This window comes from Arthrobacter bussei (assembly GCF_009377195.2).
In the GTDB taxonomy this organism is placed as follows: Bacteria; Actinomycetota; Actinomycetes; order Actinomycetales; family Micrococcaceae; genus Arthrobacter_D; species Arthrobacter_D bussei.
In genome coordinates this window covers 1638442-1695441 of record NZ_VJXX01000001.1, presented here as the reverse complement: position 1 = coordinate 1695441, position 57000 = coordinate 1638442, and the positions used below count along the sequence as shown (strand labels likewise).

At 67.4% G+C, this 57000-nt stretch carries 54 protein-coding genes and 4 tRNA genes (1 of these 58 only partly in view); 30 read left to right on the top strand and 28 right to left on the bottom strand.

What is annotated here, in order from left to right; translation table 11 throughout:
• The 6 genes from nhaA to FNH21_RS08045 all read right to left on the bottom strand — a co-directional run.
• Window positions 1–271, bottom strand: the beginning of a protein-coding gene (nhaA, locus tag FNH21_RS08070; RefSeq protein ID WP_152813635.1) for a Na+/H+ antiporter NhaA. Its footprint begins 1181 nt before the window's first position; the window shows 271 of its 1452 coding nt (coding positions 1–271); it begins with the start codon at window positions 269–271; its stop codon lies off the left edge, out of view.
• Window positions 272–409: 138 nt separating this feature from the next.
• Entirely contained in the window at window positions 410–1108 is a 699-nt protein-coding gene (locus FNH21_RS08065; protein ID WP_152813633.1) for a potassium channel family protein, read from the bottom strand.
• Complete coding sequence (locus FNH21_RS08060) at window positions 1101–2483, bottom strand: TrkH family potassium uptake protein (protein ID WP_422108760.1); 1383 nt, start codon at window positions 2481–2483, stop codon at window positions 1101–1103. Before FNH21_RS08060 ends, FNH21_RS08065 begins: the two co-directional genes overlap by 8 nt.
• Window positions 2484–2636: 153 nt before the next feature.
• Entirely contained in the window at window positions 2637–3245 is a 609-nt protein-coding gene (locus FNH21_RS08055; protein WP_152813631.1) for a flavodoxin family protein, read from the bottom strand.
• Window positions 3246–3312: 67 nt separating this feature from the next.
• Window positions 3313–3981: a haloacid dehalogenase type II gene (locus tag FNH21_RS08050; RefSeq protein WP_152813629.1), complete on the bottom strand. Its 669-nt coding sequence runs from the start codon at window positions 3979–3981 to the stop codon at window positions 3313–3315.
• Window positions 3981–4232: a DUF2630 family protein gene (locus FNH21_RS08045; protein ID WP_152813627.1), complete on the bottom strand. Its 252-nt coding sequence runs from the start codon at window positions 4230–4232 to the stop codon at window positions 3981–3983. The genes FNH21_RS08050 and FNH21_RS08045 overlap by 1 nt, the downstream gene beginning before the upstream one ends.
• A gap of 159 nt (window positions 4233–4391) precedes the next feature.
• Here FNH21_RS08045 and FNH21_RS08040 point away from each other — a divergent pair.
• The 5 genes from FNH21_RS08040 (at window position 4392) to pstS (ending at window position 7571) form a co-directional block, all read left to right on the top strand.
• Window positions 4392–4465 (top strand) — tRNA-Val (locus FNH21_RS08040).
• A 207-nt stretch (window positions 4466–4672) separates the two neighbouring features.
• Entirely contained in the window at window positions 4673–5134 is a 462-nt protein-coding gene (locus FNH21_RS08035) for an Hsp20/alpha crystallin family protein (protein ID WP_152814235.1), read from the top strand.
• Between the two features lie 100 nt (window positions 5135–5234).
• Window positions 5235–6032, top strand: a complete 798-nt coding sequence (locus FNH21_RS08030) for an SDR family oxidoreductase (protein WP_152813625.1) — start codon at window positions 5235–5237, stop codon at window positions 6030–6032.
• Window positions 6033–6132: 100 nt separating this feature from the next.
• Window positions 6133–6354, top strand: coding sequence for a hypothetical protein (locus FNH21_RS17060; protein ID WP_241742763.1), 222 nt, complete (start codon window positions 6133–6135; stop codon window positions 6352–6354).
• 95 nt (window positions 6355–6449) lie between these two features.
• Window positions 6450–7571, top strand: a complete 1122-nt coding sequence (gene pstS / locus FNH21_RS08025; protein WP_338403189.1) for a phosphate ABC transporter substrate-binding protein PstS — start codon at window positions 6450–6452, stop codon at window positions 7569–7571.
• Window positions 7572–7649: 78 nt separating this feature from the next.
• On the opposite strand, the gene FNH21_RS08020 is transcribed toward pstS, so the two are convergent.
• Entirely contained in the window at window positions 7650–8189 is a 540-nt protein-coding gene (locus FNH21_RS08020; protein WP_338403209.1) for an SRPBCC family protein, read from the bottom strand.
• Window positions 8190–8406: 217 nt separating this feature from the next.
• Here FNH21_RS08020 and FNH21_RS08015 point away from each other — a divergent pair, with 217 nt between their 5' ends.
• Together FNH21_RS08015 and FNH21_RS08010 are read left to right on the top strand one after the other, a co-directional pair.
• A complete protein-coding gene (locus tag FNH21_RS08015) occupies window positions 8407–8901 on the top strand; it encodes a Dps family protein (protein ID WP_055766079.1) in 495 nt (164 codons plus the stop codon).
• 228 nt (window positions 8902–9129) lie between these two features.
• Complete coding sequence (locus tag FNH21_RS08010; RefSeq protein WP_241742762.1) at window positions 9130–9762, top strand: GAF and ANTAR domain-containing protein; 633 nt, start codon at window positions 9130–9132, stop codon at window positions 9760–9762.
• A 250-nt stretch (window positions 9763–10012) separates the two neighbouring features.
• On the opposite strand, the gene FNH21_RS08005 is transcribed toward FNH21_RS08010, so the two are convergent.
• The gene (locus FNH21_RS08005; protein WP_152813622.1) at window positions 10013–10732 is read right to left on the bottom strand and encodes a FadR/GntR family transcriptional regulator; all 720 of its coding nucleotides are present in this window, start codon (window positions 10730–10732) and stop codon (window positions 10013–10015) included.
• A 231-nt stretch (window positions 10733–10963) separates the two neighbouring features.
• On the opposite strand from FNH21_RS08005, the gene FNH21_RS08000 reads away from it, so the two are divergent.
• The 3 genes from FNH21_RS08000 (at window position 10964) to budC (ending at window position 13951) form a co-directional block, all read left to right on the top strand.
• Window positions 10964–11482, top strand: coding sequence for a gluconokinase (locus FNH21_RS08000; RefSeq protein ID WP_152813620.1), 519 nt, complete (start codon window positions 10964–10966; stop codon window positions 11480–11482).
• A 33-nt stretch (window positions 11483–11515) separates the two neighbouring features.
• On the top strand, window positions 11516–12916 hold the full coding sequence (locus FNH21_RS07995) for a GntP family permease (protein WP_152813618.1): 1401 nt from the start codon (window positions 11516–11518) through the stop codon (window positions 12914–12916).
• Window positions 12917–13159: 243 nt separating this feature from the next.
• Window positions 13160–13951 carry a meso-2,3-butanediol dehydrogenase gene (gene budC / locus FNH21_RS07990; RefSeq protein WP_241742760.1) on the top strand — a complete coding sequence of 264 codons (792 nt, stop codon included), beginning with the start codon at window positions 13160–13162 and terminating at the stop codon, window positions 13949–13951.
• Between the two features lie 23 nt (window positions 13952–13974).
• Here budC and FNH21_RS07985 read toward each other — a convergent pair whose 3' ends face one another.
• Entirely contained in the window at window positions 13975–14718 is a 744-nt protein-coding gene (locus FNH21_RS07985; RefSeq protein WP_152813617.1) for a LysR family transcriptional regulator substrate-binding protein, read from the bottom strand.
• A 70-nt stretch (window positions 14719–14788) separates the two neighbouring features.
• Between FNH21_RS07985 and FNH21_RS07980 the strand changes: the two genes are divergently transcribed.
• From FNH21_RS07980 to FNH21_RS07965, 4 genes are all read left to right on the top strand, one after another.
• Window positions 14789–15181, top strand: a complete 393-nt coding sequence (locus FNH21_RS07980; RefSeq protein ID WP_152813616.1) for a DUF5997 family protein — start codon at window positions 14789–14791, stop codon at window positions 15179–15181.
• Window positions 15182–15895: 714 nt separating this feature from the next.
• Window positions 15896–16738, top strand: coding sequence for a hypothetical protein (locus FNH21_RS07975; RefSeq protein ID WP_152813615.1), 843 nt, complete (start codon window positions 15896–15898; stop codon window positions 16736–16738).
• Window positions 16735–18351 carry a DNA polymerase Y family protein gene (locus FNH21_RS07970; protein ID WP_338403188.1) on the top strand — a complete coding sequence of 539 codons (1617 nt, stop codon included), beginning with the start codon at window positions 16735–16737 and terminating at the stop codon, window positions 18349–18351. The genes FNH21_RS07975 and FNH21_RS07970 overlap by 4 nt, the downstream gene beginning before the upstream one ends.
• A gap of 105 nt (window positions 18352–18456) precedes the next feature.
• The gene (locus FNH21_RS07965) at window positions 18457–21876 is read left to right on the top strand and encodes an error-prone DNA polymerase (RefSeq protein ID WP_152813614.1); all 3420 of its coding nucleotides are present in this window, start codon (window positions 18457–18459) and stop codon (window positions 21874–21876) included.
• Between the two features lie 36 nt (window positions 21877–21912).
• Here the strand turns inward: FNH21_RS07965 and FNH21_RS07960 are convergent, their stop codons facing one another.
• Window positions 21913–22950 (bottom strand): M14 family zinc carboxypeptidase, encoded by a 1038-nt coding sequence (locus FNH21_RS07960; protein ID WP_152813613.1) that lies wholly within the window; start codon window positions 22948–22950, stop codon window positions 21913–21915.
• 150 nt (window positions 22951–23100) lie between these two features.
• Window positions 23101–23183 (bottom strand) — tRNA-Leu (locus FNH21_RS07955).
• Window positions 23184–23501: 318 nt separating this feature from the next.
• Between FNH21_RS07955 and FNH21_RS07950 the strand changes: the two genes are divergently transcribed.
• The 7 genes from FNH21_RS07950 to pknB are packed head-to-tail and all read left to right on the top strand — an operon-like array spanning window position 23502 to window position 33084.
• Complete coding sequence (locus FNH21_RS07950; RefSeq protein ID WP_152813612.1) at window positions 23502–24242, top strand: FhaA domain-containing protein; 741 nt, start codon at window positions 23502–23504, stop codon at window positions 24240–24242.
• Window positions 24239–24727, top strand: a complete 489-nt coding sequence (locus FNH21_RS07945; RefSeq protein ID WP_152813611.1) for an FHA domain-containing protein FhaB/FipA — start codon at window positions 24239–24241, stop codon at window positions 24725–24727. Before FNH21_RS07950 ends, FNH21_RS07945 begins: the two co-directional genes overlap by 4 nt.
• A 44-nt stretch (window positions 24728–24771) precedes the next feature.
• Entirely contained in the window at window positions 24772–26445 is a 1674-nt protein-coding gene (locus tag FNH21_RS07940; RefSeq protein ID WP_152814227.1) for a PP2C family protein-serine/threonine phosphatase, read from the top strand.
• Complete coding sequence (locus FNH21_RS07935; protein ID WP_152813610.1) at window positions 26438–27856, top strand: FtsW/RodA/SpoVE family cell cycle protein; 1419 nt, start codon at window positions 26438–26440, stop codon at window positions 27854–27856. Before FNH21_RS07940 ends, FNH21_RS07935 begins: the two co-directional genes overlap by 8 nt.
• Window positions 27853–29295, top strand: a complete 1443-nt coding sequence (locus FNH21_RS07930) for a peptidoglycan D,D-transpeptidase FtsI family protein (protein ID WP_152813608.1) — start codon at window positions 27853–27855, stop codon at window positions 29293–29295. Before FNH21_RS07935 ends, FNH21_RS07930 begins: the two co-directional genes overlap by 4 nt.
• The gene (locus tag FNH21_RS07925; RefSeq protein ID WP_152813606.1) at window positions 29292–31091 is read left to right on the top strand and encodes a protein kinase domain-containing protein; all 1800 of its coding nucleotides are present in this window, start codon (window positions 29292–29294) and stop codon (window positions 31089–31091) included. Before FNH21_RS07930 ends, FNH21_RS07925 begins: the two co-directional genes overlap by 4 nt.
• A gap of 37 nt (window positions 31092–31128) precedes the next feature.
• Window positions 31129–33084 carry a Stk1 family PASTA domain-containing Ser/Thr kinase gene (pknB, locus tag FNH21_RS07920; RefSeq protein ID WP_152813604.1) on the top strand — a complete coding sequence of 652 codons (1956 nt, stop codon included), beginning with the start codon at window positions 31129–31131 and terminating at the stop codon, window positions 33082–33084.
• Window positions 33085–33097: 13 nt separating this feature from the next.
• Here the strand turns inward: pknB and FNH21_RS07915 are convergent, their stop codons facing one another.
• Genes FNH21_RS07915 through FNH21_RS07905 form a run of 3 tightly spaced genes read right to left on the bottom strand, consistent with a single transcriptional unit; the run spans window position 33098 to window position 34728 of the window.
• The gene (locus FNH21_RS07915) at window positions 33098–33742 is read right to left on the bottom strand and encodes an aminodeoxychorismate/anthranilate synthase component II (protein ID WP_152813602.1); all 645 of its coding nucleotides are present in this window, start codon (window positions 33740–33742) and stop codon (window positions 33098–33100) included.
• Between the two features lie 3 nt (window positions 33743–33745).
• Entirely contained in the window at window positions 33746–33907 is a 162-nt protein-coding gene (locus FNH21_RS07910) for a hypothetical protein (protein WP_191931708.1), read from the bottom strand.
• A 5-nt stretch (window positions 33908–33912) separates the two neighbouring features.
• Window positions 33913–34728, bottom strand: a complete 816-nt coding sequence (locus FNH21_RS07905; protein WP_422108753.1) for a class E sortase — start codon at window positions 34726–34728, stop codon at window positions 33913–33915.
• A 180-nt stretch (window positions 34729–34908) separates the two neighbouring features.
• Here FNH21_RS07905 and FNH21_RS07900 point away from each other — a divergent pair, with 180 nt between their 5' ends.
• Window positions 34909–35157 carry a cell division protein CrgA gene (locus FNH21_RS07900; RefSeq protein WP_055766139.1) on the top strand — a complete coding sequence of 83 codons (249 nt, stop codon included), beginning with the start codon at window positions 34909–34911 and terminating at the stop codon, window positions 35155–35157.
• A 180-nt stretch (window positions 35158–35337) separates the two neighbouring features.
• The gene (locus tag FNH21_RS07895) at window positions 35338–37518 is read left to right on the top strand and encodes an acyltransferase family protein (RefSeq protein WP_152813598.1); all 2181 of its coding nucleotides are present in this window, start codon (window positions 35338–35340) and stop codon (window positions 37516–37518) included.
• Window positions 37519–37600: 82 nt separating this feature from the next.
• Here the strand turns inward: FNH21_RS07895 and FNH21_RS07890 are convergent, their stop codons facing one another.
• Together FNH21_RS07890 and FNH21_RS07885 are read right to left on the bottom strand one after the other, a co-directional pair.
• On the bottom strand, window positions 37601–38236 hold the full coding sequence (locus FNH21_RS07890) for a rhomboid family intramembrane serine protease (protein WP_338403187.1): 636 nt from the start codon (window positions 38234–38236) through the stop codon (window positions 37601–37603).
• A 241-nt stretch (window positions 38237–38477) separates the two neighbouring features.
• A complete protein-coding gene (locus FNH21_RS07885; RefSeq protein WP_152813594.1) occupies window positions 38478–39020 on the bottom strand; it encodes a peptidylprolyl isomerase in 543 nt (180 codons plus the stop codon).
• A gap of 164 nt (window positions 39021–39184) precedes the next feature.
• Between FNH21_RS07885 and FNH21_RS07880 the strand changes: the two genes are divergently transcribed.
• The gene (locus FNH21_RS07880) at window positions 39185–40069 is read left to right on the top strand and encodes a hypothetical protein (RefSeq protein ID WP_152813592.1); all 885 of its coding nucleotides are present in this window, start codon (window positions 39185–39187) and stop codon (window positions 40067–40069) included.
• A 94-nt stretch (window positions 40070–40163) separates the two neighbouring features.
• Here the strand turns inward: FNH21_RS07880 and FNH21_RS07875 are convergent, their stop codons facing one another.
• The 12 genes from FNH21_RS07875 to dnaA form a co-directional block, all read right to left on the bottom strand.
• Window positions 40164–41081 (bottom strand): EamA family transporter, encoded by a 918-nt coding sequence (locus FNH21_RS07875; protein ID WP_191931707.1) that lies wholly within the window; start codon window positions 41079–41081, stop codon window positions 40164–40166.
• 105 nt (window positions 41082–41186) lie between these two features.
• Window positions 41187–41259, bottom strand: a tRNA-Ala gene (locus FNH21_RS07870).
• A 42-nt stretch (window positions 41260–41301) separates the two neighbouring features.
• Complete coding sequence (locus FNH21_RS17055) at window positions 41302–41409, bottom strand: DLW-39 family protein (RefSeq protein ID WP_241743132.1); 108 nt, start codon at window positions 41407–41409, stop codon at window positions 41302–41304.
• A gap of 47 nt (window positions 41410–41456) precedes the next feature.
• Window positions 41457–41530: transfer RNA gene (locus FNH21_RS07865), tRNA-Ile, on the bottom strand.
• 87 nt (window positions 41531–41617) lie between these two features.
• Entirely contained in the window at window positions 41618–42154 is a 537-nt protein-coding gene (locus tag FNH21_RS07860) for a DUF3566 domain-containing protein (RefSeq protein ID WP_191931706.1), read from the bottom strand.
• The gene (gene gyrA, locus FNH21_RS07855; protein WP_152813590.1) at window positions 42151–44820 is read right to left on the bottom strand and encodes a DNA gyrase subunit A; all 2670 of its coding nucleotides are present in this window, start codon (window positions 44818–44820) and stop codon (window positions 42151–42153) included. The genes FNH21_RS07860 and gyrA overlap by 4 nt, the downstream gene beginning before the upstream one ends.
• Window positions 44821–44960: 140 nt before the next feature.
• On the bottom strand, window positions 44961–46988 hold the full coding sequence (gene gyrB, locus FNH21_RS07850; RefSeq protein ID WP_422108759.1) for a DNA topoisomerase (ATP-hydrolyzing) subunit B: 2028 nt from the start codon (window positions 46986–46988) through the stop codon (window positions 44961–44963).
• A gap of 240 nt (window positions 46989–47228) precedes the next feature.
• Window positions 47229–47777 carry a DciA family protein gene (locus FNH21_RS07845; protein ID WP_152813588.1) on the bottom strand — a complete coding sequence of 183 codons (549 nt, stop codon included), beginning with the start codon at window positions 47775–47777 and terminating at the stop codon, window positions 47229–47231.
• A 58-nt stretch (window positions 47778–47835) separates the two neighbouring features.
• Window positions 47836–49053 (bottom strand): DNA replication/repair protein RecF, encoded by a 1218-nt coding sequence (gene recF, locus FNH21_RS07840; RefSeq protein ID WP_191931705.1) that lies wholly within the window; start codon window positions 49051–49053, stop codon window positions 47836–47838.
• Between the two features lie 10 nt (window positions 49054–49063).
• Window positions 49064–49960, bottom strand: a complete 897-nt coding sequence (gnd, locus tag FNH21_RS07835; protein ID WP_152813586.1) for a phosphogluconate dehydrogenase (NAD(+)-dependent, decarboxylating) — start codon at window positions 49958–49960, stop codon at window positions 49064–49066.
• A gap of 64 nt (window positions 49961–50024) precedes the next feature.
• Window positions 50025–51149, bottom strand: a complete 1125-nt coding sequence (gene dnaN / locus FNH21_RS07830) for a DNA polymerase III subunit beta (protein WP_191931704.1) — start codon at window positions 51147–51149, stop codon at window positions 50025–50027.
• Window positions 51150–51622: 473 nt separating this feature from the next.
• The gene (dnaA, locus tag FNH21_RS07825; protein WP_152813582.1) at window positions 51623–53083 is read right to left on the bottom strand and encodes a chromosomal replication initiator protein DnaA; all 1461 of its coding nucleotides are present in this window, start codon (window positions 53081–53083) and stop codon (window positions 51623–51625) included.
• Between the two features lie 413 nt (window positions 53084–53496).
• Between dnaA and rpmH the strand changes: the two genes are divergently transcribed.
• The 6 genes from rpmH (at window position 53497) to rsmG (ending at window position 56702) form a co-directional block, all read left to right on the top strand.
• On the top strand, window positions 53497–53634 hold the full coding sequence (rpmH, locus tag FNH21_RS07820; RefSeq protein ID WP_022892375.1) for a 50S ribosomal protein L34: 138 nt from the start codon (window positions 53497–53499) through the stop codon (window positions 53632–53634).
• A gap of 82 nt (window positions 53635–53716) precedes the next feature.
• Entirely contained in the window at window positions 53717–54097 is a 381-nt protein-coding gene (rnpA, locus tag FNH21_RS07815) for a ribonuclease P protein component (protein ID WP_191931703.1), read from the top strand.
• The gene (gene yidD, locus FNH21_RS07810; RefSeq protein WP_422108752.1) at window positions 54094–54456 is read left to right on the top strand and encodes a membrane protein insertion efficiency factor YidD; all 363 of its coding nucleotides are present in this window, start codon (window positions 54094–54096) and stop codon (window positions 54454–54456) included. Before rnpA ends, yidD begins: the two co-directional genes overlap by 4 nt.
• Window positions 54457–54458: 2 nt before the next feature.
• On the top strand, window positions 54459–55421 hold the full coding sequence (gene yidC / locus FNH21_RS07805; RefSeq protein WP_152813578.1) for a membrane protein insertase YidC: 963 nt from the start codon (window positions 54459–54461) through the stop codon (window positions 55419–55421).
• Window positions 55418–56038, top strand: a complete 621-nt coding sequence (locus FNH21_RS07800) for a Jag family protein (RefSeq protein ID WP_152813576.1) — start codon at window positions 55418–55420, stop codon at window positions 56036–56038. The genes yidC and FNH21_RS07800 overlap by 4 nt, the downstream gene beginning before the upstream one ends.
• Window positions 56031–56702 (top strand): 16S rRNA (guanine(527)-N(7))-methyltransferase RsmG, encoded by a 672-nt coding sequence (gene rsmG, locus FNH21_RS07795; protein ID WP_152813574.1) that lies wholly within the window; start codon window positions 56031–56033, stop codon window positions 56700–56702. The genes FNH21_RS07800 and rsmG overlap by 8 nt, the downstream gene beginning before the upstream one ends.
• Window positions 56703–57000: the final 298 nt, after the last annotated feature.

Here is a 57000-nt window from a genome sequence, read left to right as displayed (position 1 = left end):
GCAGGCCGTCCGCCGCCCAGGTGCCGGCGCTGAGCTCGAGGTGCCAGGGTTCGTAGCCGAAGCGGAAGTCGCGCACCGAGAAGTAGGCGTCCGCAGCAGGCGAATTGGCGAGGATCAGGGCCAGGACGGTGGCCAGGAGCAGTAGGGCTCCGCCGACGGTCTCCTTGCGCAGGATCGTCGAGATGCGCAGGTGCTCCGGGTAGCTGCTGCGGGAGAAGACGTGGCTGCCGGGCGGTGCCGGATGCTGCGGGGAGGCTGGCTGGGCGTTCATCGGGGGTCCTTCGATCGGGCACGCTCCTGGGAGCGCCGACCAGACTTCCCGGCTCACCAGAGCCACCAGCCTATCGGGTTGCTCCTCCGACCGCCTGCCCGGCCGCCGCCGGAGCCCGGATGCCCGGGATGCCGCGCCTCAAAGGAGCGCGCTGAAGAGTTCCGCCCTGCGCGTGGGTCCTGCCACGATGATCTCGTCGTCGTCGTACAGGGTGGTCTGCGCCGTCGTGTGGTCCCACGCCCCGCCCTTGCGCTTCACGGCGACGACCGTGACGCCGTATTTCGCCCGCAGTCCCGTGGTCCCGAGCTCGCGGTCCCAGTACTCCCGCGGCGGACGGGTCTTGACCATCGCGAAGTTGTCCTCGAACTCGACGTAGTCGAGCATCGTGCCGCGCACCAGGTGAGCCACGCGCTTCCCCATGTCGTGCTCGGGCCGGATGACCCGCTCCACCCCGAGCTGCGAGAGGATCTGCGCGTGCGGTTCGCTGATGGCCTTCGCCCACAGGGTGGGGCGGTCGAAGCGCAGGAGGATCGACGTCGTCAGGATGCTCGCCTCGAGGTCGCTGCCGATCCCGACGACCACGCGGTCGAACTCCGACAGGGAGAGCTGGCGCAACGCCTCCTCCTTGGTGGTGTCCGCCCGCACCACGTGCGTCAGGAGACCGTTGAAGGACTGCACCACGTCCTCGTCGGCGTCGATCCCGAGGACCTCGGTGCCGGCCGCCTCGAGCTCGAGCGCCAGGGCGCCCCCGAAGCGGCCGAGCCCGATCACGGCGACGGACTCGGCCGCGGCGATCGCCTCGATGGGCCGGGAGGAGAACAGGCGTTGCCTAGCCAATGAGGGGCCTTTCCTTGGGATATTCGAAGTAGAGCGGCTTGGAGCGGAGCGCGAGCGCCGACGCGAGGGTGACCGGCCCGAGGCGGCCGGCGAACATCACGAGGATCAGCACCACCTGTCCGGCCGGCGGGATGGCCGCGGTGATGCCGGTCGACAGGCCGACCGTCGCGAAGGCCGAGACGACCTCGAAGAGGACCCTGTCCAACCCGAAATCGGTGGTGAGCATGAGGAACATGGTTGCGGTGATGACCAGCCCGACGGCGAGCAGGACGATCGAGATGGCCTGGCGGTGGGTGGACCGTGGCAGGCGCTTGCCGAACACGTTGACGGCCGTCCCGCCGCTGATCTCGGTGTAGAGGATGAAGAACAGCACGCCGAAGGTGGTGATCTTCAGGCCGCCGGCCGTACCCGCCGGTCCCCCGCCGATGAACATCAGCACGTCCATGGCGAGCAGCGTGACCGGGTTCAGCTGCGCGAAGTCCACGCTGTTGAAGCCCGCGGTGCGCGTCATGGTGGACTGGAAGAAGCCTGCGAGGAGACGGTCCTCGGGCCGGAGGGCGCCGAGGGTGGCCGGGTTGGACCACTCGACGGCGGTGATGAAGACGGTGCCGACCACCAGCAGGATCACCGTGCCGCCCAGGACCAGCTTGGTGGTGGTGTGCCACCTCCGGGGGTACCTGACATGGCGGCGCAGCTCGAAGAGCACCGGGAACCCGAGTCCGCCGATGATGACGGCAGCGCAGACGGGCAGGCAGATCCAGGGGTCCCCGACGTAGCCGATGAGGTTGTCGCTGAAGAGGGCGAACCCTGCGTTGTTGAAGGCCGAGACCGAGTGGAAGACTCCCAGCCACACCGCCTCCGCCGGGCTGTACCCGTAACGGAGCGCGAATCGCACGGCGAGCACCACGGCGGTGACGAACTCGACCACCAGGGTGATGCGCAGGACGCCGAGGAGCACGTTCCGGACATCGCCGAAGCCGACGCTCCTGGTCTCGGCGGCCGCCGAGACCCGGGATCGGAGACCCATGCGGCGGGCGAGGAGGAGACCGAGGAGCGAGGCGAAGGACATGATGCCGAAACCGCCCAGCTGGATGAGGGCGAGGATGATGGCGTGTCCGCCGCCGGTCCAGTAGACGGGTGTGTCCACGACGATCAGGCCGGTCACGCACACCGCCGACGTCGCGGTGAACAGGGCCTCGAGGAACGTGGCACCGCCGGCGCCCACCTTCGACGTCGGCAGCATGAGGAGCAGGGTGCCGACGAGGACGGCGCCGGCGAACCCGAGCACGATCACCTGGGCCGGATGACGGGGGGCGAGTTGCGCGGCCCGGGCAGCCGCACCCCGAAGGAGGGGGCGCGCGCCTGTGGCGACCACCGCGGCGGAGTCCCTGAGGATCTCTCTGCTCGACCTCACGGGGATGTACTGGCCTCCGGATTCCTGGGACTGCCGCGGACGTTCCGCACCAGTCGCCCAGTCAACCCGACGCGGGTCCCTCCGGCCCGCCTCTTTACGTGTTCTTGATGCCGCTTATTCGAGCGGGAAGTTCTCCCGGCGCAGCAGGGTGGCGAGGTGCTGGGCGTTGCGCACCACGCCCGCCGTCGTGGTGGCGACGGCATCGGGCACCTGTGCGAGGTCCTTGAAGTCGACGGCCTGCATCGCCTCGCCCACCCAGTACGTCGAGCCCTGCGACGGGAGTGAGAAGCCGATGTCGTTGAGGCCCTGCATCATGTCGGCGACCGTCTTGTGGGCGCCGTCCTCGTTGCCCACGACCGCGACGACCGCCACCTTCCCGGCCATGACGGGCCGGCCCTCCTCGTCCGTCTCGGCGATGTCCGCATCGAGCCGCTCCATGACGCGCTGCGCGAGGCTGGAGGGGTGCCCCACCCAGATCGGCGTGGACAGCACGAGGATGTCCGCGGCGAGGATCTTCTCCCGCAGCACCGGCCACTCGTCGCCGTCACCCATGTCCTTCCGGACTCCCGGCGCCACGTGGTGGTCGACCACCCTGGCGCTCGAGGTCACGACGCCGTGAGCCGCGAACTGGTCGAGGATGTGCTGCGCCATGAGGTCGGAGCTCGACGGTTCGGGGGACGGGGTGAGGCTGCAGATGAGGGCGAATGCGGTGAGGTCGCTCATGGTTCTCCTTCGAAGGATGCGGGTCGGGTCCGAGCCGTTGCACCGGCCTCGGGTGGGGACGCCGGTGTCAGGTGCGCAGGGCCGACAGCAGATCGCCGAGCTGCGCCACCTCGTGATCCGGGGGCACCATGGCGGAGGGGTAGGGCGAGGCATCGCGGTTGAGCCAGGCGGTCCGGAGGCCGGCGCGCGAGGCGCCGTCGATGTCCCAGGGGTGCGCGGCGACGAGGACGACGTCGTCCGCGCCCCGTCCCAGGGCGGCGAGGGCATGGGTGTAGGCGCCCGCGGCGGGCTTCCAGCCCGGCCCGTCCTCGACGGACAGGACCGCCGCGAAGGCGTCACGGACACCGGCGCGCTCGAGCAGGCCCGACGCTGTCGTCGCCGCACCGTTGGTCAGGGCGGCGAGCTCGAAACCCGCTGCGGTGAGGCCGCGGATGCCATCGGCGACGTCGGGGTGGACGGGCAGCTGCTGCATCGCCGTCAGGATGTGGGCCACGGCGTCGTCGACGTCCCGGTTGAGCACCTGGCCCGCGAGCACCACCCGCAGGGCGCCCTCCGCGACAGCTCGGAAGGCGGGGTTCTCCCCCGCCGCCGTGAGCGCGAACCCGTCACGGAGGACGGTGGCGAACCACAGCCCCGCCAGCTGCGGCGGCGCCCCGATCTCCTCGACGTGCTGAGTCATCCGGCCCATGTCGGAGAGGGTCCCGTTGACGTCGAACAGCACGAGGGGCAGGGCCATTACTGGCGGTACCCCTCCACCTGGCTGATGGGCCGGGCATCGGCATCGGCGGGGTTCTCCCCGGCGTCGGCCTTGGCGCGCCGCTGCCGGAGGAGGTCCCAGCACTGGTCCAGGTCCTCCTCGACCTTCTTCAGCCGCGTCGCGTGGTCCTGGTGCGCTGCCCCGTCACCGGCGTCCTGGGGCTGGTCGCGGAGCTCGTGCTCCTCCTGAACGAGTGCCTGGATGCGCTGGAGGATGTCCTGGTCGTCCATGGTGAAGTCCCTTCGTGGTCGGAGCGCCGGCACGGCCGGCCCTTCGTTCAGGCTACTGACGGGCCGGATCGATGACCAGCATCCGCCGGGCCGCCGCGGCCGGGCCGGGGCGGAATTTGGCGCCACGCCGCGATGCCCTAAGCTGTTGGAGAACCAATTGCCTGTGTAGCTCAGTCTGGTAGAGCATCCGCTTCACACGCGGAAGGCCCGGGGATCGAGGCCCCGCGCAGGCACGAGGACATCGAGCAGAAGGCCCGTACCGACACGTCGGTGCGGGCCTTCTGCGTATCCACCCCGTTCGTCCTGGGCGAACAGTTCGGTGCCAGCACTCTCCGGGGTCGAGTGCTAACATTTTTCGTAGTTGAGCGGAGGGCGCTCAACTACGAAGGAGAGAACACCACCTGCCGGTGGTTCACACGAAGGAGTTGTTTCCCGTGGCCATGAAATTTGATCCGTTCCGCGAGCTGGACCGTGTCGCCGGCGCCCTGCTGGAGAACCGACCCGGACTCCGTCTCATGCCGATGGACCTGTACCGGGAGAAGGACCACTACGTCCTCGCCGCGGATCTTCCCGGCATCGATCCCGGCTCGGTCGACATCGACGTCGACGGCCAGCTCCTCACCATCCGCGCCGAGCGCACCCTGCGCGGGACCGAGGGCGTCAAGTGGCTGACCCGTGAGCGGGAGAGCGGTTCCTTCCTCCGCCAGCTCAATCTCGGTCAGGGCATCGACACCGAGGGCATCGCCGCCCGCTACGAGAACGGCGTGCTGAGCGTGACCATCCCCGTCAGTGAGCGCGCAAAGCCGCGCAAGATCGAGGTCGTGACGGGCGAGTCCGCCGCATCGGTCGAGTCGACCGCGGTCGAGGGCCGTGCAGCTCATCAGGGAGCCGTCGAGGCGTAGCGCAGTCCCCATCCCCGTACCCCCGGGCAACGTTCCGGGGGTACTGGGGCGCTCCGAGATTCTCCTTGCGGGTCTTCCGCAGCCGTGCGGAGGATGGAGCATGGACTTCACACCCACCTCGGCAATCGTCACCGGCTCCGACTCAGGGATCGGCCGTGCCACTGCCGTCGCCCTCGCGACGGCGGGCTGCAACATCGGCGTCACCTGGCACTCCGACCAGGAAGGCGCCGAGGAGACCGCGCGGCTCGTCCGGGCGCAGGGCGTCACGGCCGCCGTAGCGCAGCTGGACACCACCGATGCACCTGCCTGCGGGGACGTCGTCGACCAGCTGGCGCGTGAGCTCGGCGGCCTCGACGTCTTCGTCAACAATGCCGGCGTCAACGGCGGCACCCTGTTCATGGAGACCGACTGGGACACCTGGCGCGGCACCCTCGGCGCGAACCTGGACGGAGCCTTCGTCTGCATCCAGCGGGCCGCCCGGCACATGATCGACGGCGGACGGGGCGGGCGCATCATCGCCGTCACGAGCGTGCACCAGGAACAGCCCCGCGTCGGGTCAGCCGCGTACAATGCCTCCAAGCACGGCCTCGGTGGCCTCATCCGGACCATCGCCCTCGAACTCGCCGACCGCGGCATCACCGCCAATGCCGTGCTGCCGGGCGAGATCAACACCCCCATGAACGATTCCGAGGACCAGGACCCCCGCGCGATGGACCGCCCGGGCATACCGCTCGGCCGGCCCGGAGCGCCCGAGGAGATCGCCGCCGTCGTCGCCTTCCTCGCATCGGGCGCCTCCAGCTACGTCAACGGTGCCTCGTTCGTCGTCGACGGCGGGATGCTCCTCATGGGACCGCAGGCCGGTTCACACCTCACCAGCGGGGAGTGGCGCACGCTCTGACCATGCAGGGGCAGGTGGAGGAGGAACTTTCAGGGTGCGTTCATGCCGCGTTCAGCGGCCATGGCTACCGTGAGGATCCCGTCACCCGAAAGGCCACGCCATGGACACCTCCCCCATCCCCGCCACCGAGCCCGAGGCCCAGGACTGGTCCGGCTTCAGGCATGGCGAACGCATCACCCTGCACCACCCGGCGGGCACCCAGCTCCGCGGCGTCCTGGACATGCGGACCGACGACGCCTCCATCGTCTGGATCCACCTCAACGACGGTGCGGGACGACGCCTCGTGCACCGGGCAGACGGCTACCGACTGCACCGGGGCTGACGCTCCGGGAGGCAGCGGTCAACCTCCCCGCCCACCTCCCGTCCACTTCCCGTTCACCTTGGGGCAACCTTCCCGCCACCTGTAACGTAGCTCCGGTGAGAAGCCGCGCCACGTCCCTGCCCATCGCCGCCGCTGCCGTCGCCGTCGTCGTCGGATCGGCCGCCTGCGGTTCCGACTACCCGTTGGGCGCGGAGCAGGAGGCAGCAGCGCAGCGGGGGGATGCGAGCCTGCAGGGCGCCGTGACCGCCTCCGGGTCCTCGGCGCAGGGACCGGCGATGGACGCCTGGCGCTCGGGCTTCGCCACGCTCTACCCGAAGGCACAGGTGCAGTACTCCCCGGACGGTTCGGGCGCGGGCCGCGGTGCGCTGCTCGCGGGGGCCGTCGGCTTCGCCGGCTCCGACGCCTACCTGAGCGACGAGGAGCTCGCGGAGTCCATGGAGGCGTGCGGTCCGGGAGGAGCCTTCAACATCCCCGCCTATGTCTCCCCGATCAGCGTCGCCTTCAACCTGCCCGGCATCACCCGACTCGACCTCGACGCCGACACGGTGGCACGGATCTTCCGCGGGGAGATCACCACCTGGGACGATCCGGCGATCGCCGCGCAGAACGACGTCGCCCTCCCGTCCCTGCCGATCTCCGCCGTCAGCAGGTCCGACGACTCCGGGACCACCGAGAACTTCACGGACTACCTGCACGCCGTGGTGCCCGGGATCTGGACCGACGAGCCCGACGGCGCCTGGCCCTCGGGACTCGACAACGAGAACGCCAAGGGCAACGCAGGCGTGGTCAGCACCGTCGCGGGGACCGTCGGTGCAGTGACCTACGCGGACGACTCCTCCGTCGGAGGTCCGCTCGGCCGCGTCGCACTGAAGGTCGGCGACGACTACGTCCCCGTGAGTGCGGAAGGCGCGGCCGCCGCCGTCGACCTCGCCGCGCGCGTCCCGGGCCGGGCTGACCACGATGTCGCCCTCGACCTCGACCGCACCACCACCGCCGCGGGAGTCTACCCGCTCGTCCTGGTCTCATACCACGTGTACTGCAGCCGCTACGAGAACCAGGCCACGGCCGATGTCGTGCGCGCCTTCGGGACGTACGCCGTCAGTCCGGAGGGCCAGGCCGAGGCGGCCGATGCCGCGAAGAGCTCCCCGCTCTCGGCCGAGCTGTCCCAGCAGGCCACCGAGGCCATCGCCACGATCGAGGTTGGGGAGATCCCCTAGGCGTACGGGAGGGCGGACCCCCGGGGGATCCGCCCTCTCTCCGTACAGGGCCGCTGTTCCCGCGGCCGTCCTCCCGCATCAGCCGACGCGCGGGCCGCCCGAATCCGGGTCGTTCGTGGACGTGTCCGGCAGCGTGCCGTTCGCCGGGATCGCTTCCGTGGTCCCGCCGGTGGGCGGTGCCGCGACGTCCCCGCGCCATGCGCCGGTCTCCCCGCCGCTCTTCTCGATGAACTCCTTGAAGCGCTTGAGGTCACCCTTCACCTGCGCGGTGTCGGCGTTGACCACGGCACCGATCTTCTCGGTGAAGGTCTCCGGGTGCCAGTCGATCTGCACCATGAGGCGCGTGGTGTTCTGGTCGAGGCGGTGGAAGGTCACCACACCCGCGTGGGACTCGCCGTCGGTGCTCTTCCACGCCACGCGCTCGTCCGGGTGCTGCTCGGTGATCTCCGCGTCGAACTCCCGCTTGACGCCGCCGATGCTCGTCACCCAGTGGGTGTGGGTGTCCGAGGTCTGCGTGATGGAATCGACGCCCCCCATGAACTGCGGGAAGCTCTCGAACTGCGTCCACTGGTTGTAGGCCGTGCTGACCGGTACTGCTACGTCGATAGATTCCTGCACTGAAGCCAAAGCGTTCCTCCTTCGTAGAGACTCCGGGGGCCATGCATAACCCGTTTCCGGGTATCGCGCACGGCCGAACCGTAAGTTCCCTTAGCGTAGGCAGATCGGTTGGATTTGGCCAACGCGCGGGACTAGTGTGAAAGGAGTCCACCCGGCAGGAATCGGCACGTTCGATGCGCCTGCGGGAGGCGGATATTTCTCTAGCACTGGAGGATTCATGAAGGCTTCACCCACCCTCACAGACAACATGCAGGCCGTCCTGGTCGACCTCATCGAGCTCCATCTGCAGGGCAAGCAGGCCCACTGGAACGTGGTCGGCAAGAACTTCCGCGACCTCCACCTGCAGCTGGACGAGATCATCGACGACGCCCGCGCCTTCGCCGACGAGATGGCCGAGCGCATGCGTGCGCTGCACGCCGTTCCCGACGGGCGCAGCGTCGCCGTCGCCGAGGGCACCAAGATCGATCCCTTCCCTGCAGGCCTCGTCTCCACGAAGGACACCGTGGGTCTCGTGGTGCGCATGCTGAACGCCTCCGTGAAGACGATGCGCGATGTGCACGACCAGATCGACGAGGAGGATCCCACCACCGCGGACCTCCTGCACGGCTTCATCGCCAAGCTCGAGCAGTATGCGTGGATGGTCGACGCCGAGAACATGGAACCCACCGCCGAGGTCGTCACGCCGGTCGGTACGGATCACGCCACGGTCTGACCCGCAGGACCCGGTCCCGTCAGAAGGGGAGGCACCCATCGGTGCCTCCCCTCCCCTGTCCGGGGGCGGGGGACGGACTCTTGTACTATGTAGGCTGACTAATGGTCTAGCAAAAGGCCGATCACACATGCCCTGGGTCTGTGTATCGGTTCCGGAGGACGTCCGGACGCCCGCAAGGGGTGCGATGCACGTGCGGCCCGGTGGCTGGACGAAACGGGATCAAACTCCATGGCCGATCAGGTCGCCGGGCAGAACCTCACCGATCACCTCCAGGACCTCCTCCTCGTCAGCGACGACGTCGAGGAGTTCCTGAGCGAGTTCGCGCGGTTCGCGGCATCCCGACTGTTCGAAGGAGCCGCCGAGACCCTGTGCGGCATCACCCTGCTGCGCAACAAGCATGCCGGCACCGTCGCGAGCAGCAACGCTCAGGCCCAGGAGCTCGACGAACTCCAGGCCTCGTTCAGTGAAGGGCCCTGCCTCACGGCGTGCGAGGAGCAGCGGACCATCCTGGTCGCCGACACCAGCACCGACGAACGGTGGAGCGACTATCTCGCCCAGGCCGCAGAGCGGGGCGTCGGTTCGATCCTGGCCGTGCCCTTCACGCTCCGATCCGGTGCTCGTGCCGCACTGAACGTGTACGCGGCGGACCGGGGCGGCTTCGAACCCGAGGACGTCGCGACGGCCGAGGCCTTCGTCGCCCAGACCTCGAAGGCGCTGACACTCGCGGTGCGGCTCGCGCAGCACGCGGATTCCGTGTCCGACCTGAAGTCCGCGATGAAATCCCGCACGGCGATCGACATCGCGATCGGCATCATCATGGCGCAGAACCGGTGCAGCCAGCGGAAGCCTTCGCCATCCTGACGACGGTGTCCAGCAGCCGCAACCAGAAGGTCCGGGACATCGCCGCCTCGGTGGTCGCCTCGATCGGGCAGGTGGAACCGGAGACGCACTTCGACCCGTGAGTGTCGCCCGTCCGCCCGCCCGTCCGCCCGTCCGCCCGCCCGTCCGCCCGCCCGTCCGCCCGCCCGTCCGTCCGGACCATGGGCCCGTCCGCCGGTCCCTGTGCTCGGCCCGGACCGGCCCTGATCCGGGGTCGACCCCGATCGAGGCCTTACTCGATGGCGCTGCGCACTTCGGCCAGGAGCGATGCCATGCCCGTCTCCGCCGCGGTCGGACGACCGCTGCTGATCGCCTCGGCCACCTGCTCGTGGGTCCGGAGTGCATGTTCCTTGGGATGGTGCGGCATGAGTCCCTGGTGCGTCCGGCCGGAGAGCACCTCCGCGATCACCCCCTGGAGGGCGAGGAACATCTCGTTGCCACTGGATTCCAGGATGAGCGTGTGGAACTCGATGTCCACGGCCAGGAACTCCTCGAGGTCGCCGTTCTCGCCGAGCCGGCGCAGGTCCCGTCCGAGGTCGAGGAGGCGCAGCCGCTGGTCGGACGAGGCATGCTCTGCGGCGAGCGCCGCCGCCACGGGTTCGACGGCACGGCGAAGGTGCGTCAGCGAGCGGAACTGGCCGGCGCGGCCCGGCCCGTTCAGGCGCCACCGGATCACCCGGGCGTCGTAGACGTTCCAGCTCGCCGGAGCCTGCACCACGAGTCCGAGCCGTCGCTTCGGCACGATCAGGTGCATCGACTCCAGGACCCGCATGCAGTCCCGCACCACGGTGCGGGAGACGCCGAAACGCTGCTGGAGACCCTCGATCGTCAGGCGGGCACCCTCTGCCAGCACGCCGTCGGCGATGTCCTGTCCGAGCGCGTCGATGATGTGGGTGGTGAGGACGGTCGCCACACCCGCGTTCCTCCCGGCCGGAACCGGCTGCGCCGTCATGCTCCTCCTCGATGTGTTCCGGCTGCTCCGCCGGTCGTCCCACTCTAGAGCGCACGGCTCAACAAAAGTAGTACCTTTGCCCACCCAAAGGTATTACCTTTGCTGTGCACGACGCAGAGCCGTGACCTGTCGCGCACGGCTCGTCAGGGTTCGGCACGGCAGAGCGGCACAGCAGGTCGCCGCATCGCATCGCATCGCATCGCATCGCATCGCATCGACGAGGGAGTCAGTATGGACGCGCACCCACACCACGTGGTCGTGATGGGGATCTCCGGATCCGGCAAGACGACCATCGCCACCCGTTTGGCCGAACAACTCGGCTGGGTCTTCGCCGAGGCGGATGATTTCCATCCTCCCGAGAACATCACGAAGATGACCTCGGGCATCGCGCTCACCGACGAGGACCGCTGGCCCTGGCTCGAGTCGATGCGGACATGGCTGACGGAGCAGGCACACGCGGGGCTGAGCACCGTCGTGACCTGTTCGGCTCTCCGACGGTCCTACCGTGACATCCTCACCGGGGCGGACGGCGACGTCCGCTTCGTGCACCTCCTCGGCGACACCGACCTGATCCTGGATCGGATGAAGACGCGGAGCGGCCATTTCATGCCCGAGTCGCTCCTGCCCTCGCAGATCAGCACCCTCGAGCCATTGGAGCCCGACGAGCAGGGCGTGCGCATCGAGAACACCGGCACGCCCGACGAGGTCGTCGCCGAGGTCATCGCCCGGCTCGACCTGCACAGCACCTAGTCCCCCACCCACCCCGTTCGACGGAGAACCACCATGCCCATCGAAGGCTGGACCCAGAGCCTCACCGCCGGTCCACTCCTCCTGATCGCCGCAGCCGCGATCGTCGTCCTGCTGTTCCTGATCATCAAGCTCCGGATCCACGCGTTCGTCTCGCTGATCATCATCAGCCTCGTGACGGCCTTCGCGACCGGGATCCCCACCTCGCAGATCGTCACCGTCCTCGTGGGGAGCTTCGGCTCGACCCTGGGCGCCGTCGCGCTCCTCGTGGGACTCGGCGCCATGCTCGGCCGCCTCGTCGAAACCAGTGGCGGGGCGAAGGTCCTCGCGGACTACCTGATCCGCGTCTTCGGCGAGAATCGTGCGCCCTTCGCGCTCGGCGTCGCCTCCCTGATCTTCGGCTTCCCCATCTTCTTCGACGCCGGGCTCGTGGTCATGCTGCCCATCGTCTTCTCCGTCGCACGCCGGCTCGGCGGGGGTGTCCTGCGGTACGGCCTGCCCGCAGCGGGTGCCTTCTCCGTGATGCACATCTTCGTGCCGCCGCACCCGGGACCGGTCGCGGCATCCGAGTTCTTCGAAGCGAACGTGGGCATCGTGATCATGGTGGGCCTCGTCGCGGCCATCCCGACCTGGTACGTCACCTCCTACCTCTACGGGATCTGGGCCGGGAAGAAGTACGTGCTCCCCGTGCCCGAGCTCCTCGGTACCGCTGACGAGCACGCCGAGGCGAACCCCCCGAAGTTCGGCACCGTCGTGGGGATCCTCCTGCTCCCGCTCGTGCTGATCTTCCTCAACACGGGGCTCAATACCGCGGCCCGCTCCGGCGCCTTCGACGAGAGCCTCACCGACCAGGCCTGGTTCCAGGTCCTCCGTACCCTCGGGGAGACCCCCGTGGCCCTGCTCATCTCGCTGCTGGTCGCCTCCTACGTCCTCGGACGCAGGCGCGGGATCGACAAGACGGTGCTCGAGAGCACTCTCGAGGCCGCACTCGGTCCCGTCTGCTCCGTCATCCTCATCACCGGGGCCGGCGGCATGTTCGGTGGAGTGCTCCGGACGAGCGGTATCGGCGACGCCCTCGCCGACGTCCTCGGGGACCTCGGCATCCCGCTGATCCTGGCCGGCTTCCTCATCGCTGCGATCCTCCGCATCGCCCAGGGCTCCGCGACCGTGGCCCTGACCACGGCGGCCAGCCTGATCTCGCCCGCGATCCTCGCCGGCGACTACAACGCGCTGCAACTCGCAGCCCTCGTGGTCGCCGTGGCCGGTGGGTCGGTCGTGGCGAGCCACGTCAACGACTCCGGTTTCTGGCTCGTGGGCCGCTTCCTCAACATGGACGTCAAGACCACCCTGAAGACCTGGACCGTGATGGAGACGACCATCGGCGTCATGGGCTTCGCCATCGCTGCAGCGGTGTTCTCCCTCGCCTCCCTCGGCTGACGCGCGAACGACGTCGACAGGGGCCCGTCCGCAACCTGCGGGCGGGCCCCTGTCACGTCGTCGTGCCGTCCGCGTAGCAGGTGACACCGCGGATCGGGGGACGGATCGATGCCTTGTGCGCCCGGAAGGACGGATGCCACCGTCGATGACGGGTCATCAGGACCCGGTACGGTCTGCGCGGGAGGGATTCCGACGGCGGACCGGTGGCCGACGCGTGACGAGTGGACGAGGAGTGGATGACCCATGGATGCACCGGAGGCAGGAACCGCGATGCAGCGGTTCGAGGACAGGGTGGTCATCGTGACCGGGGCCGGGTCCGGCATCGGCGAGGCGACGGCGCGGCGCTTCGTCGCCGAGGGTGCCCGGGTGGTGCTCACCGATTCGGTCGCCGAGAAGATCGACGCGGTCGTGGCCTCGCTGCCCGAGGGCCGGGCGGTGGCACTTCCCGCGGACTCCTGCGACTACGACCAGGTCGCAGCCATGGTGCAGGCCACCGTGGATCGCTTCGGACAGCTCGACGTCCTCGTCAACAACGCGGGGACCATCACGCAGGGCACGGTGCAGGACACGAGCGTCGAGGACTGGCACCGCGTGCTCGATACCGACCTCTCCGGCGTGTTCTACGGGACGAAGGCGGCCCTGGCCCACCTGCTGGACAGCAGGGGCTGCATCGTCAACGTCTCCTCCGTGTCCGGACTCGCCGGGGACTGGCGCATGAGCGCCTACAACGCCGCCAAGGGAGGCGTCAGCAATTTCACGCGCGCCGTGGCCCTCGACCACGGGCGCGACGGCGTCCGCGTCAATGCGGTGGCCCCGGGCTTCGTCTGGACGGACCTCACCAGCGAGGACGGCGAACCGCACGAGCTCGACGACGAGTTCGCCCGGCGCATCGCCCTCGGACGCGGAGGGCTCCCTGACGAGGTGGCAGCAGCCATCACCTTCCTCGCGAGTGACGACGCCGGGTTCATCACCGGCGTCGTCCTCCCGGTGGACGGCGGCACCATGGCCAGCAACGGACAGCCCGCGCAGGCCTGACCGGGACCGGGCAAACTCGCCTGCTAGCGGCGCTTCCCCCGGGAGCCCGGTGGCCGGGACTGCCTGTTCTGCGGTGTCCTGCTGCCCTTCTGCGCGGACCCGCCCTTCCGTGCCGCTCCCCCTCCGGTGTTCTTCGAGGCGGTGTCGGCGTTCTTCGCAGATTTCTCGGCGGCCTTTTGGGACGCCGATTTCTTCGGCGCCTCCCGCTGGGATGGCTGGCGGGAGCTGCGGGCCGTCCTGCCGCGGACGATCCCGATGAACTCCTCGACGTCGTCGGACTCGTCCTCCACACGCCATGCGATCCCGATCGTGGTGGTCGGGACACCCTCCACCGGGCGGTGCACGGCGTCCTTCCGCGCGTGGAGGCGGGCGAGGGACATCGGGAGGATCACGACGCCGGCGCCCGACGCCGCGACCTCCACCGCCGTCCTCGGGCCGCCGCACTCCGCGACGTCGAGCAGGGTCTCCCCATCGAGTTCCCCGGCGGGGATGTCCTCGTAGAGGGACAGCTCGTTCTCCCGCGACATCACGGCAACGGGCTGTTCCTCGTACAGGGGGATCAGGTGAATCCCCTCCCTGTCCACGGGCAGGCGGACGAACACGACGTCGTCGGCCCCCTCCCGCAGTGCCACCAGGGCGTCGTCGTCATGCTGGTGCAGGTCAAGGGGGACGGCCGGGTGCCGCTCACGCCAGCGGGCCACCCACTTGCCCGGCGTGACGCCCGGCACGAAGCCCACGGAGAGGTTTCTGGGCTGATCGGTGGGCATCTGATCACAGTAGCGCGTAGCGGGAGCGGCCGATCATGGCTGCCTGCCACACGACCGTTAAGCTGGATCCATGACTCCCGCGAAGACGCCCCAGACCCTGAAGCCCGCCACCGCGGCCAAGAAACTGGGAATCTACCTGCCCGCCGCGCCCCAGGACTTCCAGGAGACCGAGCTGACGCGCGCGGAGTTCAACGAGCTCCAGCAGACACCGCCTGAATGGCTGGCCGAACTGCGCCGCACCGGGCCGCATCCGCGCCCCGTCGTCGCACAGAAGCTCGGCATCTCGATCGGGGGACTCGCCCGCGGCGGCATCACCGATCCCCTGACGAGCGAGGAGATCACCACCCTGCTGCAGGAGCCGCCGGCCTGGCTGGTCTCGGAGCGGTCCACGCAGGCGGCGGTGCGTGCGGAGGCGGCACGGGTCAAGGAGCGCGACGCCGCGCGCACGGCCTCCGACGCCTGACCCCTCCCTGCGGGGCAGCACAAGCGGCCCCTGCCTGACCCGGGCGTGTCCCAGGAGTGAGGATCGAACGCCGCCGGGCATACATGGCTGCATGGCTGCCGGCTCATCGCGTGCAGGTCGGCTGATGTCCATCGACTCCTGCCCGTCCGCTCGTCTGCGTGCCCTCGTGCCTGCCAGCGTGCCGCTCGTCTGCGTGCCCTCTGCCCGCCTGCCGTTTGCCGCCCGTCTGCATGCCCTCTGCCCGCCTGCCGCTTGCCGCCTGTCTGCGTGCCCTCTGCCCGCCTGCCGCCCGTCTGCATGCCCTCTGCCCGCCTGCCGCTTGCCGCCTGTCTGCGTGCCCTCTGCCCGCCTGCCGCCCGTCTGCATGCCCTCTGCCCGCCTTCCGCCCGCCTTCCGCGTGCCTGCCTGCCGCGTGCCTGCCTGCGTGCCCGAGCTGGTTGCCCTCTGCCTCCGGAAGTGGAGCCCCATGAGCGGGTCATGCACGTCCTGCTGTCCTGCGGCTCCGGACGGTCGCCACGGGCTTCTCGGGCGCCGCCGATGCAGGATCGTCAGAGGCCCTCCCTACCATCGAGTTCTCCGCCGAACCGCTGCGGGCCTCCCTGTCGAGGAGGCCCGGTCCGTTTGCGAAGAGAGTCGCGCCCTACCACAGGAAAGGCACATTCCTGCGGAGGCGCGCCGATTGACTTAATCGAACACGTATTCGAATATTAACGGGTGACGCCTCCACCTGCCGGCCATGCCCTCGAATGGGATGAGCCCTCACCCGACCTCGGGGGATCGTCACGTCCGGAACCCACCGGCCGTCCAGGTGGGTCCGCAGCAGAGATCGCCCTCGGGCTCCAGTCCCGCATCAACAGCATGCAGGCCGTCACGCTCGATTCCCGGCGGCTGCCCACGGTTCCTGCCCTCGCCCGGATCCTGCCGGGGGGAGGTCTCCAGTCCGGCGGCTCCTACGCGGTCCGTAACTCGACCTCCCTCGCCATGGCCCTGCTCGCCGGCCCGTCCGCGACGGGCGCCTGGTGCAGCGTCATCGGCCTGCCTGACTTCAGCGTCGAGGCGGCCCAGGGCTTCGGCATCAACCTCGAACGCCTCATCCTGGTGCCTGACCCGGGATCACAGTGGCTCACCGTCACGGCTGCCCTCGTCGACGTCGTCTCGATCGTCCTGACCAGGGCGCCGGAACACCTCGCCCCCACCGAATGGGCCCGGCTGAAGGCGCGGCTCCGCCAGCGAGGCGCGGCGCTGATCACCCTGGGGTCCTGGAAGCAGAGCGATTCGACACTCGGCGTGGCGGAGAGTGCCTGGGAGGGCCTGGGCTCGGGGACGGGACACCTGAGGTCGCGGCGCATGAAGATCACCGCGACACAGCCCTCGGGCCGGCTGCGTCACGCCTATGTCGGGCTGGCCGACCTGCAGGGCACTCCGACGGGCGGATCCGCGCCCTCGGCCACGTACACACCGGGAGCACCGGGAGCACCGGGAGCACAGGGAGCACAGGGAGCACAGGACTCCGGCACCCACACCCTCTTCGAACCCCAGCTGGTGAGGTCCTCGTGACATCCGCTCTCCCAGCCCTGCCCGCCGGTTCGGCCCACGCCACCCGCACCCTGATGTTCTGGTGCCCCGACTGGCCCATCACCGCGGCACTGCGTGAACACGCCCTGCCTGCCGAGACGCCCCTCGCCCTCGTGGACCGTGGTGAGGTGTTCGCATGTTCCCCTGCGGCGCGGCAGGACGGCGTGAAACGGGGACTGCGCATCAGGGAGGCCCAGGCCCGCAGCACGAATCTCGTCCCCCTGCCCTACGACCCCTCGCTCGATGAACGAACCTTCGAACCCGTCACCACGGCGGTGGAAGCGATCATGCCCGGGGTCCAGGTCGTCCGCCCGGGACTCTGCGCCATCAGGGCCAAGGGCCCGTCGCGGTACTACGGCAGTGAGTCCGAGGCTGCACGCGTGGTCTTCCGGACGCTCGCCGCCATGGGACTCACCGATGTGCGGATCGGGATCGCCGACGGTCCGTTCGCTGCCGAGCAGGCAGCCAAGGCCACCGATCAGCTGGACGACGACGTCGAGCAGCTCGTCGTCATTCCCGCGGGCCGCTCGGCCTGGTTCCTCGGCAGCTATCCGCTGGAGATCCTCGAACAACCCAAGCTCACCGTGCTGCTCAAGCGCCTCGGCATCCGTTCGCTCGGTGATTTCGCGGCCCTCAGGGCCTCCGACGTCCGCAACCGCTTCGGCATCGAGGGAGCCCTCGCGCACCGCCAGGCCAGTGGGCTCGACCACCGCAGTGTCGTGGCCCGCACACCACCTCCCCACCTGGACACCGTCGCTGATTTCGAGCCGCCCCTCGCCCGGATCGACCAGCTCGCCTTCGCCTTCAGGTCACGGGCAGGTGAGTTCGTCGACACCCTCCGCGAGGCCGGGCTCGTGTGCACCGCGCTGCACGTCTCGCTGCACACCGAATCCGGTGAGGCTTCCGAGCGCCGGTGGCAGCATCCGCGCTGGTTCGACGCCGACGACGTCGTGGACCGCGTGCGCTGGCAGCTCCAGGGGACCAATGCCTCCGACCACGGCCTCACCTCCGGCATCACCCGCGTGCAGGTGATCCCCGAGATCGTGGAGAACCTCAGCGACCACGCCGACGGGCTCTGGGGTACAGGCCCGGACGAGGGGATCCATCACGGCCTGGCCCGGGTGCAGAGCATGCTGGGCCATGGTGCCGTGCTCACCGCGATCGTCGCCGGCGGGCGTCTCCTGGCCGACCGTCGGGTCTTCGTCCCCTGGGGGGATGCACCCGCCGGTCAGCAGCAGGCTGCCGCCGTCCCCCTGAAGGATCGGAATCAGCCCTGGCCAGGCCGTCTTCCAGGGCCCGCCCCCGCCACCGTGTACGCCCAGCCGGTTCCCGCCGTCGTCGTCGACTCCCGCGGCAACCCGGTGGACGTGGACGCCCGCGGACTCCTGAGCGCCGACCCCGCCTTCTTCAGCACAGGACCGGACGGCCGCCGGCACGCCGTGCACTCCTGGGCCGGCCCGTGGCCCATCAACGAACGCTGGTGGGACCGCAAAGGCCGGGTGCTCGACCGGTTCCAGCTGGTGGACCAGTCAGGATCTGCCTGGCTGCTACTCCTCGAGGACCATGCCTGGTGGGTCGAGGCCGGCTACGACTGACGACCAGCCCTGCCTCGGACACCCGCGGGAGCGCGGCGGGACACCACCACGAACACACGAGCAACACGCAGCACGCAGCACGCACAGCCGGGACAGGGGGACGCCATGGGCTGGAACAACCCACCCATCCCGTGGTCGGATTTCGAGCGGAACCTGTCCGACACGCGTCCGGGAGCACCACCCCTCGGGGCCGACGGCGGTGACAGCCCCGCCTGGTCCCGCAAACGCCAGCCCTACACCGCACCGGCGGAGGTCGCTGCTCCCGACGGTCCCGTGGTGCCCTACGCGGAACTGCACGTCCACTCCAACTTCAGCTTCCTCGACGGCGCGTCGAGCCCGGAGCACCTCGCGGAGGAGGCGCAGCGGCTCGGCCTGTCGGGCATGGCGCTGACCGACCACGACGGCCTGTACGGCGCCGTCCACTTCGCCGAAGCCGCCGAGAAATATCCCGGGTTCTCCACCATGTACGGGACGGAACTCTCCCTCGAACTGTCCAGGCCGCAGAACGGGGAGGCTGATCCCGAAGGACGCCACCTCCTGGTCCTGGCCCGGGGATCCGCCGGCTACCACCGCCTGTCCACTGCCATCACCGAGGCACAGCTCGACACCGATGCGGAGAAGGGCAAGCCCCGCTACGACCTGGAGCGCCTTGCGGGCCATGCCGCCGGCCAATGGATGATCCTCACGGGGTGCAGGAAGGGGACCGTGCGTTCAGCCCTCGTCGCGGCGGGGGAATCCGCAGCAGAAACGGAGCTCCGGCTACTCGTGGACCTGTTCGGGAAGGAGTCCGTCGCCGTGGAACTGACCGATCAGGGCAATCCGCTGGACACGGCCCACAATGACGTGCTGGCCTCGATGGCCGCCCGGCTGTCACTGCCCACCGTGGCCACCAACAACGTGCACTACGCCACGCCGAAGCAGCACCGTCTTGCCTCGGCCCTCGCCGCGGTCCGCGCACGGCGGAGCCTGGACCAGATGGACGGCTGGCTTCCAGCAGCAGGGGCTGCCCACCTGCGCAGCGGGGCCGAGATGGCGCGCCGCTTCAGGGCCTATCCCGGCGCCGTGGAGCGCACCGTGGAGATCGCCGCCGATCTCTCCTTCACGCTCCGCAGCGTGAAACCCGGCCTGCCGAACATCGACCTGCCGGAGGGCCATACCCAGATGAGCTACCTCCGTGAGCTCGTCTGGCAGGGGGCGGACAAGCTCTACGGGAACCGTGCGGACGTCCGGGAACGGATCGAGCGCGAGCTCGAGGTGATCGAGGACAAGAACTTCCCCGGGTACTTCCTGATCGTCCATGACCTCGTGCACTACGCGCGTCGCAACGGGATCCTCTGCCAGGGACGGGGGTCGGCCGCCAATTCGGCGGTCTGCTATCTGCTCGAGATCACGGCTGTCGACTCCATCAAGTACCAGCTCCCGTTCGAACGGTTCCTCTCCAGCATGCGGGACGAGGAACCGGACATCGACGTCGACTTCGATTCGGACCGCCGTGAGGAGGTCATCCAGTACGTCTACCGGAAGTACGGACGGTTCAACGCCGCACAGGTTGCCAACGTCATCACCTACCGTCCCAAGTTCGCCGTCCGGGACATGGCAAAGGCCCTGGGGCACAGCCCCGGCCAGCAGGACGCATGGTCCAAGCAGATCGAGCGTTGGGGCGGGCTCGTCTCGAGCGACGACCACGACATCCCGGAGTCGGTGGTGGGCCTGGCCCAGGAGGTCCTCAGGTTCCCGCGCCACATGGGCATCCACTCGGGGGGCATGGTCCTGACCGACCGACCGGTGGGGGAAGTATGCCCTATCGAGCATGGTCGCATGGAGGGCCGGACCGTGCTGCAGTGGGACAAGGACGACTGCGCCTGGATGGGACTCGTGAAGTTCGACCTGTTGGGCCTCGGGATCCTCGCTGCGATCCAGTACAACTTCGACCTCGTGGAGCAGCACTTCGGTGAGACGTGGGAGCTGCACACCATCCCCAAGGAGGAGCAGGGCGTGTACGACATGCTGTGCTTCGCGGATTCCGTCGGGGTGTTCCAGGTGGAGAGCCGCGCCCAGATGGGGATGCTCCCGCGCCTGCTGCCACGCCAGTTCTACGACCTCGTGATCGAGGTGGCACTCGTACGGCCCGGACCCATCCAGGGCGGTGCCGTGCACCCCTACATCAAGCGGAAGATGGGCGAGGAGGAGGTCCGGTACATCCATCCCGACCTCAAGCCCGTGCTCGAACGGACGCTCGGTGTGCCCCTCTTCCAGGAGCAGCTCATGCAGATGGCCATGGTGGTGGGTGGCTGCTCCGGAGCGGACGCCGATCTCCTGCGCCGCGCGATGGGTTCCAAGCGCGGCGAGGAGCGGATCGATTCCCTGAAGGCCAAGCTGTACGAGGGCATGGAGTCCAACGGCATCACCGGCCCGGTCGCGGATGCGATCTACAACAAGATCCACGCCTTCGCGAACTTCGGCTTCGCGGAGAGCCACTCGATCAGCTTCGCCCTGCTGGTCTATGTCAGCGCCTGGCTCCGGCTCCACTATCCCGGGGCTTTCCTCGCGGCGCTCCTGCGTGCGCAGCCCATGGGGTTCTACTCACCCCAGACCCTCGTGGCGGATGCACGGAGGCATGGTGCCGTCGTCCTGCGCCCGGACATCCTGCACTCGGGCGTCCACGCCGACCTCGAGCCGCTGGAAGGGTACGAGCCGCCGGAGGACCTCCGGAAGCGGACCACCGGCATGGACTGCTGCACGGAGGACGAGCAGCCTCCTGTCGGGTACTTCGACCGTGACACGCCCTTCGACTCGACCCCGCACCGCCGTGACGGCAATTACGCGGTCCGCCTGGGGCTCGCGAGCGTGGATACGCTCGGGCTGAAGCTGGCGGAGAAGATCGTCGCCGAACGGGAGCTCAACGGACCCTACGAGGACATGCCGGACCTCGCGCGGCGAACGGGGGCCGATGCGGGCCAGCTCGAGGCCCTTGCTGCTTCGGGCGCCTTCGATTCGATGGGCCTGACCCGCCGGGAGGCGCTCTGGAACGCCGGACCCGCCTCCACGGAACGCGAGGGCCAGATCAAGGGGACGGCGGTCTACATCCAGCCCCCGCTGATGCCCGAGCTCTCGGACATCGACAAGGTCGGGTCAGATCTCTGGTCCACGGGCATCACTCCTGACGACCACCCCGTACGCCATGCCAGGGAAAGGCTGAAGCGCCGGGGTGCCCTGACCGCCGTCGAACTGAAGACCTCCGAGTCGGGACGGCGGGTCGAGGTGGCGGGTGTCGTCACGCACCGGCAGCGCCCCGCAACGGCGAGCGGCATCACCTTCATGAACCTCGAGGACGAGACCGGCCTGGTCAATGTCATCTGCTCGGTCGGTGTCTGGCAGCGGCACCGCAGGGTGGCCCGTGAGGCGAGCAGCGTGATCGTTCGCGGCGTCCTCGAGCGGTCCTCGGAGGGGATCGTGAACATCGTGGCGGACCGCATCGAAGTGCTGCAGCTGAAGGCGACCACGAAGTCCCGCGACTTCCGCTGACCGGTGCCGGTCGGCGGAAGCCGCGGGGCAGGACCGCTACTCGGTGTCGCGCGTGGTCTGCTCGGCGAGCGTGTCCCAGAACGAGGTGTCCGCCGTATCGATCGAGCCGTCAGCGATGGCCCGCGCCGTGGCATCCAGCGTGGTCACCGTCTGCTTGATGAGGTAGCCGTTGCTCTTCTGCCCGAGGACCGCGGACTCGTTCGTGTTGTCGGACATGCCGCGCATCTCGAACAGCAGCGTCGAGATGCCGTACTCGACGGCGATGCCGTTGCGACTGATCGTCTCGGCCGAACCACCCACGTAGCGGCCGAGGTGGCCCCAACCCGTCGAATCCACGGCGTCGAACACGACGGCGCCCAGACGCTTCGACCCCTCGACCACGGCGGGATCGGCATTCGGCGTCGTGGGGAAGAGGATCGACCCCGAGACCAGCTCGCCGTCGCGCTCGCTCTGCGTGCCCTGGTGGTGCAGGTCGATCATGTAGTCGATGCCGTAGACGCTCATCACGTTCTCGTGCAGCGCCTGCGTCTCCGGCTGGATCTTCGCCACGTGGTCGCGGTTGAGGTCCGTCCCGGTCGCGTTGGCGCGGGTCAGGGTCCTGCCGCCGTCGGCGATGTACCCGTCGAGCGGGAAGTCGACGTCGCCCATCGCCCCGTCCGGGTTGAGCATCGGGACGACGAGGATGTTGACGCCGTCGAGCACGCCCTTCGTCTTGCCCGTCCCGAGGTGCTTGATGTACTCGAGCGCCCCCTCCGTGGTCAGCTGCTCGTTCCCGTGCTGCTGGGTCAGGTAGAGGATGGTGGGATTGTCCGGGTCGGAGATGTACTTCGCGAGATAGAGATCGCGTCCCTTGACCGACTGCCCGATCACCTCCAGCTCCATGGCCGGCTGGCGTGCATCCTGTTTCTTCAGTTCTGCGACCATCTTGTCGTACGTGTGCAGGATCGACGTGTTGATCGTCTCGTTGCCACCGTAGTTCGGGCCTTCACCGACGGCGACGGCCGGTGCGGCAGCCGCTCCGGACGCAAGCAACACTGCGAGCGACAGGGCGGCGACTGTTCTGGATGTCTTCATGATCGAGCTCCTCCTGAGTGGATGCGATGCACTCAGTGAACAACTGACCGTTGCTTGTGTCAATCAACTTGATGCCGACGTTGGCCGTCCGGCCGAACGCAGGAAGGGCCCCCGCTGAGCGGAGGCCCTTCCTGATATGTCACTGCACTGTGCGCGAGGGGGGATTTGAACCCCCACACCCTTTCGGATACTGGCACCTGAAGCCAGCGCGTCTGCCGTTCCGCCACTCGCGCAATTCGAGATTCCAACTCCGTGCGCCAGGCGCAGGTGTTGTGAACAGCAGAGACAAGCATAGCCGAGCGCTACCGCAATCACCTAAACCGGACGCAGCACGGAGCTCGACGGCGACACCGGGCCCGAGCGCGCGCCGGGCGATCGTTAGGACAAAGTGATCCGGGCACGGCCTCCCTGGAGCCCATTCCCGGAGGCTCCCAGTAGTATCGGAGGGAACATGCCCGGCTGGACGCTGCCGTCAGAAGGACCGGGTGAAGCCCCCAGCAGACCGCTGGCAGGGCCGGGGCCACAGGGCGGCACGGGGGAGGAGGCGGACGATGGGCATTCTGGACAACGTGGAACGCGGGCTCGAAAAGCTGGTCCGCGGTGCCTTCACCACGGGTTCCAAGTCCCAGGTCCAGCCACTCGAGATCGCGAGTGCGCTCCGCAAGGAACTGGACACCCGCTCCCTCGTTCTCGCGCAGGGCCGCACGCTGGCTCCCAACGTCTTCTCCGCGCGCCTCTCCGACTCCGACTTCGAACGTGCACAGCAGTGGGGCTCGGCCCTTGCCGAGGAACTGTGCGACGTCGTGATCGCGCACGTCAACAGTCAGCAGTACACGCTGCAGGGTCCGGTCCGCGTCTCGTTCGAACACGACCCGGATCTGAAGGCGGGCGTCTTCGAGATCGATTCCTCCATCGAGAAGGAGGCGGCGGCGCGGCGGCCGTCCGCTCCGCCCGCGCCGGCCGCCCCGCGGCGCCAGCCCACCCGATACCAGGCCGTCCTCGACGTCGACGGCCGGCGCTACTCGCTCAATTCCCCGTCGATCGTGCTCGGACGTTCGTCCGAGGCGGACATCCTCGTCGATGACACCGGTGTGTCCCGGCGCCATCTCGAGATCCGCAGCCAGGGAGGCCGCACCTACGCCGTCGACCTCGGGTCCACGAACGGGAGCTACGTCAACGGGCAGCGCGTCAATGGCCAGGCCGAACTGACGGATGGCTCCATGATCACCATGGGACGGTCGCGTCTGACCTTCCGGCTCGTCCAGGCACAGAGCGAGGGCGGGCAGCGATGAGCGAAGCCGGCGAGCTCACCGTCACGCTCCTGCGCTTCGGGTTCCTCATCCTCCTCTGGATCCTGGTCCTCAGCACGGTCGGCGCCCTGCGGCGGGATCTCGTGGTGGGCCGACGCAACAAGGTCGGGACGCCCACCGCCCGGGAGATCCGCAAGAACCCGGAGCTCGTCGAGGAACCTCCACCCGCGCGGGCCGCCGCCCATCGACTGGTCGTCACCGAGGGGCCACTCACGGGAACCACCCTGGATCTGGCGGCGAGCCCCATCCTGCTCGGTCGGGCGCAGGAGGCGACGCTCGTCCTCGAGGACGACTACGCATCCGGCCGCCACGCGCGACTGTTCCCGCAGGGCAGCCGCTGGTTCATCGAAGACCTCGGATCCACCAACGGGACGTATCTTGCCGGCGCCCAGCTCACGCGTGCGCTGCCCGTCGAACCGGGCGTCCCCATCCGGATCGGCAAGACGGTCATCGAATTGAGGCCGTAGGAGTGCGGCTTGCCCTGAGGTTCGCCGCCCGCTCCGACGTGGGCATGGTGCGGGCGAAGAACGACGATTCGGCCTACGTAGGCCGCTACCTCGCCGTCGTCGCCGACGGCATGGGCGGGCATGCAGGCGGCAACGTCGCGTCCGCGTCCACTGTCCTGGATCTCGTCCACCTCGACCACGGCAGCCACGACGGTGACGCCGCGACGCACCTCGCCGACGAGATCCAGACCGCGAACTCGCTGCTCTCCGAACTCGTGGCGACCAATCCCCAACTGGCCGGTATGGGCACCACGGTGACGGCCGTCCTCCTCGAGGACCGCACGCTGAACCTGGCGCACATCGGTGACTCCCGCGCCTACCGCCTGAAGAACGGCGTCTTCGAGCAGATCACCACGGACCATACCTTCGTCCAGCGGCTGATCGACGAGGGCCGCCTCAAACCCGAGGAAGCGGATGTCCATCCGCACAAGAACGTGCTGATGCGGGTCCTCGGTGACGTCGATGCGAGCCCGGAGCTGGACCTCCACGCGTTCGACGCCGAGCCCGGCGAGCGGTGGCTGCTCTGCTCGGACGGACTGAACGCCGTCCTCCCGGATCGCGTCGTCGAGCAGGTGATGCGGGAGACCACCGACCTGCGCGACTGCGTCGACACGCTGGTCGAACTGACCCTCGCGGGTGGTTCCCCGGACAACATCACCATCGCCGTCGTCGAGGTGGCGGAGGCGGACGGCGACGTCGCGCCGCCCACATCCATCCCGCCCGCACGCCAGGCAGCGGGCGAGCGGGACGGCTCCTCCGCTGCAGGCGATGCTGCCTCGCGCGCGATCGACGCGCAGGGAGACCTGCCGGGAACGGCCATCCGGGCCGACGTCATCCGCCAGGACCTCCTCACGAGGCCGCACGTCCTCGTCGGGTCAGCGGCCCTGGCGACCGAGACCGGCCAGATTCCGATCGTGACGCAGCGGTCCACCGAGCGCCGGGCCGCGATGATGCTGACCCACGGTGCCGGAGGTGCCGCCGTGGACGAGGACGAGGACGAGCAGCCGGTGCGGAAGCGGCGCTGGCTCGTCCCGGCATTCCTGTCCCTGATGACCCTGATCCTCGTCGCCGTACTCGGCCTCGGCTACACCTGGACGCAGACGCGGTACTACGTCGCCGAGGCGGACAACCGCGTGGCCATCTTCACCGGCGTCCCCCAACGGATCGGTCCCATCAGCCTCAGCACGCTCTACGAGACGACGGACATCCCGGTCTCGAACCTCCCCGAGTACCAGCGGTCCCAGGTCGCCAACACCCTTCCCGCCGCGGGCCTCGAGGAGGCCCAGCGGATCATCGGCGATCTCCGCGGAGAACTGCGCGCCGTGTCCTGCGATCCCGCCGGCACAGGCACGGCATCGCCCTCGCCCCAGGCCCCCTCCCCCTCAGGATCGGCGCCCGCTCCCGCCCCGTCGGGATCGGCGCCCGCTCCCGCCCCGTCGGCTTCGTCAGCTGTAACGCCCTCCGATGCTGCAGGTCCGCAGCCCACGGCGCCCGCCTCGCCGTCGTCCGGGCCAGGCTCCCGGGGTGCATCGCCGGGTCCCTCCTCCACAGCAACCACGAGCGGCAGCGCGAGCCCGTCCGCGAGCGCGTCCACGAGCGCTGCCACCACCCCTTCCCCCGGCGCCTCCGCAGGCGCGGCTCCGTCCCCCGTCGACTGCGGAGGTGCAGCCAATGAGTGATGTCCTGACCGTCCCGAGGTCCCGGCGGACCATCGAGCTCTTCCTGCTACTCCTGGCCCTCGCGGTCGCCGTCGGCGCGAACTACCTCGCGGGTATCGGGCGCGAGGAGCCGTTCGGGGACTATTTCTGGTCGCAGGCCATCACCCTGGGCATCATGAGTCTGTTCATCCACGTGATCCTGCGGGTCAAGGCGAAGTATGCCGATCCAGTGATCCTTCCCATCGTCGTCGCCCTCAACGGGGTGGGCCTGGCGATGATCCATCGCCTCGATCTGTCGGCCGCGCAGGTGAACCCCGATTTCGTCCAGGTCGCACCGCAGCAGGTGCTCTGGACCGCCGTGGCGATGGGCTCGGCAGCGATCCTGCTGATCGTCCTGCGCGACCACCGGATCCTGCGCAGGTTCACCTACATCTCGCTGATCGTCAGCGCCATCCTGCTGCTGCTGCCGCTGACCCCGCTCGGCCTCGAGATCAACGGCGCGCGGATCTGGATCTCCGTCGGATTCGGGACGTTCCAGCCGGGTGAGATCGCGAAGATCACCCTCGCCATCTTCTTCGCCGGGTACCTCTCGACCAATCGCGATCTGATCCTGCTGGCCGGCAAGAAGATCGGGCCCCTCCAGCTACCCCGGTTCCGCGATCTGGCCCCCATGGCGGCCGCCTGGCTCGTGAGCATCGGCGTGCTGATCTTCCAGCGCGACCTCGGCTCCTCGATCCTCTTCTTCGGACTCTTCATGGTGATGATCTACGTCGCCACGAGCCGTGTCAGCTGGGTACTCATCGGCCTGGCGATGATCGGCGTCGGAGTCTTCGTCGCCCTCGAACTCTTCAGCCATGTGGCCCTCCGCTTCGACTCGTGGATCAACGCCTTCGCACCCGAGGTCTACGACCGGGCTCCCGGCGGCAGCGCCCAGGTGGTGCAGGGCCTGTTCGGCCTCGCGAACGGCGGTCTGATCGGCACCGGGCTGGGGGCAGGGCGTCCTGACCTGGTGACATATGCCAACAGCGACATGATCATCGCGGCTCTCGGCGAGGAGCTCGGGCTGATCGGCGTGGTCGCGATCGTCATGCTCTACGTGCTGCTCGTCTCGCGTGGTATCCGGGCCGCCCTAGGGACCAAGGACGGATTCGGCAAACTGCTCGCCTGCGGCCTGTCCTTCACGATCGCCCTGCAGTGCTTCGTCGTGATCGGCGGTATCACGCGGCTGATCCCCCTCACCGGGCTCACGACGCCCTTCATGTCCGCGGGTGGGTCCTCGTTGCTGGCCAACTGGCTGATCGTGGCGCTGATCCTGCTCATCTCCGAGACAGCACGCCGGCCCGCGCCCAGCGCTCCGATGAAGGATTCATTCCCTGAGGCGCTCGGTGTCAGCGGCAAGCCCAAGAAGTCGGCGAAGGAGACCACCCGATGAACCAGGCCATCCGCAGTGCGTGGGTCGTGGCGATCGGCATGTTCGCCCTCGTGCTCGGCTCCCTCACCTTCGTCCAGTTCTTCCAGGCCGAGGAACTGACGGGGAATCCGTGGAACAGCCGCCAGCTCTACCAGGAGTTCGGCCGCCAGCGCGGCGCCCTCCTGGTGGATGGTCGGGCGATCGCGGAGTCCGTCCCGTCCAGCGACCAGTTCAACTACCGGCGTGTGTACAACGAACCGGAGCTGTACGCACACCTCACGGGCTACTACTCGCTCTCCCTCGGGTCGTCCCAGCTCGAACTGGCGGAGACCGAGATCCTCTCCGGGACGGACAGTTCGCTCTTCTACGACCGCGTGGTGCGGCTGTTCTCCGGTGTGGATGCCCAGGGCGCGAACGTGGAGCTGACCATCGACCCCGAGATCCAGCGGCTCGCCTTTGATCTCATCCCGGAGGGCCAGCGCGGCTCGATCGTGGTCCTCGAACCCTCGACGGGCAACATCCTCGCGATGGTGTCCAAGCCGACGTACGACCCGAACCTGCTCGCCGGTCACGACACGGGCGTCATCGCCGAGAACGCCGCGGCACTGTCCGAACAGCCGGGGTTGTCGTTCTACACCAATCCTGCAACGGAGTCCCTCGTGTCTCCCGGTTCGGTGTTCAAGCTGATCGACGCCGCGGCAGCCCTGGAGTCGGGCCGCTACGACGCCGAGTCCCAGATCCCGAATCCGCCCGCCCTCGAGTTCCCGGGTATCGAGTACGCCCTGCCGAACTTCGTCGCGGGGGGTTGTGCGAGCAGGCCGACGGCGGACCTGGAGTTCGCGCTCGAGCAGTCCTGCAACACGGCGTTCGCGCAGATCGCCCTGGATCTCGGCGAAGAGGCCATCCAGGAACAGGCCGCCCGGTTCGGCTTCGGAGAGACGTTCACGATCCCGACCGACGTGGTGGCGAGCAGCTTCCCGTCGGACCTCTCGGAACCCGAGCTCGCGCAGTCCTCCGTCGGGCAGTTCGACACGCGTGTGACGCCCCTGCAGATGGCCATGGTCGCGGCGGCCATCGCGAACGACGGCCAACTCATGAAGCCGCAGCTCGTGAAGTCCATCCGCGCGGCGGACCTCGAACTCATCGAGTCCCCGCAACCGGAGCTCATGCAGCAGTCGGTCAGCCAGGAGACGGCGGACCAGCTCACGGACTGGATGGTCAACGTCGTGGACAACGGCACCGCGACCGGCGCCCAGGTGCCCGGTGTCGCCGTCGCCGGCAAGACAGGAACGGCCGAGTTCTCCGACGTCGGGGACAACGCATGGTTCACAGGCTTCGCTCCCGCGGACGACCCGCAGGTGGCCATATCGATCGTGATGGAGAACGTGGACATCCCCACTGGTCAGCAATTGACCTCACCCAGTGCCAAGAGACTCATAGAGGCGGTGTTGAACAGATGAGGCCCACAACAGGAATCACCCTGGGCGGCAGGTTCGAGCTGACCGATCGCATCGCCATCGGCGGCATGGGCGAGGTCTGGAAGGCGCGCGACCAGATCCTCGGCCGGGTCGTCGCCATCAAGATCCTCAAGGAGGAGTACTCCGGGGATCCCGCCTTCCTCAACCGCTTCCGCGCCGAAGCACGCCACACGGCGCTGCTGAACCACGAGGGGATCGCCAACGTCTTCGACTACGGCGAGGAGGGGGGTTCGGCCTACCTCGTCATGGAGCTCGTCCCCGGTCAGCCGCTGTCCGCGGTCATCGAGAAGGAGCAGGTGCTCTCGCCGGACCGGACGCTCTCCATCGTGGGGCAGACCGCCCTGGCCCTCGCCGTCGCCCACCGCCAGGGTCTCGTGCACCGTGATGTGAAGCCCGGGAACATCCTCGTCATGCCCGACGGACGGGTGAAGATCACCGACTTCGGCATCGCCCGCCTGGCGGACCAGGTCCCCCTGACCGCGACCGGCCAGGTCATGGGCACGGCGCAGTACCTCGCACCCGAGCAGGCCACGGGGCAGCCGGCCACGGGATCCTCCGACATCTACGCGCTCGGCGTCATCGGCTACGAGCTGCTGGCCGGGCGCCGGCCGTTCTCCGGTGAGTCGCAGATCGCGATCGCCCTCGCGCAGGTCAACGACCCCCCGCCGCCCCTGCCCGAATCGATCCCGCGGCCCGTCCGTGCCCTGATCGGTTCGATGCTCGCCAAGGATCCCGCCGACCGGCCGCGCGACGCCGAATCGCTGGCGCGCGCCGTGGACGCCATCCGTGCCGGTGACGTCCGGGCCGCCGAGGCGGCCGTACCCGGCATGCTCGCCTTCGCGGCCGGGGCGGACACACCGACCGCCGCTGTTCCGCGGCAGGACACCCAGGCGACGACGGCGGTCCCGGCGCCCACCACCTCCGCCCTGCCCACCGTCGCCGCGCCCGCCGCAGCCGGTGGTGCCGCCGGACTCGCGGCGTCGAAGGACTGGTCGGAGGAGGACCCGGACGTCCTCGACCCCGTCCCGCCCTACCGCGAGGAGGAGAACCGGCGGAGCCCCTGGCTGATCCCGCTCATCGTCCTGCTGCTGCTCGCCCTGGCGGCGATCGCGTTCCTCGTCCTGCAGCCCATCCTGGCCGGGGACGACGCCGGGAACACCCCGGCCGAGACCACCAGTTCGTCGGCGAGCGCCACGCCGGCACGGACGCCGAGCAGGTCCCCCTCGTCGACGCCGAGCAGCACGTCCCCTTCCCCTTCTCCCAGCACGACCGAGGCCGACGAAGCGGTGACCATCTCGCCGAGCGAGTTCCTCGGACGCTCCCAGCAGGAGGCCACACAGCGCCTCATCGCCCTCGGATTCGGCGTCAATGTCGTGGAGGAGTTCGCCGACCAGGACCCCGGTACCGTCATCGCCATCAATCCCAGTGGACTCCAGCGACCCGGGACGGACATCACCCTGACCGTCTCCCGAGGTCCTGAACCGGTCGAACAGGTGACTGTTCCCGGCGGCCTGCAGGGTCGTCCTTCCGCGGAGGTCGAGAGCATCCTCGTCGAACTCGGGCTGAGGCCCGTCAACGTCGGCAGCGAGGAATCGCAGCAGCCGGCGGGCACCGTGCTGCGTCTGAATCCAGGCGCGGGAGCCGCCCTCGATCCGGGTACGCAGGTCGACTACGTGGTCTCGGCCGGTCCCCCGGCCGCGCCGGAACCCGCGCCGACGACACCCTCGCCGGCCACCTCGACGCCCGCCCCTACAGCGACGGCGGCCTCGGGATCATGACCTGCTCCTCGAACCGTCACCGGGAGGACGGCGGCTCATGACCGATCACCGGATCCTGAACGGGCGCTACGAGGTGCTCGAGCTGATCGGCCGCGGCGGCATGGCCGACGTGCACCTCGGCCGCGACCTGCGGCTCGGCCGGTCCGTCGCGATCAAGGTGCTGCGCCAGGACCTCGCACGGGATCCGCTGTTCCAGTCGCGGTTCCGGCGGGAGGCGCAGGCGGTCGCCGGGTTGAACAACCCGAGCATCGTCGCCGTGTACGACACCGGCGAGGAGGAGATCCCGGACCGGCCGCAGCACGAGGTCCGGGTGCCGTTCATCGTCATGGAGTACGTGAAGGGCCGGACCCTCCGTGACCATGTGAAGGCCGGCGACCTGACGCCGGAGGACAGCATCACGTATCTCGCCGGTGTGCTCGGCGCCCTGCAGTACAGCCACAAGGCCGGCATCGTGCACCGCGACATCAAGCCTGCCAACGTCATGATCACACCCGACGGCGACGTCAAGGTCATGGACTTCGGCATCGCCCGTGCGATGGCTGATTCCCAGGCCACCATGACGCAGACCCAGGCGGTCCTCGGGACCGCCCAGTACCTCTCACCCGAACAGGCTCGCGGGGAGACCGTCGACACGCGGAGTGACCTGTACTCCGCCGGGTGCCTGCTCTTCGAGATGCTCACGGGCCGGCCGCCGTTCGTCGGCGACAGTCCGGTCTCCGTGGCGTATCAGCACGTCCGTGAGGAGGCACCGGCGGCGAGCAGCTTCAACCCCGCTGTCACGCCTGCCCTCGACTCCGTCCTGGCCAGGGCACTGCAGAAGGACCGGGAGGACAGGTTCCAGGACGCCGCCGCCTTCCGCAGGGCGTTGCTGGATGCCGGCCGGGGAATCGTCCTCGCGGCGACCGGTGCCCTGCGCACCGAAGCCCTGGACGTCACCGGACGAACTGCGTCCGCCACCGGTCCCGGCGCAGCGTCGCTCGCGGGTGCAGCGGCGGTGGTCTCCGATCCGCGGACCCGGGCCATGGAACGCGTCCCCGCCGAGCGCGGCCTTCCCGACCGCACGACGGCTGCGGAGGACTCCGAGAACGATCACTTCGACGTCCTGGACCGTGGGAACGACCGCGACCGCCACACGGACCGCCGACGGCGGTCCTCCCGGGCCGCGTGGTTCACCGTGTTCTTCGTCGCCGTGCTGCTGGTGCTCGCCGGCGGCTACGCCCTGCTCACCACGATCTCGGGTGAACGCCCAGAACCGGCTGCCGCCACCGTCGTCGTGCCCGAACTCGTCGGGATGACGGAGGCGGATGCGACGGACGCCATCGTGGACGCCGGGCTGGTGCCCTCCTCGGACGAGCAGTACAACGCCACGGTGGAGGACGGCAACGTCATCTCGTCCGACCCGTCCGGAGGCGCCTCCGTGGACCCGGACTCGCGCGTGAACATCACGGTCTCGCAGGGTCCCGCGAACATCGCGGTACCCGACTCGCTCGCTGGACTGACCGAAGCCTCCGCCCGTGACCAGCTCGAGGAGCTCGGCCTGCGCGGTGGCGCCGTGACGGAGGAGACGAGCGCGGAGGTCGCGCAGGGCCGTGTCCTCACCACGAGTCCGCAAGCCGGACAGATGGTACCGGCCGGCAGCGCCGTGGATCTGGTGCTCTCGAACGGCAAGGTGGTGGTGCCGCTCCTGACCGACCTGACCGTGCAACAGGCAGAGGCCCTCCTGGCGGATCCGGCTGTCCAGCTGGCGTTCACCGTCCGCGAGGCCGAGAACAGCGTGGTGGCGCCGGGCATCGTCACGGACCAGTCCGCCGAGGCGCGGTCGCAGGTCGACCAGAGAACGGAGATCGTCCTGACCGTTGCCAAGGCGCCCCCCGCCCCGACGACGGAACCGACGGAACCGGGCCCGACTCCGTCGGATCAGCCCAGTGGACAACCCACGGAGGGGCCGGACGACGGCGGATCCGAGACCCGCCCCACGGAGGACGGCACCTAGACCGCTCGCGCCACTAACGGGCGATGAGCGGACTGAGCCCTGCGGCCCGGGTGGCGGCGCCCTCGAGACCGAGGGACTCCAGCCACGTTCCCAGCATCTGGTAGCCCCCCTCGGTGAGGACGGACTCAGGGTGGAACTGCACGCCCGTCAGGGGCGCTGTCCGGTGCTCGAGGCCCATGATGATGCCGCTCGCGGTCCGGGCCGTGACGGCGAGGTCCGCCGGGACGTCGTCGCTGACCGCGGCGAGGGAGTGGTACCTGGTAGCGGTGACCGGCGACGGCAGGCCGCGGAACACGCTCGTGCCGTCGTGCTCGACCAGCGACGTCTTCCCGTGCATGAGCTCGGGCGCGTGGGTGACCCGGCCTCCGTACGCCTCTGCGAGGGCCTGATGGCCCAGGCAGACGCCGAGCATCGGCTTCGCCTGCTCGCCGCACCAGCGGATGAGGTCCACGCAGACGCCCGCCTCGGACGGCGTACCGGGGCCCGGCGAGATGAGCACTCCGTCACGTGAGGCCGCCATGTCCTCGGCTTCCGCCAGGGTGACGTCGTCGTTCCTGACCACCGTGGTCTCGGCACCCAGTTCCTGCAGGTAGCCGACCAGCGTGTAGACGAAGCTGTCGTAGTTGTCGACGACGAGGATGCGGGTGATGTCAGCCATGAGTTACGGGGAACCAATCGTTGAATCCGTGAGCGGGTTGAACTGCGAGAACCAGGGGAAGACGAAGACCATGAGGGCGGCCACAGCCGCCACCACGAGCATCACCGACAGCAGGATGCGCACCCACAGCGGGCCGGGAAGTGCCCGGAATATCAGTCCGTACATGAGCCCTATCCACGTCCTGCGGTGCGGGCGACCTGCTCCGCGATCTCGGGCGGAGGACCGGCCTCCGGCGGACGCCAGGACTCCATCACCGAGTAGGCAATGATACGCTCCTGCGCCCCGAAGCGCGGATTGCAGCTGGTCAGTGTGAGGATCCGGTCCACCGGCTCGGCGGCCGGATCAGTGGGTACGGGGGCGATCACGTCGACCTGGTCCGGAAGGACGATCTCGGTGTTGCGGAACACGTAGGTGTAGTACCCATCCCTGGTCTGCAGGTAGATGCGGTCCCCGGGAACGAGGGTGTGGATCTGGTCGAGGACCTGACCGTGCGTCTGACGATGCCCGGCAAGGGCGATGTTGCCCACCTGGCCTGGAGCGGCGGTTCCCGGATAGTGGCCCAGTCCCAGGTTGTCGAGCACTTCCGTCCCGACTCCGGCGGTGATGGGGCGGGAATAGTCCTCCCCGAAGCGGGGGATGTAGGCCACACCGAAAGTCCCCGTGAGGGCAGCCTGCTCGAGCACGGCGGGCTCCCCGAAGTCCTCACCGACCGGCGGTACGGATCCGGCCGAGGGGGCAGGTCCGGCCGTTGCCGGAGGAACGGGGACGTCCGAGAAGAACTCCTCGAGCGCCTGATCCTGCTTGATGTCCGCGTCGATGTTCGTCCACCACAGCTCCCAGGCGACGAACAGCAGCAGCACCAGCCCGGCCGTGATGAGCAGCTCGCCGACGATCTGGACGATCAGCTGCAGGGGCGAACGACGGCGGCGCACGGCTCCGCGATCGGCACCGGTCGCGGGAGCGGCATCGAGCGTAGACCTGGCCACTGCCGCTCCTGCCGCTCGGGATGCACTGATCGGCCGCGGTTCTTGGCTAGAATCGTCGGAGAACCGGGCCGCCGGGTGTCGCTTCTCCCTCAGGATATCCTGCGGGCCCGGGCACCTTCGAGCGGCCAGCGAGACCATCGGTGCGGCTGATCCGCGGCTGCACCCCGTCGAGGAGAAGCCGTGCCCGAGTCGAAGCCCCGCAAGAGAGCCAGCACCACGGCACCCGCCGCGAAGTCCTCGCAACCCAAGCCGAATCCGGCCTGGTACAAGTACGTCATGTTCGGCCTGATGATCGTCGGCCTGCTCTGGATCATCACGTTCTACATCTCCGAGTCCACCCTGCCCGTGGAGGCCTGGGGTTCGTTGAACATCCTGGTCGGGTTCGGCATCGCGATCATCGGGTTCCTGATGACCACCCGGTGGCGCTGACCGGGTAGTGCGCGCCCGGGGGACATCCATCCCGTAACCTCGCCCGTTGCCCCGGAACGGCCAGGGCGTGGGTCACAATGTCACAGTGAATTATTTGCTTGACGCCGGCAGAATCAACTGTTTGTGCGCTTTCCCGGTGGCAGTGGCGGCTCGACCCGATGCCGGACGGAGCACAGGCCGATGAGTACGGCAGTGCCGCGGCGTACCGACATCCAGGGACTCCGTGCGGTCGCGGTGCTGCTGGTCGTCGTCTACCACCTGGTACCAGAAGCATTGCCCGGGGGATTCGTGGGCGTGGACGTCTTCTTCGTCATCTCCGGGTATCTCATCGTGGGCTCCCTCGCCAGGGAGGCGGCGCGGACGGGGAGCGTCGATCTCGCTGCGTTCTACCGCCGGCGGATCCGGCGGCTCATGCCGGCGGCGACCGTCGTCCTCACCGTGACGACCGTCGCTTCGCTCCTGATCCTCCCGGCGAGCCGTTGGACCCAGCTCGCCAGGGACGTCGTTGCCTCCGCGCTGCAGGCGCAGAACTGGAACCTCGCCCTCGCCTCCACCAGCTACGAGCAGGCCGGCGGACCGGTCTCCACCCTCCAGCACTTCTGGTCGCTCGCGGTCGAGGAACAGTTCTACCTGGTCGTGCCTCTTCTCATCCTGCTGGTGGTGAGGTCGATCGGGGATCGGAGCCCGGCGCGTCGATCGCGCCTCATCGTCACAGCGCTGACGCTTCTCGGCGCCGCATCCCTCATCCACTCCGTGTCATTTTCCGGGTCCGATCCTGACATCGCCTACTTCGCAACCACCACCCGCCTGTGGGAGTTGCTGGCAGGAGGGATCCTGGCCGTCACCGCACCGGCCCTCCGTCGTGGTGCGGCCGATGTCTCTTTCGTCCTGGGCGCGCTGCTCATCGCCGCCGGTGCGGCAACCTTCTCCACCGAGCTCGCCTTCCCGGGCTGGATCGCTGCAGTGCCGGTGCTTGGCACCCTTCTCGTCCTGTCCGCCGGATCCGCACACGGAAGTGCCTCCGGACTCGTCCGGGTCCTGTCGATCCGCCCAGCCGTCTTCATCGGCGACATCTCCTATTCGCTGTACCTGTGGCACTGGCCGCTGATCGTGCTCTACCTGTTCGTCGTCGAGCGGCAGCCCTCGGTGCTCGACGGCGCCATCATCCTCGTGTCCGCCGTGCTGCTGGCATGGACCAGTACTCGGTTCATCGAACTCCCGCTCAATCGCGCCCGTACGGCAGGACGCCGTACAGGCGGGGACCGACAGCCGGGCCGTGAACTGAAGCGGTACTCCTACGTCCTCGGCTCCGGCCTCCTTGTCCTCTCCCTCACCGCCGCTGCTCTCCCGTGGAGCCTGATCACCCTCAAGAGTGCGCAGGATCTCGGCGCCTCCCTGGACCCGGCCGTGTACCCGGGGGCTGCGGCCTGGGAGAGGTCGGATGTCGCGGCTGCGCCCGTCCAGCCGGATCCTGCCCTGGCGAGCGGAGATCAGAATGAGCTCGCGGGCAACGGGTGCCTGCTGTGGGAACCGAGCGAGATGGAAGCCGACGCCTGTCGTTACGGCGATGCAGAAGGTGCGGATCGAGCCGTGCTGGTCGGGGACTCCCATGCAGCGCAGTATCTGTCTCCCCTGGATGCGGTGTTCCGGCAGGAGGGCTTCATCCTCGACGCACAGGTGCGGAACGGGTGTCCCTTCAGTGCTGCGCCCCTCGGGAGCGGCGCGGCAGTCTTCGGCGACTGCATCGAGCGGAATGAGCTGACCCTGCAGACCCTGCTCGCCGACCCTCCGGACATGGTGGTGACCAGCAACTTCCGACCGGCGGGATACGAGCGTGAGCTGAGCTGGACGTGGCGTTCCCGCGACGAGGCCGTGGAGGGCTATCGCTCGGCATGGAAGCGGCTCGTCGAGGCCGGCATCGACGTTCGTGTCATCAGTGACTCACCCCTGCCGTCCCGACAGGCGCCCCCGAGTGCGTGGAGAGGAGCGAGGACGTCATGGACGACTGCGTGGACCGTCCGCAGGGGGAACAGGCCGACGATCCGATGCTCGAAGCAGCAGAAGGTCTCGAGGGAGTCTCCGTGGTGGACCTCTCGGGTGCATTCTGCCGTGAAGGAACATGTCCCTACGTGGTCGGGAACGTCCTCGTGTACCGCGACAACCACATCACCGATTCCTTCGCGCAGACCCTGGCCGAACCGATTCGCCGGTCGATCTTCGGATACTGACCCGCAGTTCCCGGCTGTACACACGGTGTGCATGACGTTATCCACAGATGTGCACAAAATTGTTGATGATTCACGAAAGAGCCCGGGATTCCGGGCCCCGCTTATCCACAGCTGTGGAATCACATGTGTGTAAGTTATCCCCGCTGTGGATAAGCCCTGTGGACAACGAGGAAGGGCCGATGCTCCAGCATCGGCCCTTCCTCGTCCTGCTGACCTCATACGGGGAGGAGCGTGACCCCGACGAAGGTCAGGATGCCGAGGAGTACCACGACACCGGCCAGGCCCGCCCATTGCAGTCCCGCCTGCCGAACACCCTTCGGGGCATAGGCGATGACAGCGGCACAGGCGGCGCCCGTGAGGAGACCACCCAGGTGGGCCTGCCAGGCGATGCCCGGCACCACGAACCCGAGGACGCCGTTGAGTGCGATCAGGACGACGATCTGGCGTACGTCGCCTCCACGCTTGCGCTGGACGATGAACAGGGCCCCGAAGAGACCGAAGACCGCCCCGGACGCGCCGACCACCGATTGCTGGACATTGCTGAGCAGCAGGACCCCGACGGAACCGCCGACGGCGGAGACGAGGTAGAGCGCAAGGAACCTGGCCCGCCCCATCGATGGCTCGAGCACCTTGCCGAGGATGTACAGCGCGTACATGTTGAAGGCGATGTGCAGGAAGGAGGACGGCGAATGGAGGAACGCGGCCGTCACCATGCGCCAGGGTTCCGCGGGAATGATCCCGCCGGCCCCCGCCGTATAGATGGGCGCGTAGGAGAAGGCCCGGGTGACGCCCGGAACGACGAGCTGGAGGAGGAAGACCACCAGACAGACACCGATCAGGATGTAGGTCACGATGGGTGAGCCCCCGCGCGCGATGCCACCGAACGCATTCCGGCGGACAGGCGTGTTGGCCGCCTGTTCCCGGATGCAATCGACGCACTGGAAGCCTACGGGTGCAGGCCTCTGGCAATCGGCGCACGCCGGTCGTCCGCACCGCTGGCACCGCACGTAGCTGATGCGATCAGGATGGCGGGGACAGACCGGCGCCTGCTGGCTGCCGGCGTCGGGCGCGGGGACTCCATAGGACATCCGGTTAGAGCTGTTCCACGGTGATGCTCTCGATGACCACGTCGTCGAGGGGCTTGTCCCTCATGTCGGTCGGGATCGAGTTCAGCGTGTCGACGACCTTGCGGGATTCCTCGTCCGTGACGTCACCGAAGATGGTGTGCTTGCCCTGAAGCCAGGTCGTGGGAACCGAGGTGATGAAGAACTGGGACCCGTTGGTGCCACGGCCACCCTGCAGGCCGGCATTGGCCATGGCCAGCTTGTACGGCTCGGTGAAGGAGAGATCGGGGTTGATCTCGTCGTCGAACTTGTAGCCCGGTCCACCGATCCCCTGGCCGAGGGGATCCCCGCCCTGGATCATGAAGTCCTTGATGATGCGGTGGAAGATGGTGCCGCTGTACAGGGGGGCGTTCGACTCCTCACCCGTCTGCGGGTGGGTCCAGGCGATCTCGCCCGTGGCGAGACCGACGAAGTTCTTCACCGTCTTGGGAGCATGGTTGCCGAAGAGGTTCACCTCGATGTCGCCCTGGTTGGTGTGGATGGTCGCTTTTGCGGTCGGAATAGCAGTCATGGCGCCATTCTTCCACGCGGGTACTGACAATAAGCTGGGGGAGACGCATTCCGCGCACAGTGAAACGCGTGGTCAAACCCGCCCTTGCTGAGCCCGCGGATGGCATGCGCTGCGCCATGCAACGTAGGCTGAGGAAAACGAGTAACCACCCCCTGGAGGTTTTTGTGAAGAAGAACGAACGCGTCACGCACGAGCTCGAGGAGAACGTCGCTGCGGGCGTAGCGGCCGCCCGTGACTGGGCCACTCCCCACGTGACCCACGCCTACGACTGGGCGAAGCCCCGCTGGGACAAGGGCGTGGAGACCGCTGGTCCCGCTCTTCAGGACACGTACCGCAAGGCCGCGGAGGGGATCTCGGGCGGCATCGCCGTGGTGACCCCGAAGATCCAGGACGGACTCGACAAGGTCGGACCACGCATCACGCAGGTCATCGACGGCACCACGCCGAAGATCCAGGGGACGCTGGACAAAGCGGCCCCTGCACTCACGTCCGCGAAGGAGAAGGTCGTCGAAGGCTACCTGCCGGCCCTGTCCAACCGGCTCGGTGAGGCCGCGGACAGTGCCTCCCGGTCGCTCGCTGCCGCTTCCGTGCCTCCCGTCGTGGAGAAGGCCGTCACCAGGGTGACCGGTGACAAGAAGGCCGTGAAGAACGCCCAGAAGCGACTCGCAGCCGCCACTCTCCAGGCATCGAAGGAGCTCAGGAAGAACCAGTCCCGCAAGTCCGGGAAGGGCTGGCTCATCTTCGGCATCCTGGCAGCCGCCGTCGTGGCCGGAGTAGCTGCATGGCGCGCATCGAAGCCGGTCGAGGATCCATGGAAGACGCCCGCTCCGATCAAGGCGTCCCCGGCTCCCGTCTCCAGCCAGAAGTCGCAGGAGGCCAAGGACGTCGTCGCGACCATCAAGGAAGCGGCTGACCGAGCCGCTGGCTCGGACGATTCGGCGACGACCGGGACGGCAGCAGCAGCCGAGAAGGTCGCCGACAAGGCGAAGGACGTCACCGAGTCGGCCAAGCATGCGGCGAAGTCGACGGACGACGAGCCCAAAGCCTGATTCAGGGCACACCACGGAGAAGCCCCCGGAATCGACCGGGGGCTTTTTCGTGGTCCTGTCTCATATTCTTCCCTAGGCATAGACAGAACGACGCCTAGTCGCCACCGAGAACGGGAGGTTGCGCCGCCAAGGATGAACCGGATGCGGGACGACGCCGCCGGCGTCGTTGCTGTCCCCTGATGACCACCGCCAGCCCCAGGAGGATCAGCACGAGCCCGCCGTAGGTCCCTCCGGGTAGTTTCTCGCCGAGGAATACAGCGGCGAGGACGGCGGCACCGGGGATCTCGAGCAGGATGATCATTGAGACGACCAGGGGGCTCATCACGGCCAGCAGATGGTTGAACACCGAATGACCCATGATCTGCGCCATGAGTGTCACCCCCAGGATCCCCACCCAGGCGGCTGGGCTGAAACCCGTCACCGGCTGTCCCGTGGCTGCGCACAGGATCAGGAGGATCACGGCGCAGGCCCCGTAGCAGAGGGTGGTGTACGTTCCCGTGGACATGGTCCTCCGGGCTGCCGCGCCGGCCATCTGGTAGACGGCTGCCAGCGCCCCTCCTGCGAGCGCCAGGAGGTCACCCAGCAGGGCGTCCCGCGACAGCGAGAGATCGAAGCCGGTGATGATCACGACGCCGACGAACGCGACGCCCAGCCCGGCGACGACGGCACCGTGCGGCCGGGAGCCCAGCAGGGCGTTGAACAGGGCTATCCAGGCGACCTGCAGGCACACGAGGGCGGTTGCGGCCGCTACCGAAGTGAGCTTGAGCGCCGAGATGAAGCAGACGAAGTGGAGAGCGAGGGCGACGGCAGCGATCGAGAGCCGGCGCACGTCGGGGCCTCGGAGGGCGGCGAACTCCGCGCGCTTGGAGACGGCGGCAGGGCCGCCCATGAGGACAGCGCCGATCAGATTCCGCCAGAAGGCGATGGCGAGGACGGGCGCCGCCGTGGCGGCCATGATCGGGCCCGATGCAGACACACCGATCACGCCCAGGATCGAGAGGAAGATGATCACCCGGCAACACTATGGCACCGGGTGTCGTCCGACGACCGCATGGTCCAGGACGGCAGGACCCCTTAACGCAGGAAGTCCCGGTCGTCGACCGGGACTTCCTCTCGGTGGAGGCACGGGGACTCGAACCCCGAACCCCCTGCTTGCAAAGCAGGTGCGCTACCAATTGCGCCATGCCCCCGAATCGGAGTGCCGACCTCGACGGTCACACCCTCCGGCGGATCTAGATCACGTCGTCCGTCGCATCGCTCCAGACGGTTTTGCTCTTCTCCGAATCCTGCCATCGCTTGTACACGAGAAGACCGGCTGCAGCTGCTGCTGCGATCAGCATCTTCTTCACGACAATCTCCTTGCAGTTCCCTGCGAGTGGTGGATCCGTGGGCGTACCAGGACTTGAACCTGGGACCTCTTCGTTATCAGCGAAGCGCTCTAACCGCCTGAGCTATACGCCCCGATACCTCTTCGGGCCGAGATACGACTTTACAGCAGTGTCTCGGCATTCTTCAAATCGCACCCGGAGATCCGAAGAGGCCGGTAGTTCAGTCGTCAGTGAGGGTCACACCGATCCCGCCGACCAGCGTCGAAGAGATGTTGTAGAGCACGGCCGAGAGCATGGCGAGTGCCGTCAGGAGCACCACGTTCACCACCGCGATGATGGTGGCGAAAGACAGCACCTGGGGAAGCGAAGCGAACTGCCGCAGATCGAAGCCGCCGCTCTCCGATCCGGCTATCTCACGGAGCAGCTCGTTCACCCCGTCGAAGATTCCGGTCAGGTCCAGGACGGTCCAGATCACGAAGGATGCGACGACGGTGACGATGCCGAGCGCGACCGAGAGCAGGAAGGACATCTTGAGGACGGACCAGGGGTCCACCTTGCTGACGAGGAGCCGAGCCTTGCGGGCCTTGGCCTTGGGGGCCGGCCTCACCAGCCCGGGACGCTGCGGCGGCCTGCTCTGCTGGGCGCCTGCGGAGGCTGGACGCTGTGTCGGACGCGCCGGGGCATTCACCCGTGGCGGGGCCCCGGACGTACGGACCTGTCCGCTCGACGAGCGCGGGTTGGTGTTGGCCGAGCTCACTCGCTACCTCCGTGTTCCGGCGACTCAGCGTCAGGCTCAGCCGTTTCCTCTGTCGACAACCGTACTTCATCGGCTGTGAACTGCGCAGGTTCCTCCTGGGGCGTCACCGTGGCGATCACGTCGACATCGGGACTCGCCTCGGACGGATCGTCGACCAGGCCTTCTTCCACCGCGACGCTCCGCTCACTGTTCCTCGCGACGGCGATGATGCGATCGGTCTTGTCCGGCTTCGCGAAGATGACTCCCATGGTGTCACGGCCCTTGGCGGGAACTCCCGCCACGGCGGAACGCACCACCTTGCCGCCACCCATGACCACGAGGACCTCGTCCTCCTCCTGGACCACGAGGGCACCGACGAGGTCACCGCGCTCCTCGGCCAGCTTCGCGACCTTGATCCCGAGTCCTCCGCGGCCCTGCACGCGGTAGTCCTCGACCTTCGTGCGCTTGGCGAAGCCTCCCTCGGTCACGATGAACACGAACGAGTCATTGCTCACGACGTTGGCGGCGAGCAGGTCGTCGTCGTCGCGGAACTTCATCCCGGTCACGCCGGAGGTGGCGCGTCCCATGGGCCGCAGGGCGTCGTCGTCCGCCGTGAAGCGCAGCGACTGTCCCTTGCGGGAAACCAGCATGATGTCGTCGTCGCCGGAGACGAGCTGAGCGGAGACGAGTTCGTCGTTGTCCCGGAGGTTGATGGCGATCACGCCTGCCGTCCGGTTGGTGTCGTAGTCCTCGAGCCGCGTCTTCTTGACGAGTCCGCGCTTGGTGGCCAGCACCAGATAGGGCGACTGCTGGTAGTCACGGAGATCCAGCACCTGCGCGATCGTCTCGTCGGGCTGGAAGGCCAGAAGATTCGCCACGTGCTGACCCTTGGCATCCCGCGCGGCCTCGACCAGCTCGTACGCCTTGGCGCGGTAGACACGGCCGAGATTGGTGAAGAACAGGAGCCAGTGGTGGGTCGTGGTGACGAAGAAGTGCTCGACCACGTCGTCCCCGCGCAGCTGGGCTCCCTTGATCCCCTTGCCGCCGCGCGCCTGCTGGCGGTAGTTGTCGCTGCGCGTGCGCTTGACGTATCCACCGCGGGTGATGGTGACGACCATCTCCTCCTCGGGGATCAGGTCCTCCATGCTCATGTCGCCGTCGTAGCCCATGAGGATCTCCGTGCGGCGGTCGTCACCGAACTTGGCGACGATCTCCGACAGCTCGGTGCTTACGATCCCGCGCTGGACGTCCTCCGAAGCGAGGATCCTGTTGAACTCGGTGATCATCTGTTCGAGTTCCGCATGGCGGTCCTGGATCTTCTGCCGCTCCAGGGCCGCGAGGCGGCGGAGCTGCATGTTCAGGATCGCCGTGGCCTGGAGCTCGTCGATCGACAGCAGGCCCATGAGGCCGTCCCGGGCCTCCTCGGTGGTCGACGACGCCCGGATCAGCGCGATGACCTCGTCCAGCGCATCGAGGGCCTTGAGCAGCCCGCGGAGGATGTGCGCCTCCTCCTCGGCCTTGCGCAGCCTGTACCGTGTGCGGCGGACGATGACCTCGAGCTGGTGGGTCACCCAGTGCCGGATGAAGGCGTCGAGACTCAGCGTGCGAGGCACATCATCGACGATGGCCAGCATGTTGGCGCTGAAGTTGTCCTGGAGCTGCGTGTGCTTGTAGAGGTTGTTCAGGACCACCTTCGCCACGGCGTCACGCTTGAGGACGATCACGAGGCGCTGACCCGTACGGCCCGACGTCTCGTCCCGCAGGTCGGCGATCCCGCTGACCTTGCCGTCCTTGACCAGCTCGGCGATCTTGATGGCCAGGTTGTCCGGGTTGGCCTGGTAGGGGAGTTCCGTGACGACGAGGCACGTCCGGTTCTGGATCTCCTCGACATTGACGACGGCACGCATCGTGATGGAGCCGCGGCCGGTCCGGTAGGCGTCCTCGATGCCCTTGTGACCGAGGATCTGCGCGCCGGTGGGGAAGTCGGGGCCCTTGATCCGGGCGATCAGCGCCTCGAGCAGCTCTTCCTTCGACGCCTCGGGGTTCTCGAGGTACCACTGCACGCCGTCCGCGACCTCGCGCAGGTTGTGCGGCGGGATGTTGGTGGCCATGCCGACGGCAATCCCCGAGGACCCGTTGACGAGCAGGTTCGGGAACCGTGACGGCAGGATCGTCGGTTCCTGGTTCTTGCCGTCGTAGTTGTCCTGGAAGTCGACGGTCTCCTCGTCGATGTCGCGGACCATCTCCATGGCGAGTGGCGCCATCTTCGTCTCGGTGTACCGCGGCGCGGCGGCGCCGTCGTTGCCCGGCGACCCGAAGTTGCCCTGCCCGAGCGCCAGCGGGTACCGCATGGTCCAGTCCTGGATGAGCCGGACGAGGGCGTCGTAGATCGCGGAGTCGCCATGGGGGTGGTACTGCCCCATGACCTCGCCGACCACGCGGGCGCACTTGTTGAACGAACGGTCCGGCCGGTAGCCACCGTCGAACATCGCATAGAGCACGCGACGGTGTACGGGCTTGAGTCCGTCACGGACGTCGGGCAGGGCACGGCCGACGATGACGGCCATGGCGTAGTCCAGGTAGGACCGCTGCATCTCCGTCTGCAGGTCGACCTGCTCCACGCGGTCCGTCAGGACCTCACCCTCGATGGGCTCGTCCGGTCCGTTGCCGGTGATGTCGTCACTCATGAATCAGTTCCGTTCGTGAAAGGTTCTCGACCACAAAGGAGACGCGGTCGCCGGCCGGTGCCCGACATCTTGTGTAGGCGCCTCAATATCTGCGAGGAACGAGCAGATTTCGTCGCGCCGGCAAGATGCCGGGTGTCGGCTCAGATGTCGAGGAAACGCACGTCCTTGGCGTTCTGCTGGATGAAGTTGCGTCGCGATTCGACGTCCTCGCCCATGAGTACCGAGAACACCTGGTCGGCTGCGGCGGCGTCGTCCATGGTCACCTGCAGCAGCGTCCGGTGATCAGGATCCATGGTGGTGTCCCACAGTTCGGTGTAGTCCATCTCGCCGAGGCCCTTGTACCGCTGGATCCCGTTGTCCTTCGGAAGACGCTGGTTCCGCGCCAGGCCCATCTTGATGACCTCGTCACGCTCCCTGTCGCTGAAGACGTAGTCGTGCTTCGCGTTGGACCACTTGATCCGGTACAGGGGCGGCTGCGCGAGGTAGACGAATCCGTTCTCGATCAGCGGGCGCATGTAGCGGAACAGCAGGGTGAGGAGCAGCGTGGTGATGTGCTGCCCGTCGACATCGGCATCGGCCATGAGAACGATCTTGTGGTACCTGGCCTTCGCGACATCGAAGTCCTCACCGATACCGGCCCCGAACGCCGTGATCATCGCCTGGACCTCGCTGTTGCCGAGCGCCCTGTCGAGGCGCGCACGCTCGACGTTGAGGATCTTCCCGCGCAACGGGAGGATGGCCTGTGTCTCGGGATTACGCCCCCGGACCGCGGAACCGCCTGCCGAGTCACCCTCCACGATGTAGATCTCGGAACGCGAGGGGTCCTTGGACTGGCAGTCCTTGAGCTTTCCGGGCATCCCGCCGGATTCGAGGAGCCCCTTCCGCCGTGTGGACTCTCGAGCCTTGCGGGCAGCGAGGCGGGCCTGGGAAGCCTGGATCGACTTGCGGATGACATCACGGGCCGGGCCGGGATTGCGCTCGAGCCAGTCCCCGAGCTGGTCCGTGACCACCCGCTGGACGAACCCCTTGACCTCGGAGTTCCCGAGCTTGGTCTTGGTCTGGCCCTCGAACTGGGGCTCGGAGAGCTTCACGGAGATGACAGCCGTCAGGCCCTCGCGGATGTCGTCACCCGTCAGGTTGTCGTCCTTCTCCTTGATGATGTTCTTCTCGCGCGCGTACCGGTTGATCAGGGTGGTCATGGCAGCACGAAAGCCCTCTTCGTGCGTCCCGCCCTCGTGCGTATTGATCGTGTTGGCGTACGTGTGGACGCTCTCGGAGTACGCCGAGGTCCACTGGAGTGCGATCTCCACGGACATGGTGCGGTCGGCGGTCTCGGTGTCGAAGGCGATCACATCGGGGTGGACCACCTCCACGCGCTTCGACGAGTTCAGGTGCTGCACGTAGTCGAGCAGGCCGTTCTCGTACAGGTACTGGACCTCTCGGTGCTTGGGCGTCGAGTCCTCGCTGGTCTCGGCGGTGACCTCGTCCTCGACCTCGTCGGCGTGCTCGTCCGTGAGGGTGATCCGGAGGCCCTTGTTGAGGAAGGCCATCTGCTGGAAGCGCGCCCGAAGGGTCTCGAAGTCGAACTCGGTCGTCTCGAAGATCGAAGCATCGGGGTAGAACGTCTGCGTGGTCCCCGTCTCGGTCGTCTCCTCGCCCTTGCGCAGCTCGCCGACGGGCTTCCCACCGTCCGCGAAGGTCTGGCGCCAGACGTGTCCCTGGCGCCGCACCTCGGTCTCGACGCGCTTCGACAGCGCGTTCACCACGGAGATTCCGACGCCGTGCAGACCGCCCGAGACGGCGTAACCCCCACCACCGAACTTCCCGCCCGCGTGCAGGATGGTCATGACGACCTCGACGGTCGGCCGACCCTCCGTCGGGTGCATGTCCACGGGGATCCCTCGGCCGTTGTCGACGACCTTCACCCCGCCGTCGGCCTGCAGGGTGACCTCGATGTGGTCGCAGTACCCGGCCAGTGCCTCGTCGACGGAGTTGTCGACGACCTCGTACACGAGGTGATGGAGCCCCCGCGGACCGGTCGAGCCGATGTACATCCCCGGCCGCTTCCGCACGGCTTCCAGGCCCTCGAGGACTGTGATCTCGCTCGCGCCGTACGCGTGTTCCGTCGCTGCCTCCAGGATCGGGGACTCGCCTTCGCCGATCACCACATCACTTGCGTTCAACTCGTTCTCGTGTGCCACAGGCGCAGACGGCTCCTCAACTGGGTGGACAACAACAATCTCATCCCATTCTACCCTGAGGAGGGCTACAATCTCGCACGAACAGGCCCTCATCGGCCACTGAACGGGCGTCAGAGCGAACAGCGGGTCGTCCCGTGAGGCCCGATACGGGTGAGGCACCCCCGATTGCCCTACAGCCCGTTCAGGGGACGCTGGACACGCCACGCGTCATCCGTAGGTGTCACGCGGACCGCGGCCCTTCACGGTCCGCCCGCCCTTCCGCCAGCTGGGCGCCGCCGGCCCGACGACGGACAGGCGCGTGACGACTCCGGGACCGAGCTCCACCTCGAACCGCTGAAGGACCTGCGGCGTGATGAGGCGCAACTGCGTGGCCCAGGCTGTCGAGTCGCACCTCACCAGGACCGTGTCCGCGTCGAAGCTCTCCGGTACGCAGTGGGCTGCGATGTCCGCGCCGACGATCTCGTCCCAGCGTGAGAGGACCGATCCGACGGCGACCGGAGACCTCCACCCCCGCTCGGCGAGCATGCGGGAGAAGACGTTCCCCACTCCCTCGGGATCACGCCCCCCGTAGACCGGATCCGGGGACCAGCGCCTGCGGGCCGTCTTCGCCGGCTTCCGGGTGGCGGCTTCGCGTGGAGTGCCACGCGACGCGGAGGCGTTCCGCAGGCGGTTCAGCAGGGCCTGGGGAGCGTCCTGCTCGGGGAAAGCAGCCCTGGGACCACGGTCACCCGCATCGTCAGGAGGATCGGGAGTCATACCACCATCGGAATATGCCGACTGTCGTATATTCTCTGGCTCCTCACTGGCCTCGGGGTCAGGCATGAAGGGTACCCCCTGCATCGATTCCACCGGACACCACGCGGATCTGTCGACCGACCAGGGCATCGGGGATGTCGTCGCCCACCGCGGCGGTCACCAGCACCTGTTCGGCGGGCGCCACGATCGACGCGAGCCTGTGGCGCCTCTCGGCGTCGAGCTCCGCGAAGACGTCGTCGAGGATCAGCACGGGACCACCCCCGGGTGTCCGGTCCTCCTGCAGCAGCAGGTAGTAGGAGGCAAGCCTCAGGGCGAGTGCCATGGACCAGGTCTCACCGTGGGACGCGTATCCCTTCGCGGGCGCACCTCCGAGTACCAGGCCGAGATCATCCCGATGCGGTCCCACGAGGGAGAGCCCGCGCTCCAGTTCCTTCTTCCGGTGCCGCAGCAGGGTATCGACGAACAGCTGGGTCAGTGCCGGGACGTCCATACCCCGCAGGGTGTTCTCCGTGCCGTCACCGGGTACGGCGATCGGATCGTCAGCATCGGCGCCGGAATCGGCAGTCGTCGAATCGGAGACACTCGAGGCATAGGCGAGCTCCGCGGACTTCGATCCGTCCGTCAACTCCGCATAGGCCCGCTGGACGAGCGGCCGGAGTTGTCCGACGAGCACCAGCCGCGCGGACAGCAGGCGTGCCCCCGCCTCGGCGAGGTGCTGGTCCCAGACGTCGAGGGTCGACTCGTGGGCGGCCGAGAACCGCCCGGCGGCCCGGCCCGACTTCAGGAGAGCGTTCCGCTGTTTCAGGACACGCTCGTAATCGGCGCGGAGGGCGGACTGATGGGGAAGCAGCGAGACCATGACGTCGTCGAGATACCGTCGTCGACCGGAAGGGTCCCCCTTCACCAGGGCGAGGTCCTCCGGTGCGAAGAGCACGGTCTTCAGGATCCCGGCGGCATCACGTGCCCGTACGGGATTCGAGCGGTTGATGCGGGCCCGGTTGGCGGTCTCGGCATTGATCTCCACCTCGACGGTGGTCCGCTGCTCCCCACGCACCAGCCGTCCGCGGATGATCGCCCTGTTCTCTCCGAAGGTGATGAGGGGCCGGTCGGTACTGACCCGATGGGAGGACAGCGAGGCCAGATACCCCACGGCCTCGACGATGTTGGTCTTGCCGACACCGTTAGGTCCCACGAAAACCGTGGTCCCAGGGCCTATGTCCGTGTCGAGCTGCGGGTAGCTGCGGAACCCGGTGAGCGAGAGGTGCTCAACGTACACCGGGCACCACTCACTCCGCTTTCGGTTGGGCGGGCTTGACGGCGTGACCGCCGAACTGGTTGCGGAGTGCTGCGACCATCTTCATCGCGGGTGCATCGTCCTGACGTGAGGCGAAGCGGGCGAAGAGGGCGGCCGTGATGGCGGGCGCGGGCACGGAGTTGGCGATGGCTTCCTCGACCGTCCAGCGGCCCTCACCCGAATCCTCGACGTAGCCGGCGATCTTCGACAGTCCCGGGTCCTCCTGCAACGCCTTGACGAGGAGGTCCAGGAGCCAGGACCGCACGACGGTCCCCTTCTGCCATGCGGCGAAGGTGCCGTGGACGTCCTTGACGATGTCCTTGGCCTCGAGCAGCTCGTACCCCTCGGCGTAGGACTGCATGAGTCCGTACTCGATCCCGTTGTGGACCATCTTGGCGTAGTGACCGGCACCGACGTCCCCGACGTGGACGAAGCTCTCGGAACGCTCGCCCTCGGGACGCAGCGCGTCGAAGATCGGCATGGCGAGCTCGATGTCCTCCTGGGTCCCTCCGGCCATGAGTCCGTAGCCGTTCTCCAGGCCCCACACCCCGCCGGACACGCCGCAGTCGAGGAACCTGACGCCCTTCTGCGCGAGCAGGGTCGCGTGGATCTGATCGTCCGTGAACTTCGAGTTGCCGCCGTCGATCACGAGGTCGCCCGGGCTCAGGAGCTCGGAGAGGTCCTTCACCACCGCGTCGGTGATCTGCCCCGCAGGAACCATCACCCAGATGATCCGCGGGGTGGGGAGCGCCCCGACGAGCTCCTCGAGGCTCGGAACGTCGGTGCGGTCGGGACTCCGGTCGAATCCGGTGACCTCGATGCCCTTCTCCCGCAACCGACCTCTCATGTTGAAACCCATTTTTCCGAGTCCGATGAGGCCGATATGCATGAGATTCTCCTTCTGACGGTGAGTTCGGCCGAGGGTGAGGCCGATCGCTGTGCCTGCCGGCGGCCTACTGGTTGGGGAGCCGCACGGGCATCAGCAGGTACCTGTAGTCTTCCCTGTCCTCACCCGTGACGTCATCCTGGGCGGACATGACCGCAGGTTTCGGAGGTGAGGTAAAGGAGAAGCGCACATACGGGCTGCTGAAGGCACCCAGACCCTCACTCAGGTAATGGGGGTTGAAGGCGACGGTGATGTCGTCGCCGTCCAGGGTCGCTTCGATGGCCTCGGATGCCTGTGCGTCTTCGCCGGTGCCGGCGTCGAGCGTGACCTGACCATCGGTGAAGGCGAGGCGGACGGGTGTATTCCGCTCTGCGACGAGGGAGACACGACGTACCGCTTCGACCAGGGTGCTGGTCTGGACCGTTGCGTGGATCGGGGTCTTCTCCGGGAAGAGCGAACGGATCTTCGGGTAGTCACCATCCACGAGGAGCGAGGTGGTGCGTCGACCGCCTGATTCGAATCCGATCAGTTCCGAGTCCGCTGAGAACGCGATGTTGAGGTCCCCGGCCCCGCCCAGTGTCTTCGCCACCTCGTTGAGGGTCTTCGCCTTAACGAGTGCGCTGGTCGAGATGCCAGGGGTGGTCGGCTTCCAGGACACTTCGCGGAGCGCCAGACGGTACCTGTCGGTTGCGAGCAGCGTGATGAGATCGTCCTCGATCTCCATGCGGACACCGGTCAGGATGGGCAACGTGTCATCCCGGCTGGCGGCGATGATCACCTGGGAGACGGCCTGGGCGAACGCTTCTCCGTCCACGACACCACTGACGTCGGGCAGCTTCGGTAGCTCCGGGTATTCACCTTCCGGCATGGTGGCGAGGTTGAAGCGGCTGTTCCGGCAGGTGAGGGTGACCTTGGAGCCGTCGGTGGCGACCTCGACGGGAGCGGACGGAAGGCTGCGGCAGATATCGGCGAGGAGCCTGCCTGACACGAGGATCGTGCCTTCTTCGAGGACATCCGCGGCGATCTCGAGGCGCGCGGAGATCTCGTAGTCGAAGCTGGCGAGGCTGAGTGTTCCTGCTTCCGCCTTGATGAGCAGTCCTGCGAGAACGGGCACCGGCGGGCGTGGAGACAGCGAGCGTGCGGTCCAGGAGACAGCCTCCGCCAGTACATCCCGCTCAACTCTGAATTTCACGGAGCAGTGCCGCCTTTCAAAAAAACAGCCACCGGCGCAGCCGGCGGGTGATGGGTCCAACGTCGTCCACGGAGGTGCCCGGGCACGGGGAACTACAACCCTACTGGGTGAAAGCTTAGCCGGACATCGCGTCCGCGAAGCGGGGCGGAGGTCCCGGGGATCGGCGTGGGGCGGGACGTGGAATGTTATCTGAAGAACTTTTGAAGTTTAAGGTTCGTAGTGTTAATAACTGCTGTGGATTCTGTGGATAACCCGCTGCGGCCGCGGGCTTGCACCGAAGTGGCCTGTGGACAAGGTGTGGGTCGGCAGAACGGTCGACAGGAGCCTCCTGTGGGCAAGATCCTTGTAATTCCGGGCATCCACAGGGTGGAGGGGGTTTGTCCTCAGGATGACCGGGCTGAGGGAGGGGTTTATCCACAGCTGTGTCCACACCTGTTAATTACCGACGGGGGCTCTCGCTCCGATAGGCGGGCTCACGTTTCGCGTTGTTTGTGCTTGATCCGGTTGGTCAGTTCAGTGACCTGATTGAAGATCGCCCGGCGTTCGGCCATGAGTTCCCGGATCTTCCGGTCCGCATGGATGACGGTGGTGTGATCACGTCCGCCGAGTTCGGCGCCGATCTTCGGAAGCGACATGTCCGTCAGCTCCCGGCACAGATACATCGCGATCTGCCGTGCAGTGACAAGGGTGCGTGTCCGCGACTTGCTGCACAACTCCTCCATGCTGATCTGGAAGTAGTCGGCCGTCTGCGCCATGATCACCGTCGACGTGATCTCCCGGGCGCCGTCGTCGGAGATGAGGTCCTTGAGGACGATCTCCGCCAGGTTGACGTCGACCTGCTGCCGGTTCAGGCTGGCGAACGCCGTCACCCGGATCAGAGCCCCCTCGAGCTCCCGGATGTTGGTGGCGATCTTCGAGGCGATGTACTCGAGGACGTCGTCGGGCGCGCTCAGACTGTCGCTGATCGCTTTCTTGCGCAGGATCGCGATCCTTGTCTCCAGTTCGGGTGGCTGGATGTCGGTCAGCAGACCCCATTCGAAGCGGGACCGCATGCGCTCCTCGAACCCGATCAGCTGCTTGGGTGGCAGGTCCGACGTGATGACGACCTGCTTGTTGTGGTTGTGCAGCGCGTTGAAGGTGTGGAAGAACTCCTCCATCGTCCGGTCCTTGCCGGAGAGGAACTGGATGTCGTCGATGAGGAGGATGTCCACGTTGCGATAGGTCTGTTTGAAGCTCGATCCCTCGTCGTCCCGGATCGAGTTGATGAAGTCGTTGGTGAATTCCTCCGAATTCACGTACCTGACCCTGATACCCGTGTACAGATGGCGGGCGTAGTGCCCGATGGCGTGCAGGAGGTGTGTCTTCCCGAGGCCCGAGTCGCCATAGATGAACAGGGGGTTGTAGGCCTTCGCCGGTGCTTCGGCGACAGCCACGGCAGCAGCGTGGGCGAAGCGGTTGGAGGATCCGATGACGAAGGTGTCGAAGATGTACTTCGGGTTGAGCCGGCCGAACTCGTGCGAGTTGCTCGGTGGTGTCGGCGACGGCTTCGTCTCGCCCTTGGGTTCCGGGGAGGATTCCTCCGGTTCGGGATCCGGTTCCTCCTCCCTGACGGGGGTCAGCTCCGGGTCGATGACGAAGGCGCACTGGATGTCCTCGCGGAAGACATCGTGCAGGGCTTCGTCGAGCGCACTCTTCAATTGCGTCTGCAGCACTTCACGCGTGAGTTCGTTGGGAACTGCGATCAGCATGGTGGTACCGATGAGCCCCTGCGCCTGGGCCAGGACCATGAAGCCCCGCTGCCGTGGAGTGACCCGATCGTCCTGCTCGAGGGTCCGGATGACTTTACGCCAGGAGCTCCCTACGTCGTTTACCTCATCTGTACCCACGGAAAACCCCTCTTGGCTCTGCAATCCACCCTCGAAAAGGTCCGTCATCCACAGAGTTGTACACAAGCGTGGATAAACGGACCATGGCAAGACTAGAGGATGGAAATTACAGAAGATAGCGGACCTACGGGGCCTGCACGGGGGTGTGAAGACCCTCACGGGGAGCTCGGGAGCGGGCGTGTACTGTTGGTCCGGCACCGGTTGTCCACAGGCTGTAGAGAACGATGGTCCACAGCCGACCTGCCGCGAGTTTGACGCCCCTGAGCCGCGTCCCCTAACGTTATGTAGTCCAACATGTCTGCATTTCGCATGCCATCACAGATGTTCCCGGGTACGAAGTGGCCTCGGGATGTGACAGCTCTCCCGCGAGTGTCGGATGTACACCTTCATCGCGTCAGTCTGTTCTTCCCCCTTGTTGCAATGGGCCGGACGCATCTCAAGATCGTTCTGGAGTAACTACAGTGAGCAAGCGGACCTTTCAGCCGAATAACCGCCGTCGTGCCAAGAAGCACGGTTTCCGTCTTCGCATGCGCACCCGCGCAGGCCGCGCCATCCTGTCGGCGCGCCGCGGCAAGGGCCGTACCGAACTCTCGGCCTAAGCGGTTCCCTCCCCGCCATGCAGCCCTCGGGTGATCACGCCGGCGCAGGCTCTCCTCTTCCCTCCGTGGATTGGTCCGTCCTGTGCTCCCGGTGATCCATCGGGTGCGAGCAGCGGCGGATTTTGCACGTACCGTACGTTCCGGTGTCCGTTCAGGGCGCCGGAACGTCGTGCTATACGGGTGCAGGACGCCGGCGGACGCACCCTCCCGGGTCGGTTTCATCGTCGGGAAGAATGTCGGGAACGCCGTCGCGCGGAACCTCGTTAAGCGAAGGCTGCGCCATGTCATGGCGGAGTGGATCCGGACACACCCGCAGGGTTTCGACGTCGTCGTCCGCGCACTTCCCGCCTCGGCCGGCGCCGAGTGGGCAGAGGTGCGCCGGGACGTGACGGGAGGCCTCGCCGCGGTGGCACGGAAGCTGGAGCGGCCGCAGGTCCCGGAGAAGGAAGGCAGAGTATCGTGAGGAAGGTCGCCGTCGATGTGCTGGCCTTCCTCAGCGGTCTGCCACGCCTCGCAGCGATCGGGCTCCTGATCGCGTACCGGAAGGTCGTCTCTCCGCTGTACGGCCAAGTGTGCCGGTTCTACCCGAGTTGCTCCGCCTATGCATTGGAGGCGGTCACCGTCCACGGTTTCCTGAGGGGAACGTGGCTCGCCGCACGGCGGGTGGCCCGCTGCCACCCATGGAACGACGGCGGCGTGGACCACGTACCCGCGGGTTCCAGGATATTTCCGGACGGGAAAATCCCTTCGATTGTTGTGTTGAACCACCCGGTCATCCCGGCCGATGACGAAAGCCGCCCGGCGGCTCGAGGAGCAAACTGATTATGGGTTTTTTTGAGACGATCCTGGCGCCGTTCAGGTGGCTCGTGTCGTGGATCATGTTCATGTTCCACGAGGGCTTCTCGTTCCTCGGAATGGACCCGGCATCCGGGTGGACCTGGGTGCTCTCCATCGTCGGCCTCGTCGTGGTCATCCGTGCTGCACTGATCCCGGTCTTCGTCAAGCAGATCAAGGCGCAGCGCGGGATGCAGGCCCTGCAGCCGGATCTCCGCAAGCTGCAGCAGAAGTACAAGGGCAAGACCGACCAGCTCTCGCGCCAGGCCATGACGCAGGAGCAGATGGCGCTCTACAAGAAGCACGGGACGAACCCGTTCGCTGCCTGCTTGCCGATCCTGATCCAGATGCCGTTCTTCTTCGCGCTCTTCACGGTCCTCAACGGGATCTCCCGCGCGAGCGAGGAGGGCATCGAGATCGGCGCCCTGTCCCCGGAGTCCGTCCGCCAGTTCGACGACGCCACCATCTTCGGTGCTCCCCTCTCGTCCACCTTCCTCGGCAGCTTCGGAGCCGACGGGAACATCAGCGTGATCATCCTCTCCGTCATCATGATCATCGCGATGACAGCTTCTCAGTTCATCACGCAGAAGCAGATCATGGCGAAGAACATGTCCGAGGAGGCCATGCAGAGCCCCTTCATGCGTCAGCAGAAGATCATGCTCTACATCCTCCCGTTGGTCTTCGGGATCGGTGGCATCAACTTCCCGATCGGTGTCCTCGTGTACTGGACCACCACCAATGTGTGGACCATGGCCCAGCAGTTCTACGTCATCCGGAGGATGCCGACGCCGGGATCGCCCGCTGCGAAGGCACTGGCTGATCGCCGCGCCAAGAAGGGTCTGCCCATGGTGCCGCTCCTCGGTGAGCGGAAGACCGAGCCCGCCATCGAGTCCGTTCCGGAGGCCCGGGTGCAGCGCGTCCAGCCCCAGCGGAAGAAGAGGAAGAAGCGATGAGCGTAGACAACGAAGAACAGGCTCCCGAGCTCGACCCGAACGGGATGGACCAGGGTGAGTCCGAACAGGCGGAGACCTCGGAAGTGGACGCCCACGAGGTGAATCCTGCCGAGGAGACGGAGGGTCCGGCGGGATCGAGGTCGTCGAGACTGGACGAGGAGGGCGATGTCGCTGCCGATTATCTCGAGGAACTCCTGGACATCGCCGATATCGACGGGGATATCGACATCGAGGTGCGAAGTGGCCGCACCTACATCTCCATCGTGTCCGAGGGGTCCGCGGACACAGGTCTCGGGGCACTCGTCGGCGCCGATGGGGAGGTCCTCGAGGCACTGCAGGAGCTCACCCGACTCAGTGTCCTGACCGCGACCGACGCCCGGTCCCGGCTGGTGCTGGACGTCGACGGCTATCGTGACAAGCGTGGGCGGGAGCTGACTGCGGTAGCGCAGGAGGCCGTCGACAAGGTGAAGGAAAGCGGCGAGGATGTCGCCCTTGCTCCCATGTCCGCCTACGAACGGAAGATCGTGCACGACGTCGTCGCCGATCTCGGGCTCGTCAGTGAGTCCGAGGGCGAGGGTCAGGCGCGACACATCGTCGTGTCGCCGAGCGATGACTGACAGCCCGGATCAGGAGCCGGGGGGGATTCCTGAACCCAGTCGGCACGAACTCGCCGCGGCCGAGAGCATCTTCGGGGGCCGGATAGAGACTGCTCGCTCCTTCGTCGCCCATCTCGCATCGTCCGGCATGGAACGGGGTCTCCTGGGGCCACGGGAGGTCCCTCGACTGTGGGGACGCCATGTTCTCAACTGCGCGGTGGTCGCCGACCTGATGACGGCGGATACAACGGTCGTGGACGTCGGAAGCGGTGCCGGCCTGCCTGGCGTGGCGATCGCCATCGCCCGTCCGGACCTCGAGCTGCACCTGGTGGAACCCCTGGAGCGGCGGGTCATCTGGTTGAACGAGGTCGTCCGGGACCTCGGACTCGAGAACGTGACGGTTCACCGGGCGAGGGCAGAGCAAGTAGTCGGTGCTGTCGCAGGCGACTATGTGACGGCCCGCGCGGTGTCCGCCCTCACGACGCTGGCAGGTTGGACAATTCCCCTGGCTCGCCCGGGCGGAGAGGTGCTCGCGATCAAAGGGCGTGGCGCGTCCGAGGAGATCGAGAAGGCGAAGAAGGTCATCCGGAAGCTGGGAGGCGGAACGCCCGAGATCGTGACGATCGGCGATTCATTGCTGGAGGAGCCGACGACGGTGGTGCGGATTCCCGTACGGATCCGCTGATCCCCGTTCCCCTGCTCGCGCAGGCTCACCCACCTCTCCGACAGATGGCGGCTGTGTCACACTCTGTTCCGGCTACCCTTGTAGATAACGACGTCTGGCATGTGAGAGTGAGCAACTGAGTGACCATCAAGGACGCCCCCGTGAAGAAGATCGAGACCCATCGGGCCCTCGGCAACAAGCTTTCGGTCGGCCTGCGCGAAATACAACCGGGAGTGTTTGCAGATCCTGCGAATACTGGAGTTGTTCCACGTGAAACTGTGGCAGCGCACAGCAAGACGGTCGGCTCTGCCGATACAAC

Bases quoted from the DNA above. Each gene is read 5' to 3' on its own strand.
- FNH21_RS07930 (WP_152813608.1), top strand. From the start codon at position 27,853: ATGAACCAGGCCATCCGCAGTGCGTGGGTCGTGGCGATCGGCATGTTC.
- FNH21_RS07910 (WP_191931708.1), bottom strand. From the start codon at position 33,907: ATGTACGGACTGATATTCCGGGCACTTCCCGGCCCGCTGTGGGTGCGC.
- FNH21_RS07885 (WP_152813594.1), bottom strand. From the start codon at position 39,020: ATGACTGCTATTCCGACCGCAAAAGCGACCATCCACACCAACCAGGGC.
- FNH21_RS08035 (WP_152814235.1), top strand. From the start codon at position 4,673: ATGAAATTTGATCCGTTCCGCGAGCTGGACCGTGTCGCCGGCGCCCTG.
- yidC (WP_152813578.1), top strand. From the start codon at position 54,459: ATGGGTTTTTTTGAGACGATCCTGGCGCCGTTCAGGTGGCTCGTGTCG.
- FNH21_RS07980 (WP_152813616.1), top strand. From the start codon at position 14,789: ATGACTCCCGCGAAGACGCCCCAGACCCTGAAGCCCGCCACCGCGGCC.
- FNH21_RS08005 (WP_152813622.1), bottom strand. From the start codon at position 10,732: ATGACGGCGCAGCCGGTTCCGGCCGGGAGGAACGCGGGTGTGGCGACC.
- rsmG (WP_152813574.1), top strand. From the start codon at position 56,031: ATGACTGACAGCCCGGATCAGGAGCCGGGGGGGATTCCTGAACCCAGT.
- FNH21_RS08045 (WP_152813627.1), bottom strand. From the start codon at position 4,232: ATGGACGACCAGGACATCCTCCAGCGCATCCAGGCACTCGTTCAGGAG.
- FNH21_RS08010 (WP_241742762.1), top strand. From the start codon at position 9,130: ATGGCCGATCAGGTCGCCGGGCAGAACCTCACCGATCACCTCCAGGAC.
- gnd (WP_152813586.1), bottom strand. From the start codon at position 49,960: ATGCATATCGGCCTCATCGGACTCGGAAAAATGGGTTTCAACATGAGA.
- FNH21_RS07800 (WP_152813576.1), top strand. From the start codon at position 55,418: ATGAGCGTAGACAACGAAGAACAGGCTCCCGAGCTCGACCCGAACGGG.
- FNH21_RS17055 (WP_241743132.1), bottom strand. From the start codon at position 41,409: ATGCTGATCGCAGCAGCAGCTGCAGCCGGTCTTCTCGTGTACAAGCGA.
- FNH21_RS08030 (WP_152813625.1), top strand. From the start codon at position 5,235: ATGGACTTCACACCCACCTCGGCAATCGTCACCGGCTCCGACTCAGGG.
- FNH21_RS07960 (WP_152813613.1), bottom strand. From the start codon at position 22,950: ATGAAGACATCCAGAACAGTCGCCGCCCTGTCGCTCGCAGTGTTGCTT.
- dnaA (WP_152813582.1), bottom strand. From the start codon at position 53,083: ATGACGGACCTTTTCGAGGGTGGATTGCAGAGCCAAGAGGGGTTTTCC.
- FNH21_RS08050 (WP_152813629.1), bottom strand. From the start codon at position 3,981: ATGGCCCTGCCCCTCGTGCTGTTCGACGTCAACGGGACCCTCTCCGAC.
- FNH21_RS07895 (WP_152813598.1), top strand. From the start codon at position 35,338: ATGAGTACGGCAGTGCCGCGGCGTACCGACATCCAGGGACTCCGTGCG.
- FNH21_RS07945 (WP_152813611.1), top strand. From the start codon at position 24,239: ATGAGCGAAGCCGGCGAGCTCACCGTCACGCTCCTGCGCTTCGGGTTC.
- gyrA (WP_152813590.1), bottom strand. From the start codon at position 44,820: ATGAGTGACGACATCACCGGCAACGGACCGGACGAGCCCATCGAGGGT.
- FNH21_RS08000 (WP_152813620.1), top strand. From the start codon at position 10,964: ATGGACGCGCACCCACACCACGTGGTCGTGATGGGGATCTCCGGATCC.
- FNH21_RS07845 (WP_152813588.1), bottom strand. From the start codon at position 47,777: ATGACTCCCGATCCTCCTGACGATGCGGGTGACCGTGGTCCCAGGGCT.
- FNH21_RS07940 (WP_152814227.1), top strand. From the start codon at position 24,772: ATGGTGCGGGCGAAGAACGACGATTCGGCCTACGTAGGCCGCTACCTC.
- FNH21_RS07925 (WP_152813606.1), top strand. From the start codon at position 29,292: ATGAGGCCCACAACAGGAATCACCCTGGGCGGCAGGTTCGAGCTGACC.
- pknB (WP_152813604.1), top strand. From the start codon at position 31,129: ATGACCGATCACCGGATCCTGAACGGGCGCTACGAGGTGCTCGAGCTG.
- FNH21_RS07950 (WP_152813612.1), top strand. From the start codon at position 23,502: ATGGGCATTCTGGACAACGTGGAACGCGGGCTCGAAAAGCTGGTCCGC.
- budC (WP_241742760.1), top strand. From the start codon at position 13,160: ATGGATGCACCGGAGGCAGGAACCGCGATGCAGCGGTTCGAGGACAGG.
- FNH21_RS07915 (WP_152813602.1), bottom strand. From the start codon at position 33,742: ATGGCTGACATCACCCGCATCCTCGTCGTCGACAACTACGACAGCTTC.
- FNH21_RS08015 (WP_055766079.1), top strand. From the start codon at position 8,407: ATGAAGGCTTCACCCACCCTCACAGACAACATGCAGGCCGTCCTGGTC.
- FNH21_RS07985 (WP_152813617.1), bottom strand. From the start codon at position 14,718: ATGCCCACCGATCAGCCCAGAAACCTCTCCGTGGGCTTCGTGCCGGGC.
- FNH21_RS07935 (WP_152813610.1), top strand. From the start codon at position 26,438: ATGAGTGATGTCCTGACCGTCCCGAGGTCCCGGCGGACCATCGAGCTC.
- FNH21_RS07995 (WP_152813618.1), top strand. From the start codon at position 11,516: ATGCCCATCGAAGGCTGGACCCAGAGCCTCACCGCCGGTCCACTCCTC.
- FNH21_RS08055 (WP_152813631.1), bottom strand. From the start codon at position 3,245: ATGAGCGACCTCACCGCATTCGCCCTCATCTGCAGCCTCACCCCGTCC.
- FNH21_RS07965 (WP_152813614.1), top strand. From the start codon at position 18,457: ATGGGCTGGAACAACCCACCCATCCCGTGGTCGGATTTCGAGCGGAAC.
- FNH21_RS17060 (WP_241742763.1), top strand. From the start codon at position 6,133: ATGGACACCTCCCCCATCCCCGCCACCGAGCCCGAGGCCCAGGACTGG.